The sequence below is a fragment of the Bacteroides sp. 44_46 genome (assembly GCF_001915465.1).
GTDB classification, from domain to species: Bacteria; Bacteroidota; Bacteroidia; order Bacteroidales; family Bacteroidaceae; genus Bacteroides; species Bacteroides clarus.
The window spans coordinates 1-57,671 of sequence record NZ_MNQO01000014.1 but is presented as its reverse complement, the minus strand read 5'-3'; the positions used below and the strand labels follow the sequence as shown (position 1 = coordinate 57,671).

The following is a 57,671-nucleotide window of genomic DNA, read 5'->3' as shown; positions in this document are numbered from 1 at the left end:
ATAAAGGTCAATATCATATAAGGAATACTCTCTACGATAGTTGCATTATGGTTGCATACCCAAGCCGTATAAGTATATACCAACGGGAAATGTGTTATGTATACCGGATACGAAATATCTCCCAGGAATTTGCATATAGCGGTAGAGCGTTTACCGGTCACTTTGCCACCCGCTCCCATAGAAACAATCACAGGAAAAATAAAAAGAATACAGCAAGCTTCATAAAGCCCGTTCATCCAGAAGTGATTTTCACCGCCCAAACGGGGGAAAGCCATAACTATCACAATCATCAGACTGCACCACCAGAACGCCCGCTTTTTAATATGAACCAGCCATCCTAAACGGGATAACAGCAATCCGCCAAAGAAAGGATACATCAGCCGGACAAGCCCTACATATTGCTGCTCCCAGTTCAATGCCCAGCCACCGACAATATCTCCCATAGGTGCAGTTAGGCAACGGTGCACCGTAAAACATCCCGCCACCAAAACCAAAACGGACAAAGCTGTTTTATTGAACTTGCGGATGAACAGCGCATAAAGAATATTACCTATGTATTCGTAATAGAGCGACCAGGCCGGTCCGTTCAACGGATGCATTTCCGTCCAACCGCGAATGTCCCACTTCAGAGGAAGCGGAAGCAAAGTACATCCCAACAGCATCACCAATAACATGGTTCCGACTGATGTGTTCTGAATAGCCGGAAAACATGGTGACTCCTGAAAATAGAAGAATACCGCACCTATAATGCTTCCCACTATAACCATAGGATGCAAACGAATTATACGCCGCTTGAAGAAAGTACCGACACTCATCCGATTCCAACGGTCGTCATAAGCATAACCGATAACAAAACCGGAAAGCATAAAGAAAAAATCCACCGCCCAATAACCGTGATTGATAAGTTGCTCCAAATGACTGCCGCCGGAATGTGCTTCCAACAGATGGAAAGCGACAACCATTACAGAGGCTACGCCACGAAGCCCGTCAAGAATTTCATAATGCGGCTTTGAAGCGAGGTAAGAGTTTTGTGTGTCCATTTTGGTATAAGATATTTATTAATTCGCGTGTAAAGGTAATAAAAAAGGTGATAGGAATAATAAGGCGGTATCCCCTTTTCAATTGCTTTTTCTGTAACTTTTTACCGCCCAGATATTGGCTACTGCGGCAAAAGCAAGCAGAGCCCCCAGTTGAGGAAGCAACTCGGCGAAACCACCGCCGCGAAGGTATATCGTACGCATTACTTCTACAAAATACCTTAACGGATTGATACGGGTAATCCATTGCGCCCATTCGGGCATACTATGAATAGGAGTAAAAAGACCGCTCATTAAAATAAGTACGAGCATAAAAAACCACATGACAAACATGGCTTGCTGCAACGTTGACGAATGATTGGATATAACCAGGCCAAAACCGGAAACCACCGGAAGAAATATCAGTGCGAAACCGTAGATTGTGAGAAAATGTCCGGCAGGCAAAATTCCATAAAGCAACCAGGCAAGGACAAAACAAATGGTAAGCACCACAAATCCTATCAACCAATAAGGTATCAACTTAGCAGCGATAAACGTGAATTTATTGACCGGTGTCACATTGATTTGTTCAATAGTCCCCGCTTCTTTCTCTCCCACTACATTGAGGGCGGGAAGAAAACCGCAAATCAATGTCAGTAACATAACCATAAGTGCAGGAATCATGAAAAGCTTATAGTTCAGAGTGGGGTTATAGAGATTCAAGGTAGAGATGCCGATACGGGGAAGCGGTTTTCCCGCTAATGTTCTAACAGGTGTTTCCGACCTTAATTCACGGGCATAATCACTGATGATAGAAGACAGATAAGAGCCGCCCAAACTTCCTTTTGTTCCGTTTACAGCATTGGCTGCGACAAGTAAACGAGGCGCTTTACCGTTTATCCAATCTTTTTCAAAATCATGGGGAATCTCCAAAATGACATCTGCCGTACCTTTTTCAACACCCAGCAAAGCCTCATCATAAGTATCGGGAAGCGCTGTCAGACGAAAATAGGTGGAAGCGCCGATCTTATCTACCAAACGGCGTGACACAACACTATGGTCATTATCCACAATATTCAGATTGATATTCTTTATCTCCAAGTTGGCAGCCCAAGGCATCAATATCATAATCATACATGGGAATATGAAAATCAGCTTTGGCAAGAATGAGTTGCGAAACAGCTGCTTGAATTCTTTTTCTATCAGATATTTAATCATAAGGATACTACTGTTTATACTCTACGGTCATGACACATCTTATATACTTAATACAATTGAAACGGCATCATTCCAACCGGTTCTTGAATTTCTTGAAGCTAACGGTTATCAGAAATACCGCCATAATGGTCAGTATACTGATTTCGGTCAGCACCAGTGATATATCCACCCCCTCTATCATCAATTTACGTACCGCCTGAATATACCAACGCGCAGGAATCACAGTAGAAATACCTTGTAAAATAACAGGCATGCTCTCGATAGGAAATATCATTCCCGAAAGCAGCATGGTAGGCATCATCAGCATTAATCCGGACACCAGCATAGCAGCTACCTGCGTACGGGTTACGGTAGAAATGAGCAGTCCCAAAGCCAATGATACGAAAATAAAAAGCAATGACACTACAATCAGCCAAAACAGGCTGCCCGCAACCGGCACATGAAGAACATAGACAGAGAGCAACAGAATCGTTATCAGATTGACAAATGACAAAACGAAGTATGGCACTGCTTTGGCAAGGATGATAAACAGCGGTTTTACGGGAGAAACCAGTAGCACTTCCATAGTTCCCGTTTCCTTTTCGCGTACTATGGAGATAGAAGTCATCATTGCACAAATCAGCATCAGGATAAGGCCCATAACACCGGGAACAAAATTATAGGCACTCTTCATTTGCGGATTGTAAAGCAGCTTGACCTGGGGCACAATGGCAGAGGCGCGTACTCCGGGCGGAAGCATCTCCTGTCCCGTCATAGAGATAATATTTGTGGCATATCCGGCCTGCATGGTAGCCATATTGGGGTCGGTGGCATCGGAAATAATCTGTACTCCGGCCTCACCGGTGTAGAGATTGTCCGAGAAACGTTCGCTAAAGACTATTGCCATATCAATATCCCCGCTCCTGGAAAAACGGTCTACTTCTTCGGGGGAATGCAGACGGCGGATAACAGTGAAATACTCACTGGCATCCACACGGTCGATAATGCGCCGGGTTACGACATCATTGGAAGGGTCGAGAACGGCAACACGCACATTCTTTACCTCCGTAGTGATGGCAAAGCCGAAAAGGATAATCTGCACAATGGGCATACCCATCAGAATCAGCATCGTACGCCGGTCGCGGAAGATGTGAAAGAATTCTTTTCGGACAAAAGCTATGAATTGTTTCATGGTTATATCACAATCAGTTTTGAATTTTATATCTGTATCAATCGGCCGCTCTTACAGCCTCACGGGCCAACTGTTGAAAAACATCGTCCATGGTAGCCGCTCCAAACTGTTGTTTCAGTCTGTCGGGAGTATCAAGCGCACGGATTACACCGTCCACCATGATAGAAATACGGTCGCAATACTCCGCCTCATCCATAAAATGGGTTGTGACAAAAACAGTGATACCCTGATCGGCAGCCTGATAAATCAACTCCCAAAACTGGCGGCGGGTGGCAGGATCGACACCGCCCGTAGGTTCATCCAGAAAAACAATCTTGGGATGATGAAAAATGGAGACCGAAAAAGCGAGCTTCTGTTTCCACCCCAGCGGCAGATTCTTAACGAGCGTATCACGCTCTTGTTCCAGTCCCAGACGTAGAAGCAGTTCATCTGTTCTCGAGGCAATCTCGGTTTCGGGCACTCCATAGATACCGGCAAAAAGGCGGATATTTTCCCATACTTTGAGATCTTCATACAAGGAAAACTTCTGACTCATATAACCGATGTTCTTTTTCACGGCTTCGGATTGGGTGGCAACATCAAAGCCTGCGACACAAGCTTTGCCGTCCGTAGGATAGCTTAAACCTGTGAGCATACGCATAGCGGTAGTCTTACCGGCTCCATTGGCACCCAGAAAGCCGAAGATTTCACCTTGGCGTACTTTGAAGGAAATATGGTCGACAGCCGTAAACGTACCGAAACGTTTGGTCAGTCCGTCCACTTCGATTACATGATTCTCACGGTTATCCGCTTTCTCGTGTAACAGTCCCGAAGGACAAAGTATGTCCGCAAATTGTTTCAGAATACGGCCGGGAGTATCAATACCATGTATCCGGCCTTCATTGATAAAGGCAATACGGTCGCATTGGCGTGCCTCGTCGATAATCGGAGTAGAGGCTATGATGGTGATACCCTGTTCTTTGAGACGGCGGAGCATTTCCCAAAATTCTTTGCGAGAAACAGGGTCTACCCCCGTGGTAGGCTCATCCAGAAAAAGAATATCCGGCTTATGGATAAGCGCGCAACTAAGGGCAAGCTTCTGCTTCATACCACCGGACAAGGCCCCGGCACGACGTGTACGAAAAGGTTCTATCTGTCGGTAGATATCACGCACCAAATCATAATTCTCCTCAATGGTAGTATGAAAAACCGTAGCGAAGAAACTCAGGTTTTCTTCTACCGTCAGGTCTTGATAGAGAGAGAAACGTCCGGGCATATACCCTACCCGTTGGCGGATAGCCTTATAATCTTTCACCGTATCCAATCCACATACCGTAGCCTTACCCTCATCGGCAAGCAACAAAGTGGTAAGAATACGGAACAGTGACGTTTTCCCCGCACCGTCAGGCCCGATGATTCCGAAAAGTTCACCCGGACGGACGGAGAGAGAGACGCCTTGCAAGGCCTCCACCCGGCCGTAACGCTTAAAGACGTTATCGACAGTTACTGCAAAGTTCATGACGTTGTTGAATGATGAATTACAAAATACTAACTATACATTATCAGTCGTTAAAATCCACTCCTCCATACATTCCGATTTTCAACATACCGTCATTTCTCACAGCCACTTTAATGGCATATACCAAATTGGCACGCTCATCTTTCGTAAGAATCGTCTTGGGAGTAAACTCGGAACTGTCCGAAATCCAAATGACAATTCCAGGATATTCTTTCCTTACATCTTTACCATAATCGGAATAGACTGTCACCTTCTGCCCCAGCTGCACTTCGGACAATTGTTCGGAAGTGATATAGACGCGCAGATAAATCTGTTCCATATCAGCAATCTTGAATAACGGAGTGCCCGGTGCCGCCAGTTCTCCCGCTTCTGCATATTTGGCAAGAACAGTTCCTGTCAACGGGGAAATGATATGGCACTTCTTCAACTGGTCTTCCATCTGCGCGACCTGGATACCTACCGACGAGCTCTGCCACGTCAGGCTTTGGTCGCTGTTCCGCAGCGTGGAGTTTTGAGCGGTAAGTTGTTTGCGGAGTACTTTAAGTAGCGATTCGGCGTCATCCAATTGCTTCTGATTAGCCGCACCTACACGAAGCAGATTGGCCACACGGTCACGCTCGCGTTGCGCCTGAAGAATTTGTTCTTTGGTTGCCGCCACCTGTTTCAGAATATCGGGGCGTTGCCCTTCCACAGACTTGGCGCTGGCTTCCAGCTGAAGTTTTTTCAGATAGAGCTGAACCGTGTCGATGATGCCGACTTCCTGCCCGGCTTTCAAGGTCGTACCTTCTTCCACATCCAAACCGAGTATCTTTCCGGACGCTTCGGCAGAGACTATAACCTCGGTAGCTTCAAAAGTTCCCGTAGCGTCATATTCGGGCGTGCCGCTACTGCAAGCGCCAAGAAGGAACAATACCGGCAATAATTTAAATGATTTCATATTATAGGATTTTATTGTTACTGTCAATTCTAAAGTCTCAATTATTTAAAGTATATTTCAACTGCCAGATATTCATCAACAGCTGCACTTCATGCAATGCCTTGGTACGGCGCGCCAGATTTTCATTGGTTATCTCACGGAGCATATCGGTGACGGTCAGCGTCCCGTTCTCTACTTTGGCTTCGGCTGCACGGCGGATATTCTCACGTAAACGGATGATTTCATCGTCATTCGCCATTTGCCTGCGCATGGACCATACACCCGCATCCTGCTGCGTAGCCTGCAAACGGGTATTGAAGAGAAACACGTCTCTGCCGGTTTCTATCTGCCGGCGACTGTTGTCTATCCTGCGGCGGTCATTCTTTAGAGTATACAGACTGCCGAAGTTCCATGACATACGTATACCTGCCACATAATATGCATCAAATTCATCTTTCAGCATATTCAAACCCGGATTGCCATAAGCGCCCTGTACAAAAAGCCCGAAACGTGGCATTACCCTTGCATTCAGCGTAGATTCCTGTACTCTGAGCTGTTCTCCCTGAGCCTCAAAAAGGCGAAGTTCGGGACGGTTATTCATTCCGTTTGCCATACTACCCGTATCTTCCAGTACGGGCTTCCGCAAAGTAGTTCCGGAAGGGATTTCCTGTCCCATAAAAGCGGAAAGCATGTTTAGGTATGCCTGACGCGATGTTTCCAGCTCGATGCGGCGTTGTTTGGCATTCAGTTGTTCCACACTGACGGCATCCAAATCGCTTTGAGTGGCTATACCGTTTATTATATAGTTTGATACTTGCTTGTGCGTTCTTCCCAAATCATCCTGCAAAAGTTGGCTCTGCTTCAGCTGTTCGTCCAGCAACAGGATACCGAAAAACAACTGGTTGACGCGGTCGTTCAACGCGTACATATCCACATTCTGCTTTTCCATGTCCACATCCGATGCCGCACGTGTCAGACGTTTCCTGTTACGGATATCCCCACCGTCCCAAATGGTTTGCTGCAATTCAAGCATCACCTGGTACTGGTCTTTGGGAGCGGTCTTTACATTGATACCCGGTATTTCGACGGGAAGTTGCGTTATATCACTTTGATACGTAGCCTTGCCCGACAAAGAGAACCGGGGCAGATATCCCTTTCCGGCATTGGAAAGGTCATACTCACGTGCCTTTTCTATCAGTCCGTACCGGCGTACCAACGGATAATTAACCTGCGCCTGACGTTGGCACTCATCCAAAGTAAGCTGGGCGTGAGCCAACGTAGCCGTAAGAAGAAAGGTTAAAGAGAGAATTACTTGTTTCATATCCATATCTGTTTCTTATTTATTTAGCACAATGCAAAGATAGACGCATAACTTAGTATGCTTACAACCTATTTGTTGGCAAAGATGTTCCAATAGTACGGCTTTTTGTAGAAAAAGGCAAACGATATGAATACTTTATTATCTTTACCACTGAATTACTTACTATTTATAAACATGGAAAAGAACAGACCTATAAGCGTTGCATTCGATGATATCCGTTATAAGCTGGACATCATCAACCACCTGGAATATCGCTTTATAAACGATGATTTGGGTATGGTTATCAGTTTCATACAAATGGGAAGCAAGTTGTTCCATACCGGACAGCCCTACCGTGCCAAAGAAGGACGAATCATCCGTATTCTGCAAGGAACAGGACGAATCTCCATCAACCTTATCGAATACGAAGTATCCGCTCATCAAATTATTATAATCCCCGACAACTCCCTGATAGAATTACTTGAAATCAGTCCCGACTACGATTTTCAAGTCATAGTGCCCGCCTGTAATTTTCTACCCGCCCTGCCCGGTTCTATCCTGTCGGAAACTTACACGAGAAACGGTATCGTACTGTCACTTAATGAGGAAGAATGGACACAGGCGGAGATGTTTTTTACCCTGCTGTGGAATATACTCCATTCCTCGCCCTACCGTCGTGAAACCGTACAGCACTTCATCATTTCCCTGCTTTACAATCTTAAGTATACTTACGAGCAAACGCGCACAACCACTCCCCTGCGCCTTTCGCGCCGGGAAGAAATATTCCGCCGTTTCATAGCCCTTGTAAACGAACATAGCAAGCAAGAACGTTCCGTCGACTTCTATGCCGACAAGCTATGCCTGACCCCTCATTATCTGAGCACCATTATACGTGAGGCAAGCGGACAGACGGTAATGCAATGGATCAACCAATCCGTTGTTCTCGAAGCAAAAGTGCTGCTGAAGCACAGCGACCTGCTAATCTTCCAAATATCGGATGAATTGAACTTTCCCAATCCGTCTTTCTTCTCGAAATTCTTCAAGAGAATGACGGGAATGACGCCTGCCGAATACCAGAAAACATAATAAACCGGAAATGGTCTGTTTTTCCTTATCAGGATGTCATAAACAGAACAGTTTATAAACCTTATAAACCTTTTCTATATAGCGGTTACTGAGTAGTTTTGTCACAAAACTAATATACTGTAAATTATGAAACGAATTTATTGGGTTTTAGCGAGCATTACCACATGCTTACTTGCATCCTGCAACAGTAGCACGAAAGATGCAAGAGAATACCAGACTGTAAAAATAGATACGGTTACTTCCGCCAACGGACAGACCTATCTGCAATATCCCGGAAAGGTAAAAGCGGCACAGGACATCAGCCTCGCATTCAGGGTAAGCGGAACTATCCGGAAGATATATGTAAAAGACGGCGCCCGTGTACAAGTGGGACAGTTGCTTGCCGAACTGGACCCGACGGACTACCAAGTACAACTGGACGCCACAGAAGCCGAATACAAACAGATAAAAGCGGAAGCGGAACGCGTAATGGCCCTGTACAAAGAGAACGGGACTACTCCCAGCGCCAACGACAAGGCTGTGTACGGACTGAAACAAATCACCGCCAAATATCAGCACCACAAAGACCAGCTGGGTTACACCCGCCTTTACGCTCCCTTCAACGGCTATATACAAAAACGTCTGTTCGAAGCGCACGAGACAATAGGCGCCGGCATGCCTGTCCTGTCCATGATTAGTGGCGGTGCACCGGAAGTAGAGATAAATCTGCCTGCAGCCGAATATATCCGGCGTGAGCAATTCAACCAATATCACTGCACATTCGACATTTATCCGGACCGGAGTTACCCGTTGAAGCTTATCAGCGTCACTCCCAAAGCCAATGCAAACCAACTGTACACCATGCGCCTGCAACTGGTTGCGGACAAACAACCCGTTCCTTCGCCCGGCATGAATACAATGGTTACCATCCGTTGCGATAATGACGATACCCACAGTATGTCCGTACCCTGCAATGCCATTCTGCAGAAAGACGGCAAGGCCGGTGTATTTGTATACACCCCGTCCGACAATAAGGTGAGCCGCCGCGAAGTAACCATAGTGCGCCTGATGAGTGACGGACGCTGCATCATCACATCCGATGAACTGAAACCCGGAGAACTGGTCGTGTCCGCCGGAATACACCACATACAGAACGGAGAAACCGTAAAACCTCTGCCCGCTGCCAGTAAGACAAATATCGGCGGACTGTTGTAACATTGATTTACATCTAAAATATCAGTTATATGGATATAAGTAAATGGGCATTTAAGAACCGTAACCTTATCTATTTTCTGGTGACGGTGCTGCTTATCGGCGGAATTCTCTCCTGCTACCAGATGAGTAAACTAGAAGACCCGGAAATTAAAGTGAAACTTGCCATGGTGGTGACCACATATCCGGGAGCATCCGCCCACCAAGTGGAATTGGAAGTGACGGATGTGCTGGAAAAGAGCATCCGCAGCATGGGAAACATAGACAATGTGGAAAGCTACTCTTACAACGACCTTTCGCTGATACAGGTAGAACTGACCACTACCACCCGGGATGAAGAGGTGGAGCAATGCTGGGACATGTTGCGCCGCAAGGTACACGACGCTTGCGCCCTGCTTCCCGACGGAGCGGGTACCCCTATCGTCAAAGATGATTTCGGCAATGTGTACGGAATGTTCTATGCACTGACAGGCGACGGACTGTCCGACCGTGAACTGTCTGACTATGCCGAACTCATCAAGCGGGAAATCAGTGACATGGAAGACGTAGACCGAGTGGAGCTGTACGGCAAACGTCCCGAATGTATCAACATCTCCCTGTTGCAAGACCGCATGGCAAACCTCGGCGTGAAACCTGCCGAAGTTCTCACTACCCTGAACGGACAGAACAAGACTACATACAGCGGTTATTACGACAACGGAGACAACCGCATCCGCGTCACTGTCAGCGATAAATTCAAGACGGTAGAAGACATAGGCAATATGCTGATTCAGGGACATGACGACGACCAACTCCGTATGCGCGACATTGCCCGTATCGAAAAAGGATACGAAGAACCTACCCGCAACGAACTGTTCTTCGACAGCGAACGGGCGCAAGGCATTCTTGTCGCGGCCGCCAGCGGATCGGATATTGTAAAAGTCGGCGCCGCCGTAGAGAAGAAACTGGCGCAGCTGAAAGAAAACCGCCTGCCCGCCGGTGTAGAGTGCCACAAAGTGTTCTATCAGCCGGAGCGTGTAGGAGCTTCTTTGGGGACTTTCGTAATCAACCTGATTGAATCCGTCATTATCGTTGTAGTCATTCTGATGCTGGCTATGGGATTCAAGAGCGGAGTCATTATCGGAATCAGTCTGGTTGTCACCGTATTCGGCTCCTTCCTGTTCCTGCAAACGGCGGGCGGAACCATGCAGCGCGTATCGCTGGCCGCCTTCGTGTTGGCCATGGGTATGCTGGTGGATAACGCCATCGTCATCGTGGACGGCATATTGGTAGACCTGAAAGCCGGGAAGAGCCGTATGGAAGCCATGACCGCCATCGGCCGCCAGACAGCGATGCCTCTGCTGGGAGCCACCCTGATAGCCATCATCGCCTTTCTTCCCATCTTCATGTCACCGGACACCGCCGGAGTGTACACCCGCGACCTTTTCATTGTGCTGGCTGTCTCCCTGCTGCTAAGCTGGGTACTGGCATTGGTGCACGTACCCCTAATGGCCAATCGCAGGCTGCACCCCACAGTAGAAGTCAGCGCTACCGGAAAACGTGAATACAAAGGGCGTACCTATGCCTTGTTGCGCACCGCCCTATATTTCGGACTGGCACACCGTTGGAGCTTTGTACTGGCAATGGCGGCTCTGTTAGGGCTTTCCATATTCGGCTACGGATATATGCGTCAGGGGTTCTTCCCGGATATGGTGTACGACCAGTTATATATGGAATACAAATTGCCCGAGGGCAATAACTCCACCCGTGTGGCAAGAGATTTAAGGGAAATAGAAGCCTATCTGAAAACACGCAAGGAGATTACCCACGTCACCGCTTCCATAGGCGGCACACCGGGGCGTTACAATCTGGTGCGCAGCATCGCCAATCCGTCGCTGTCTTACGGCGAGCTGATTATCGACTTCACCTCACCGGACGCCCTGGTAGACAATATGGATGAAATACAGGACTACCTGACACGGCATTATCCCGATGCCTATGTGAAACTGAAACGCTACAACCTGATGTTCAAGAAGTACCCCATCGAAGCTCAATTCATGGGGCCTGATCCCGCCGTGCTGCATCAGTTGGCGGACAGTGTACGGAGCATTATGGAGAATACCCCGGAAGTATGTCTCATCACCACCGACTGGGAACCGCAGATACCTGTACTTTCCATTGAATACGATCAGGCGGCAGCCCGGGCATCAGGCCTCAGCCGTAACGACGTAAGCATGTCTCTCCTTTCCGTGAACGGCGGCATACCTATCGGCTCTTTCTACGAAGGCATACACCGCGACAATATCTATATGAAATGTCTGGACGAGCAAGGGCGGCCGATAGAAGACTTGGGCAACACACAGGTATTCTCCGCCCTTCCCTCTCTGAACGGACTGCTGAATGAAGAAACCATGGTCAAGCTGAAAGCCGGTACCCTGAGTAAAGAAGAGCTGGTGGAAAGCCTCATGGGCAGTACTCCGCTGAAACAAATCAGCAAGAGCATAGACATCCGTTGGGAAGATCCCGTAGTGCCACGCTACAACGGACAGCGCAGCCAGCGTGTGCAATGCTCGCCCGCTCCCGGCATAGAAACGGAAAAAGCGCGGCAAACCATTGCACAAAAGATAGAGCAGATAGAATTGCCCGACGGCTACACCCTGCATTGGCAAGGAGAAAAGAATGCAAGCGACCAGTCCATGAAATATTTGTTCAAGAACTTCCCGCTGGCTATCATACTGATGATTGCCATCCTGATTATGCTGTTCAAGGACTACCGCAAACCGATTATCATCTTCTGTTGTCTCCCCATGATTCTTGTGGGAGTGGTGGCGGTGATGTTGCTTACGGGTAAAACGTTCAACTTCGTAGCAATTGTGGGCACACTGGGACTGATAGGTATGCTCATCAAGAACGGCATCGTGCTAATGGATGAAATCACTCTTCAACTGAATCAGGGGATAGAACCGATTACGGCATTGGTGGACAGCGCCCAAAGCCGTCTCCGTCCTGTGACAATGGCGGCGCTGACTACCATTTTAGGCATGATACCGCTGCTGCCCGATGCCATGTTCGGTTCGCTGGCGGCTTCCATTATGGGCGGCCTTACATTCGGAACGCTGATAACGCTCCTCTTCATCCCCATCCTGTATGCATTATTCTTTCATATAAAAAACGAACAATGATGAAAAAGAAAATAATCATCCTCACCTCTCTGCTGTTCTCTGCCGGTATCTCCGCACAGGAGACGCTTACCTTGGAGCAATGCAGGGAAATGGCGTTGAAATACAATAAAGAGATGGCGGCCTCCGCCAAGCAAACGGAAAGCGCGCGCTACACCGCAAAGAGTTACAAAGGTAATTTCTTCCCCAACTTCACCCTCAGCGGAACGGGTATTTACAGTACGGCGGACGGCAGCTTCGGCATAGCCGGCGGCAATCTGCCCACTTTCCTGCCCGATGCCGCAGGACAGTTTCTGCCCAACAACGGTTTCGCCTATTTCCCCGGAGTAGACCTGAACTATAAGATAGGCATGGTATATATGGGCGGTGTACAAATAGAACAGCCGCTGTATATGGGCGGCAAAATTCGTGCGGCCTACAAACTGTCTTTATTGGGCAAAGAAATGGCGCGGATGAACGAAACGCTGACAGCCTCGGAGGTTATCGTGAAAACAGACCAAGCCTATGCGCAGGTCATCAAAGCCAAAGAGATGAAGAAAGTGGCCGAGAAGTACAACGCCGTGCTTATAGAATTGATGAAGAATGTTGAGAGCGCCCATAAGCATGGTCTGAAGCCCCGGAACGATGTGCTGAAAGTGCAGGTAAAACTGAATGAGAGCGAACTTAATATCCGCAAGGCCGGCAATGCGCTCCGTCTGGCAACCATGAATCTCTGCCATTACATCGGCAAGCCTTTGGGCACGGACATACGGACTTCCGACAGTTTTCCCGAAGTGGAACAGGACATCCAACTGCAGATATCGGATATCTCCGCCCGTCCCGAATATGCCATACTGAATCAGCAAGTAGCCATTGCCAAGCAACAGGTTAAGTTAAACCGCAGCGAGTTACTGCCCCAAATCGGTGTAAAAGGTTCATACGACTATATTCACGGCCTGGAAGTGAACAATCAGAATTTGTTTGATAAGGGCAGTTTCTCCGTTCTCCTGAACGTAAGCGTACCTCTTTTCCATTTCGGCGAACGTACCGGCAAAGTACGTGCGGCCAAAGCCAAACTGGAACAAACCCGCCTTGAACAGGAGAATATGAACGAACAGATGTTACTGGAACTTACACAAGCCGCCAACAACCTCGATGAAGCCCGGCTGGAAAGCTCCATCGCCGAACGTTCCCTGCAACAGGCGGAAGAGAATATGAGAGTGAGCCGCAGCCAATATGATGTGGGACTGGAAACACTGTCCGACCATCTGGAAGCGCAAGCCATGTGGCAGCAAGCGTACGAAACCAAAGTAGATACACATTTCCGGCTGTACTTGAACTATGTCGCTTATTTAAAGGCGACGGGTACGCTGCTGAAATAACGATTATTATAAAAACAAGAAGCCAAAATGCACCGGATGATTTCTTTCAGACACGGATTACACGGATTTACTTATCCTCTTTCCGTGAAATCCGTACCTGAAAAGAAACAAACAGTAATGGACTGTTATTTATACTCCTCCCAAGACTTGATAGCCAAATCATCCGGTGTCATCGTACAGAAGGCATTGATAAAGGCGCTTGCCAGACGTGCGTTCGTAATCAGCGGAATATTGAGGTCGATAGCGGCACGGCGTATCTTGTAGCCGTTGTCCAACTCGCCCGCGGTGAGGTTCTTTGGAATATTCACCACCATATCAATTTCTTTCTTGTGCAGCATTTCGAGTGCCTGCGGCTGCATATCGGGTTCGCTCGGCCAATAGACGCGGGTATTCTCCACACCATTCTCCGTAAGAAACTTGCTTGAACCACCGGTGGCAAACAGTTTATATCCTTTCTTCTGAAGCATACGAGCTGCGGAAAGCATATCCACCTTCTGTTTCGGAGTACCGGTAGAGAGCAGGATGTTCTTTTGCGGAATACGATAACCGACAGAGAGCATCGCCTTGAGAATGGCACAGGAAGTGTCACTGCCTATACACCCCACTTCGCCCGTAGACGCCATATCCACACCCAGTACAGGGTCTGCCTTTTGCAGGCGGTTGAAGGAGAACTGAGAGGCCTTGATTCCTACGTAATCGAGGTCGAAGAGGTTCTTGTCCGGCTTCTGTACAGGAATGCCGAGCATCACTTTCGTAGCCAGTTCGATAAAGTTGATTTTAAGTACCTTGCTTACGAACGGGAACGAACGGCTGGCACGCAGGTTACATTCAATCACCTTGATGTCGTTGTCCTTGGCGAGATACTGAATATTGAACGGACCGGAGATATTCAGTTCCCGGGCAATCTCCCGACTGATACGCTTGATGCGACGTACCGTCTCCACATAAAGCTTCTGCGGCGGAAACTGGATAGTGGCATCGCCGGAATGTACGCCGGCAAACTCTATATGCTCGCTGATAGCATACGCGATGATTTCCCCATTCTGCGCTACGGCATCCATTTCCACTTCCTTGGCATGCTCTATGAACTGGCTCACGACTACCGGATGCTTCTTCGATACGTTTGCCGCCAACTGCAAGAAGCGTTCCAGCTCTTCCTGATTGGAGCAAACGTTCATTGCCGCACCGGATAGCACGTAACTGGGACGAACCAACACCGGGAATCCCACCTTATCGACAAAAGCGTTGATGTCTTCCAGTGAAGTAAGCGCCCGCCATTCGGGCTGGTCTACACCGATACGGTCCAGCATGGCGGAGAACTTGTCCCGGTCTTCGGCGTTGTCAATGCTCTTGGCGCTTGTGCCGAGGATGGGCACATTCTGCGCATCAAGACGCATGGCAAGGTTGTTCGGTATCTGGCCGCCCGTAGAAACGATTACCCCATGCGGATTTTCCAGCTCGAGGATGTCCATGACACGCTCGAAGGTGAGTTCGTCGAAATAGAGGCGGTCGCACATATCGTAGTCCGTGGATACGGTTTCGGGATTGTAATTAATCATCACGCTGCGATAGCCCTCCTTGCGGATAGTGTTCAATGCCTGTACACCGCACCAGTCGAACTCTACCGAGGAGCCGATGCGATACGCGCCCGAACCGAGTACAACGATAGACTTACGGTCGCCCAGGTAATGCACATCATTGGCAATGCCGCTATACGTCAAATACAGATAGTTGGTCTGCGCGGGATATTCGGCGGCAAGGGTATCTATTTGTTTCACTACGGGCAGAATACCCATGCTCTTGCGCAACGCACGTATGGCAAGTATGCCGTCCTCGCTATCCATATAGCGTTCCAAACCGAGAGCGCGGGCTATCTGCAAATCGGAGAAGCCCTGTATCTTGGCCTTGCGTAACAGCTCCCGCGCTGTTTTGTCATTCCGGACGGAGTGAAGAAACTGCTCCTTTGAAAGCGCAAGGGGCAGAGAGTCGCCGCTGCGCTCCGAATGACAGGCGGCTGTTGAATGGCAGACAGCTTCCGAATACTCGTGCAGTTCCTTGCTGGTGTTCATTATATTCATCAGTTTCTCCAAGAACCAGCGGTCTATTTTTGTCAATCCATGCACCTGTTCTACGGTATATCCGGCACGAAAAGCCTTGGAGATGACAAAGATACGCTTGTCCGTAGGCTCGCGGAGCGCTTTATCGATATCGGGGATAACCAGCTCCTTGTTCTCCACAAAGCCATGCATCCCCTGTCCTATCATGCGCAACCCCTTCTGAATAGCTTCTTCAAAAGTACGTCCGATAGCCATGACCTCGCCGACAGACTTCATGCTTGAACCCAGTTCCTTATCTACGCCATGAAACTTGCCCAAATCCCAACGGGGAATCTTACAAACCACATAGTCCAGCGCCGGCTCAAAGAATGCGCTGGTAGTCTTGGTAACGGAATTCTTCAGGTCGAAAAGCCCGTAGCCCAATCCGAGTTTGGCGGCTACGAAAGCGAGCGGATAACCCGTTGCCTTAGAGGCAAGTGCAGACGAACGGCTCAAGCGGGCATTTACCTCTATTACACGATAGTCTTCGCTTTCCGGGTCGTAGGCATACTGTACATTGCACTCGCCCACAATACCGATATGGCGGATGATGCGGATAGCCAGTTCACGCAGTTTGTGATAATCCGTATTGCTTAATGTCTGCGACGGAGCAATCACGATAGATTCCCCTGTGTGGATGCCCAGCGGGTCGAAGTTCTCCATATTGCAGACCGTTATGCAGTTGTCGAAACGGTCGCGTACCACCTCATACTCCACTTCTTTCCAGCCGCGCAAGGATTTCTCCACCAATACTTGCGGAGAGAAGGAGAAAGCCTTTTCCACCAGCACATTCAATTCTTCCTCATTGTCGCAGAAGCCCGACCCCAGTCCGCCCAGCGCATAGGCTGCACGCACTATCACCGGATAACCCAGTTCCGCAGCGGCGCGACGGGCATCTTCGGCATTCTCCACAGCCTCGCTCTGAATGGTCTTTACATTGATTTCATCCAGCTTCCGGACGAATATCTCACGGTCTTCCGTATCTATGACAGCCTGCACGGGAGTACCGAGCACCTTTACACCGTATTGCTCAAAAACACCCTTCTTGTAAAGCTCCACGCCGCAGTTCAACGCCGTCTGTCCGCCAAAAGCGAGCATAACGCCGTCGGGGCGTTCTTTCTCGATAACTTTCTCCACGAAATAAGGGGTAACGGGCAGGAAGTAAATCTGGTCGGCCACACCTTCAGAGGTCTGCACCGTAGCGATGTTCGGGTTGATAAGTACGGTATGGATACCTTCTTCTTTCAATGCCTTGAGCGCCTGCGAGCCGGAATAGTCAAACTCTCCCGCCTCACCGATTTTCAGTGCGCCGGAGCCAAGCAACAGGACTTTCTTTATATTGTTTTCTTTCATTTGTCTAAATTTGATTATACCAACAATCGGTTTTCACAGGCATCCGAATCTTTTTTGATGTACATCAAACGAAGTTTTAACGTATATCAAACCACATTTCGATACCTGTCAAACCCTTATAGCAACTTCACGAACTCATCGAACAGGAACTCCGTATCCGTCGGTCCGCTGGCAGCTTCGGGATGAAACTGCGCGGAGAACCAGGGATTGCGCTTATGGCGAATACCCTCGTTGGAGCCGTCATTCATATTGATGAAAAGCGGTTCCCAGTCTTCGCCCAACGTATTGTTGTCCACCGCATAGCCATGATTCTGCGAGGTGATGAAGCAGCGTTCCGTACCCACCATGCGCACCGGCTGATTATGACTGCGATGTCCGTATTTCAGCTTGTATATCTTGGCTCCTCCGGCTTTGGAGAGCAATTGGTTGCCCATACAGATACCGAAGATAGGCAGCTTTTCGTTCTGCATCGCCTTGCGGATATTCTGTACGGCAGCATCACAGGTGTCGGGATCGCCGGGTCCATTGGAGATGAACAGGCCATCGAACTCCAGCCCGTTGAAATCGTAATTCCAAGGAACGCGAATGACCTCCGCATTCCGTTTCAGCAGACAACGGATAATGTTGGTCTTGACACCGCAGTCCACAAGAACAACCTTTTTGAATGAAGAATGAGGAATGAAGAATGAAGAATGGGCTGCGCTACGGGTGGAAGTGCCGTCGGGCAGGTAATGGATGATTTCCTTGCAGCTCACGCGGTCCACGTAGTTCACACCCTCGTACACCGCTGCCGGCAATTCTTCATCCTTCCGCCCCGATTCTTCATTCTTCATTCTTAATTCTTCATTTCCCTCCTCCGATTCTTCATTAAACTCTATTCTCCCCATCATCACGCCGTGCTCGCGCAGTACTTTAGTCAATTCGCGGGTATCGATGCCTGTAATGCCCGGTACTTGCTCACGCTTCAGCCAGTCGCCGAGGCTTTCCACGGCATTCCAATGGCTGTAATTTTCGGAATAGTCACTTACGATAACGGCTTCGGCATGGATGTGTTCACTCTCCATGAATGTAGGCAGCCCGTTTGGCTCGATGGTGAAAGGCGGTACACCGTAGTTGCCCGCCAACGGATAAGTGAGCGTCATCAACTGGCCGGCGTACGAAGGGTCGGTCAGGCTTTCGGGATAACCCGACATGGCCGTGTTGAAAACCACCTCTCCCGCTACCGGCTTTTCATAGCCAAACGACTTACCGCAGAAGCGGCTCCCGTCGTCAAGGATTAAAGTTACATTTCTCATATTCAGAATTGATATACTTGTTCTATGTAATTAATAAATGCCGCGTTCAGCAACTTCACACCGCCCGGCGTGGGATAGTCACCGCTGAAGTACCAGTCGCCCCGGTGCCGCGGACAGGCTTCATGCAGGCCTTCAAGAGGCTGATATACAATCTGCACTTTGGCCTTCGTGCCTTTCGGGGTCAGGAGTTCCACCATCTTGGCGGAAATCTCTTCATCGGTAAAGGGAGCATAGATTTCCTTTACGTAGTTCACCATCTGCTCCTTGGGCAGCCCCGCTTGCTCCTTGGATTTGCGGTAGGCGGATTCGATGACATCGCGCATCTCACGCTCTTTCAGCAGCTCGATGGCGGCTTTGAAAGCAATGAATTCGCTCATCTTCGCCATGTCAATACCGTAATAGTCGGGGTAGCGCACTTGCGGCGAGGAACTTACGATTACAATCTTCTTCGGATTGAGGCGGTCGAGGATGCCGATTATGCTTTGTTTCAAGGTAGTGCCGCGCACAATGCTGTCGTCTATGATAACCAGATTGTCCACGCCGGGCACGAGGCTGCCGTAAGTGATGTCGTACACATGAGCGGCAAGGTCATTACGGCTGTTGCCCTCGGCGATGAAAGTACGCAGCTTGATGTCTTTGACGGCTACCTTTTCGCTTCGTATGCGACGGGACAGGATACGCTCCAACTCATCGTGGCTGGGATTATGTCCCAAAGCGGCAATCTGCCGGACTTTCTCCTCGTTGAGGTAGTCGTCCAGTCCCTGCAACATTCCGTAGAAGGCCACTTCCGCCGTATTCGGTATGAAGGAAAAGACGGTATGGTCTATATCCTTATCAATGGCTTTCAGGATGTTAGGCACCAACTTCTCACCCAATAGTTTACGTTCCTTATAGATGTCCACGTCACTGCCGCGACTGAAATAGATACGCTCGAAGGAACAAGGTTTCACCTCACGCGGCTTATTGATTTGCACCGTACGGAGCTTACCGGCTTTGTTGATAAGGACGGCTTGTCCCGGTTGCAGCTCCTTGATGCTGTCAGCGGAAACGTTGAGCGCGGTCTGTATCACAGGACGTTCGCTGGCGAGCACGGCTATTTCATCATCCTGATACCAGAATGCAGGGCGGATGCCCCAGGGGTCCCGGACGGCGAATGTCTCACCGCTCCCGGTAAGCCCGCACATCACATAGCCTCCGTCCCACTCTTTGCTCGAGGTGCGCAACACGTTGGCAAGGTCTATATGGTCTTCGATATAATGCGTGACGCCCATACCCGTCAGCCCTTCGGCTTCGGCAAGGTTGAAGAGGCGTTCCACTTCGCGGTCGAGCCGGTGCCCCACCTGTTCCAGCATGATATACGTATCGGCATACTTGCGAGGATGCTGGCCGATAGCGGTGATGCGTGCAAAGATTTCATCCACGTTCGTCATGTTGAAGTTGCCGCACAGGGCAAGGTTCTTGGCACGCCAGTTGTTTCTCCTGAGAAACGGATGCACGTACGAGATGCCCGACTTCCCCGTGGTGGAATAACGCAGATGTCCCATATACACTTCTCCCACAAAAGGAAGCACACGCTTTGCATAACTGGCGTCGTGCAATTGTTCTTTCGTCAGGTCTTTAAAGTTGCTCTGCACCGTATCGAATATCTCGGTAATAGCTCCCGAACCGAGCGCCCGTTCGCGGAACATATATTCCTCGCCGGGGTTCGCTTCCAGTTTCACGCAAGCCAGTCCGGCTCCTTCCTGCCCCCGGTTGTGCTGTTTCTCCATGAGAAGGTAAAGCTTGTTCAGCCCGTACATCCATGTACCGTACTTTTCTTCGTAATACTCCAGCGGTTTCAGCAGGCGTATCATGGCAACGCCACATTCATGCTTCAGTTGTTCCATTTATATATTTACTAATGAGTAATTACTTCTTTTAAAAACGCGTTATTTATATTCTGAAAACATATCATCTATCAAGGGCAAACGCATTCTCTGTTTTACCCATACACATCATCCGCTTCCGGTCATTCCACCGTTACCGACTTGGCAAGATTACGCGGTCGGTCTACATCCATGCCTTTACATACGGCTATGTGATAAGCGAGCAGTTGCAAGGGAACCGTAGTTATTAACGGGTCAAGACATTCCATTGTTTCGGGAAGTTCGATACAAATGTCAGCGATTTTACCGATAACCGTATCTCCCTTGGTAACAATCGCTATCACCCTGCCTTTGCGCGCTTTAATTTCCTGTATATTGCTCAGTACTTTTTCGTACAATCCGTTCTGTGTGGCAATAACCACCACTGGCATTTCCGCATCTATCAAAGCAATAGGCCCATGCTTCATTTCGGCGGCCGGATAGCCTTCCGCATGGATGTACGAGATTTCTTTCAGCTTCAAAGCGCCTTCCAACGCTACGGGATAACTGTAGCCGCGTCCCAGATAGATAAAATTGTGTGCGTAAGTGAAGATTTTGGAAAGCTCCGCTATACGGTCGTTCAGCTTCAGCACCTCTTTCATCTTTCCGGGAATCTGTCCGAGTTCCCTCACTATGGCGAGGTATTGCGTTTCATCAATCGTACGCTTCTCCCGTGCAAGAGTCAATGCCAACATGGTGAGCACAGTTACCTGACCTGTAAAGGCTTTGGTGGACGCCACACCTATTTCCGGCCCTACATGAATGTAAGACCCCGTATTCGTAGCGCGCGGAATACTCGAACCGATAGCATTACAGATGCCATATATAAATGCACCACGGCTTTTGGCAAGTTCTATGGCAGCCAGCGTATCGGCTGTCTCCCCGCTTTGCGAAATGGCAATCACCACATCACTACTGTCAATCACCGGGTCTCGGTAACGAAATTCCGAAGCATACTCCACTTCCACCGGAATGCGGCAGAAACTCTCTATCAGATGTTTGCCTATAAGCGCAGCGTGCCACGACGTGCCACAAGCCACAATTACAAAACGTTTGGCAGCAAGCAGACGTTCCTTATAATCTATAATGGCGGAAAGCACCACGTTAGTACCCTCCAGATTAATGCGTCCGCGCATACAGTCGTGAATACAATCGGGTTGCTCAAAAATCTCCTTCAACATGAAATGCGGATAACCGCCCTTCTCCAACTGACCGAGATTGAGCGCCACCGTCTTTACCTCGTGCGGGCACTCCACATTCTTGAGATTCACCACTTTCAGTTTCTCCCCGTAACGAATAACGGCTATCTCCTCATCTTCCAGATAGACCACCTTGTCCGTATATTCCACAATCGGAGTGGCATCGGATGCCAAGAAGAATTCATCCTGCCCGATACCCACCACCAACGGACTGCTTTTGCGCGCAGCAATAATCTCATCAGGATTCTCCCTGTCGAGCACGGCAATGGCATATGCACCGATAACCTCCTGCAAAGCCAGTTGCACGGCAGTCAGTAAATCGATGCGGTTTATAACCTGAATGTATTCTATGAGTTGTATCAGTACCTCGGTGTCGGTACTACTTTTAAAAGTATAGCCTTTGGCTTGGAGTTTGTCTTTAAGGGCGGCGTAATTTTCAATGATACCGTTGTGAATAAGAGCGAATCTTTCGGAAGAGGAATAATGAGGATGAGCATTAACGGAACAAGGTTCTCCATGTGTAGCCCAGCGGGTATGTGCAATACCTATACTACCGGAAATATCTTTTTGAGTAACGAAAGTTTCTAAATCCGAAACCTTTCCTTTCGTCTTGTACACGTTCAGTTGTCGGTCATCACTGATTAATGCTACCCCTGCACTATCGTATCCGCGGTACTCCAACCGCTTCAAACCTTTGATAAGAATGGGGTAGGCTTTTCTTTGACCTATATAGCCTACTATTCCACACATAATATATCAGTATTTGATTTGCGCTGCAAAGATATATATTCTTTAGAACATAAAGTTAACCTTTTCACTATTTATTTATCAAAAGAGTAGAAAAAAGTTATTTTATTATCAAAAAGACAAGGAAAATAATATTTTAAAAGCAAAAGGTCGAATTTATAATCTTAAAGCAAACAGACGAAATCTGATTTAAGATTAGAAGAAAACAAAGGGTATTTTCTATCAGATTATAACTTCATCCCCCGGTGTAAGTATTTAACAAGGCACAAATCGAGGAATATTGTTATCAATTTGAAACTAAATATTTATATTTGCCAAACATTTTGATATAATAAATAGGTATTACATAAATTAGAGTAAACCAAAAATGGAAAACAAAGAGCTTTTTAACAACAAAACAAAGAAACAACCCGCACAACGACAGCCCATGCAGTTGGGCCTGTACGATGTCACCAATGAACACGACGCTTGCGGTGTGGGAATGTTAGTGAACATTCACGGCAGCAAATCACATGAATTGGTTGAATCCGCATTGAAAGTATTGGAGAATATGCGTCATCGCGGAGCGGAAGGTGCCGACAACAAGACCGGAGACGGCGCCGGCATCATGCTGCAAATACCGCACGAATTCATCCTGCTGCAAGGCATCCCCGTTCCCGAAAAAGGGAAATACGGAACAGGACTGCTTTTTCTTCCGAAAGATGAGAAAGACCGGGCAGCCATCCTGAGTATCATCATTGAAGAAATAGAGAAAGAAGGATTGACGCTGATGCACCTGCGCAATGTGCCTACCTGCCCCGAAATACTGGGTGAGGCCGCACTTGCCAACGAACCCGACATCAAACAAATCTTCATCACCGGATTTACGGACAGTGAAACCGCCGACCGCCGTCTCTATATAATAAGGAAAAGAATAGAAAACAAAGTACGCAGGTCGGATATAGCCGCACGAGAGGATTTCTATATCGTGTCGCTGTCTACGAAGAACATCATCTATAAAGGTATGCTCTCTTCCCTACAGCTACGTAACTACTTCCCCGACCTGACAAACAACTACTTCACCAGCGGACTGGCTCTGGTGCACTCCCGTTTCAGCACCAACACCTTCCCTACGTGGGGACTGGCACAGCCGTTCCGTCTCTTGGCGCACAACGGTGAAATCAATACCATACGCGGTAACCGCGGCTGGATGGAAGCGCGTGAAAGCGTCCTGTCCTCTCCCGCCCTTGGCGACATCAAAGAACTGCGTCCCATCATCCAGCCGAACATGAGCGACAGCGCCTCGCTGGACAACGTACTGGAGTTCCTTGTCATGTCCGGCCTCAGCCTACCGCATGCCATGGCAATGCTCATACCGGAATCCTTCAACGAAAAGAACCCCATCAGCGAAGACCTCAAGGCCTTCTACGAATACCACTCTATCCTCATGGAACCTTGGGACGGACCTGCCGCACTACTCTTCAGCGACGGACGCTATGCGGGTGGTATGTTGGACCGCAACGGTCTGCGTCCCGCACGCTACCTTATTACGCACAACGACATCATGGTAGTGGCAAGTGAAGTCGGCGTAATGGATTTCGAACCGGGCGACATCAAAGAGAAAGGTCGTCTGCAACCCGGCAAGATACTTTTGATAGATACCGAAAAAGGCGAGATTTACTACGACGGCGAACTGAAAAAGCAACTTGCCGAAGCCAAGCCCTACCGCACTTGGCTCGCCAGCAACCGCATCGAACTGAACGAACTGAAAAGCGGGCGCAAAGTGCCCCACAACGTGGACAACTATAACAGTATGCTACGTACGTTCGGCTTCTCCAAAGAAGATGTCGAGAAAATCATCCTACCCATGGCATCCAACGGCGCCGAGCCTGTCAGCGCAATGGGTAACGACACCCCGCTTGCCGTACTTTCCGACAAGCCGCAGCTACTATACAATTACTTCCGCCAACAGTTTGCGCAAGTCACCAATCCGCCTATTGACCCTATCCGCGAAGAGTTGGTAATGTCTCTCACCGAGTACATCGGCGCAGTGGGCATGAACATACTGACACCCAACGAAAGCCATTGCAAAATGGTACGGCTGAACCACCCCATCCTGACGAATGCGCAATTGGATATTCTCTGCAACATCCGCTATAAAGGCTTCAAGACTGTAAAGCTGCCGATACTGTTTGAAGTCTCCAAAGGACGTGCAGGACTGCAGGAAGCGCTTGACCGCCTGTGCAAGGAAGCCGAAGAGTCCGTCACCGAAGGCGTGAACTACATTGTACTGACCGACCGCAACGTAGATACCGTCCATGCCGCCATCCCCTCATTGCTTGCCGTATCGGCAGTGCACCACCACCTCATTTCGGTAGGAAAGCGCGTACAGACCGCATTGGTAGTGGAAAGCGGCGAGATACGCGAAGTGATGCACGCCGCACTGCTCCTCGGGTTCGGTGCAAGCGCACTGAACCCCTATATGGCATTTGCCGTACTGAACGAACTCGTTGCCAAGAAAGAGGTACAGTTGGACTATGCCACCGCAGAGAAGAATTACATCAAAGCCATTTGCAAAGGCCTGTTCAAGATTATGAGCAAAATGGGTATCAGCACCATCCGCTCCTACCGGGGCGCAAAGATATTCGAGGCTGTCGGGCTGAGCGAAGAATTGAGCAACGCTTACTTCGGCGGATTAAAATCGGCTATCGGCGGCATCCGTTTGGATGAGGTGGCACGTGACGCCATCACTTTTCACGACGAAGGAGAAGCGATGAAAAAGGAAGAAACGCGCATGAAGAATGATGGTGGTGAAGCTCCCCTATTGCCAAACAAAGGACTGTACGCATACCGTAAGGACGGAGAAAAGCACGCTTGGAACCCGGAGACTATCAGTACCCTGCAAATAGCTACTCGTCTGGGCAGTTACAAGAAATTCAAAGAGTTTACCCGCTTGGTCGATGAGAAAGAAAAGCCTATCTTCCTGCGCGACTTTCTCGACTTCCGTCACAACCCCATTTCCATAGACAGGGTGGAACCGGTGGAAAGCATTCTGAAACGTTTCGTTACGGGCGCCATGTCTTTCGGAGCCATCAGTCAGGAAGCGCATGAGGCAATGGCGGTTGCCATGAATAAACTGCACGGGCGAAGCAATACGGGTGAAGGCGGTGAAGATGCCGCACGCTTCGGAACTGAAATGCGCAGTGCCATCAAACAGGTAGCATCCGGACGTTTCGGGGTCACTACGGAATATCTGGTGAATGCCGACGAAATACAGATAAAAGTGGCACAAGGCGCCAAGCCGGGTGAAGGCGGCCAGTTGCCGGGATTCAAAGTAGACCAAGTGATTGCCCGCACGCGCCACTCCATTCCAGGTATTTCATTGATTTCTCCCCCGCCCCATCACGACATCTATTCCATCGAAGACCTGGCACAGCTTATCTTCGACTTGAAGAACGTCAATCCGAAAGCCAAAATCAGCGTGAAGCTGGTAGCCGAAAGCGGTGTGGGAACTATCGCCGCAGGTGTGGCGAAAGCCAAAGCCGACCTCATCGTCATCTCCGGCGCCGAAGGCGGTACAGGCGCATCACCCGCAAGTTCCATCCGATATGCCGGCATCTCGCCCGAACTCGGACTGAGTGAGACGCAACAGACACTGGTACTGAACGGGCTGCGCGGACAAGTGCTGCTGCAAGTGGACGGACAACTGAAAACCGGACGCGACGTAGTACTCATGGCCATGCTCGGTGCGGAAGAATACGGTTTCGCCACCGCTGCCCTCATCGTATTGGGATGCGTGATGATGCGCAAGTGTAACCAAAACACATGTCCCGTAGGTGTAGCCACCCAGAACCCGGAACTGCGCAAACGTTTCATCGGCCGTAGCGAATACCTTGTGAACTACTTTACCTTCCTTGCCCGCGAAGTACGCGAGTATCTGGCAGAGATTGGAGTGGAAAAACTGGATGATATCATCGGGCGTACCGACCTCATCATCCGCAGACCGGATGACGGCATCAAGAAACATCAACTCATCAACTTCGACAAAGTACTGGCGCGTGTGGACAACGGAGCCGCCATCCGCCACATCATAAACCAGCAACACGGCATCGACCGCGTAAAAGACGTGGAAATGCTGAATGCCGCCGCCAATGCCGTAGACGAACAGAAAGAAGTTTCTCTCGAATATACCATCGCCAACACCGACCGCGCCTGCGGTGCGATGCTCTCCGGCGCTATCGCCGCCAAGTACGGCGCAAAAGGCCTGCCCGAACATACACTGAACGTCAAGTTCAAAGGCTCGGCCGGACAGAGTTTCGGAGCATTCCTCGTACCGGGTATCAACTTCAAGCTGGAAGGTGAGGCCAATGACTATCTGGGCAAAGGGCTGAGTGGCGGACGTATCGCCGTACTCCCCCCTGTACGCAGCAACTTCGAGGCCGAGAAGAACACAATTGCCGGAAACACCCTTCTGTATGGTGCAACCAGCGGCGAAGTATATATCAACGGTCGCGTAGGCGAACGCTTTGCCGTCCGCAACTCCGGTGCAATAGCCGTTGTAGAGGGTGTGGGTGACCATTGCTGCGAATACATGACCGGCGGACGTGTAGTAGTGCTCGGACAGACGGGACGTAACTTTGCCGCAGGTATGTCCGGTGGTGTGGCCTACGTCTGGAACAAAGACGGAAACTTCGACTACTTCTGTAACATGGAAATGGTGGAACTAAGCCTCATTGAAGAAACCTCATACCGCAAGGAGTTGCACGAACTCATCCGCCAGCATTATCTCTACACCGGTTCCAAACTGGCGCGTATCCTACTCGATGACTGGACGCACTACGTAGACGAGTTTATCCAAGTAGTCCCTATCGAGTACAAGAAAGTGCTGCAAGAAGAACAGATGAAGAAGCTGCAACAGAAGATTGCGGATATGCAAAGAGACTATTAAATTAAAAATTGAGAATTGAGAATTAAAAAATACAGAATAGTGCGTACTTACAAATTCCACGTTCTTTTTAATTTTCGATTCTCTGAGTATTATTTCTTAATTTTCAATTTTTAATTCTCAATTTATCAATCATGGGCGATTCAAAAGCATTCTTAAATATCCCCCGCCAAGAAGCGGGCTACCGTCCGATACACGAACGTATCACAGATTTCAGCCAGGTGGAACAGACGCTGAACAGTCACGACCGCAAGCTCCAAGCCTCACGCTGTATGGAGTGCGGTGTACCTTTTTGCCATTGGGCATGTCCGTTGGGCAACAAGCAACCGGAGTTTCAAGACGCACTCTGCAAAGGAAAATGGCGCGAAGCCTATCAAGTACTGAACGAGACGAATGATTTCCCCGAATTTACGGGACGTATCTGCCCCGCACTTTGTGAGAAGTCATGTGTGCTGAAACTCTCCTGCGATGCTCCCGTAACCATCCGCGAGAATGAGGCAGCCATTGCCGAAGCCGCTTTTCGTGAAGGATATATCGTGCCTGCCCGCCCCGAACGCAATGGCTGGAAAATAGCTGTCATCGGTGCAGGACCTGCCGGGCTGAGCGTTGCCGCACGACTGAATGCCTGTGGCTACGAAGTCACGATATTCGATTCCAAACCGATGCCGGGCGGACTGCTTCGCTACGGTATTCCCAATTTCAAACTACCCAAAGAAGTGATAGACCGTCGCATGGATGTACTGAAAGCCGAAGGTATCCGGTTTGAAATGGGTGTCTGCATCGATATGCAGAAGCTACCCGCAGGTTTCGATGCTTACGCCGTCTGCACAGGCACTCCCACTGCCCGCGACCTTACCATCCCCGGCCGTGAACTGAAAGGTATCTACTTTGCCCTCGATATGCTGGCTCAACAGAACCGTATCCTCGACGGAGAGACATTCCCGAAAGAGCAGCTTGTCAATGCCCGTGGCAAACGGGTGCTTGTCATTGGCGGTGGCGACACAGGCTCGGACTGCATCGGCACGAGCATCCGCCAAGGAGCTACGAGCGTGACACAAATAGAAATCATGCCACAACCACCCGTAGGCCACAATGACGCTACGCCCTGGCCGCAATGGCCCGTTGTCCTGAAAACCACTTCCAGTCACGAAGAAGGATGCACACGCCGCTGGTCACTGGCATCCAACAGATTCATCGGCAAGAACGGAAAGGTTTGCGGCGTGGAAGTGGAAGAAGTGGAATGGCTTCCGGCAAAAGACGGTGGCCGCCCCACCATGAAACCTACGGGTAAGAAAGAAGTCATTGAAGCCGATATGGTGCTGTTGGCTATGGGCTTCCTCAAACCGGAACAGCCGACATTTGCAGAGAATGTATTCGTGGCGGGAGATGCCGCCAATGGTGCAAGTCTCGTAGTACGTGCACTGGCTGACGGTCGCAAAGTAGCCCGGCGGATTGACCAATACTTCAACCGGTAGTTTTGCGGCAACGAAAAAAGTTTCAAAGAGGGATACCAAGAGTGTCAACGCATGAAACTTTCTGTCCCCCGGTGTGAAACGACTCGTTTCAACGCTTGAAACAATCCGTTCCAACGGACGAAACTGCCAGTCTCACCCGATACAACTAACATCATCCCGATATCAACTTCTAAAACAACTACAACCATGTGTGGAATAGCAGGTATTTTCAACATAAAATCCCAGACTCCGGAACTCAGGAGTAAAGCTTTAAAAATGGCACAGAAAATCCGCCATCGCGGACCGGACTGGAGCGGTATTTATGTAGGCGGCTCCGCAATCCTTGCACACGAGCGGCTTTCTATCGTCGACCCTCAATCGGGTGGGCAACCTCTGTACTCGCCCGACCGCAAGCAAATCCTTGCCGTCAACGGTGAGATATACAACCACCGCGATATCCGTGCACATTACGCCGGAAAGTACACCTTTCAGACGGGTTCGGACTGCGAAGTCATCCTCGCCCTCTACAAAGACAAAGGCATCAATTTCCTCGAAGAACTGAACGGTATCTTCGCCTTTGCCCTCTACGATGAAGAGACGGACGATTACCTCATAGCCCGCGACCCCATCGGAGTGATACCTTTATATATAGGCCGCGACAAGGAAGGCCGCATCTACTTCGGCAGCGAACTGAAAGCTCTCGAAGGCTTCTGCGACGAGTACGAGCCTTTCCTGCCCGGACACTATTACCAGGGACGTGAGGGTAAAATGCACCGCTGGTACACTCGCGACTGGATGCAATACCCTGACGTAAAAGACAACTATCATACTGGTTACCCTGACGTCAATGCCACAACCTACCAAACTCAGGTCTCTGCCGTACATGATGCCCTCGAAGCCGCCGTACAGCGCCAACTGATGTCGGACGTACCTTACGGCGTGTTGTTGTCCGGCGGGCTGGACTCTTCCGTAATCTCGGCCATCGCCAAGAAATACGCCGGAAAACGTATTGAAACGGACAACAAAGCAGATGCGTGGTGGCCTCAACTCCACTCTTTTGCAGTAGGCTTGAAAGGCGCTCCCGACCTCATCAAAGCACGTGAAGTGGCGCAATACATCGGCACTATCCACCATGAAATAAACTACACCATTCAAGAAGGGCTGGACGCCATTCGCGATGTCATCTACTTCATCGAAACCTACGACGTAACCACTGTCCGCGCATCCACGCCCATGTACTTGCTGGCGCGTGTCATCAAGAGCATGGGCATCAAGATGGTACTTAGTGGTGAAGGTGCGGACGAAGTATTCGGCGGCTACCTCTACTTCCACAAAGCGCCCACACCACAAGCCTTCCATGAAGAAACAGTACGTAAACTCTCCAAACTGTACCTTTACGATTGCCTGCGCGCCAACAAGAGTCTTGCCGCTTGGGGCGTGGAAGGACGTGTCCCGTTTCTCGACAAAGAATTTCTGGATGTAGCCATGCGACTGAATCCTGCCACGAAGATGTGTCCCGGAAAGGAAATTGAAAAGAAAGTGGTTCGCGAAGCCTTTGCGGATATGCTGCCCGAAAGCGTCGCATGGCGTCAGAAAGAACAATTTTCCGATGGTGTGGGTTACAGCTGGATTGATACGCTGAAAGCTGTCACTGCCGCTGCCGTCAGTGATGAACAGATGCGGAAAGCCTCCGAACGCTTCCCCGTAAACACACCGATGAACAAAGAGGAATACTACTACCGCACTATTTTCGAGGAGCACTTCCCCAGCGAGAGTGCCGCCCGCAGTGTACCCAGCGTACCGAGTGTAGCCTGTTCCACCGCCGAAGCATTGGCATGGGACGTCTCATTCCAAGGGAAAAACGACCCTAGCGGACGCGCCGTTGCCGGTGTGCACGAAGAAGCCTACAAGGACTGAACCTTAAAAAAAGTAACCACACGGCAAATGCAACGGATTTTTAATATACTTTCTGTTTCATATTCGTAAGCTTATGCTACCTTTGCGAAAGAACGATGAAAATAATTAATTCTAAAGCCCATGAAACTGAAAAGCCTTATTATCACTTCCGCCCTGCTACTTGCCGCTTGTGGCTATACACAGGCACAGTCCACCCAAGTCATTGCTCACCGCGGCTTCTGGAAAACAGACGGTTCGGCACAGAATTCCATTGCCGCACTGGTGAAAGCCGACTCCATAAATTGTTACGGTTCCGAGTTCGATGTATGGCTCACCGCCGACAACCAACTTGTAGTAAACCACGACAGCACTTTCAAGGGAGTGAATATGCAGAAATCCACCGCACAACAGTGTACCGCCGTCATACTGGACAACGGAGAGCAACTCCCCACCCTGCGGCAATACTTGGAAAAAGCCGGACAACTGAAAACGCGCCTTATTCTGGAACTGAAATCCCACAAGACACCCGAACAGGAAACACGTGCCGTAGAAAGTATCGTGAAGATGGTGAAAGACATGGGATTGGAGAACCGCATGGAATACATCGCTTTCTCGCGACACGCCACCAAAGAATTTATCCGTCTTACCCCCAAAGGAACTCCGGTATATTATCTGGAAGGCGACCTCTCTCCCAAAGAACTGAAAGAATGGGGATGCGCCGGACCCGACTATCACTTCAGCGTATTCAAAAGACATCCCGAATGGATTAAAGAGTCCCACGACTTGGGCATGAAAGTAAATGCTTGGACCGTAAACGATGCCAAAGACATGAAGTGGTTGATTGACCACGGTGTGGATTTCATCACTACCAACGTCCCCGTAGAACTGCAAGAAATATTACAGTAAAAGCATCAGCTTACAATACATTTAGAAAGTTATTATAGACAAGCTGCTTCATTCTGAAAACAATGAAGCAGCTTTTATATTTCAAAAAGGTAGTAATAAGCGAATAAAACAATCATTTTTATTATTCCCCCGCAAGAATACGAGAGCATTATATTACAATCTTTACGAATATAGCATCATATACTTTTAAATTGAAAGGGAAATCATATATATTTGCACTGAATGAAAGCAGGAATAGAAATAAATAGAAAACAGATATCAATATAGATAAAAATAATCCAAAACGTCGTATATTTGCAGTGAAATAAGACAAAAGGATATAATCAACCAACTAAGTAAGTACAAAATGACAAGAAGCATAAAGTTTACCAAGATGCATGGCGCAGGAAACGACTACATATATGTAGACACTACCCGCTATCCTATCGAGAACCCGGAGAAACTCTCGAAGAAATGGAGCGCACCGCATACGGGAATCGGCAGTGACGGTCTGGTACTTATAGGGCGCTCCGACAAAGCCGATTTCAGCATGCGCATTTTCAATGCGGACGGTTCGGAAGCCAAGATGTGCGGCAATGCCAGCCGATGCATCGGCAAATACCTTTATGACTACAAACTGACTTCCAAAACAGAAATCACACTCGATACCCTGTCCGGCATCAAGATTCTAAAACTACACGCGACAGGCGATAAAGTAGACACTGTAACCGTTGACATGGGTATTCCGTCTGGCGAACCCGTGAACTATGACGGCAAGGGGAACAAGCCGATGACAGAACATCCCATCGAAATAGACGGCATACGCTATACGGGTACTACCGTATCCATGGGAAACCCGCATCTGGTAATCTTCGTGAACGACATTACGAAGGTAGACCTCTCCTCTATCGGCCCCAAACTGGAGAATCACCCTCTCTTCCCCGACCGCATCAATGTGGAGTTTGCCCAAGTATTGGAAGAGGGAAAGATAAGGATGCGCGTATGGGAACGGGGTTCGGGCGTCACCCAAGCCTGTGGAACAGGAGCCTGTGCCACAGCCGTAGCCGCTTTCCTCACAGGACGTGCCGGAAGAAAATCAATCATCGTCATGGATGGAGGAACACTCACCATTGAATGGGATATAGCCACCAAGCACGTCTTTATGACGGGAGAGGCAACCAAGGTGTTCGAGGGAGAGATGGAGACGGATGAAGAATTATGAATGAGTATACGCTTTTGTGCCACATGGCAATTCTTCATTATCAATTCATCATTATCAAATAATTAAACCAACAGAGATATGGCATTAGTTAATGAACATTTTTTGAAACTGCCCGGAAGTTACTTATTTTCGGACATAGCTAAGAAGATTAATACTTTCAGGATAACGCACCCTAAAAAAGAAGTCATCCGTCTGGGTATCGGAGACGTTACCCGTCCGCTGCCGCAAGTTTGCATCGAAGCGATGCACAAGGCAGTGGATGAGATGGCTGATGCCAAGACATTCCGCGGATATGGTCCTGAACAGGGTTATGACTTTCTGATTGATGCCGTTATCAAACACGATTACGCGACACGCGGCGTTCATTTCAGCCCACAGGAAATCTTCATCAACGACGGAGCCAAGAGCGATACGGGAAACATAGGCGACATACTCCGCCATGACAACAGTGTGGGAGTAACCGACCCTATCTACCCCGTCTACATTGACAGCAACGTAATGTGCGGACGCGCCGGCATATTGGAAAAAGACGGCAAATGGAGCAATGTAACCTATATGCCCTGTACGGCCGAAAACAACTTTATCCCCGAAATACCGGACAAACGCATCGACATCGTCTACCTCTGTTACCCCAATAATCCTACGGGTACTACCCTTACCAAACCCGAACTGAAAAAGTGGGTGGACTATGCCCTTGACAACGACACGCTTATCCTATTTGATGCCGCCTACGAGGCTTTCATCCAAGAGGACGATGTGCCCCACTCCATATACGAAATAAAAGGGGCGAAAAAATGCGCCATCGAGTTCCGCAGTTTCTCAAAGACAGCCGGATTTACAGGCGTACGCTGCGGCTACACCGTAGTACCGAAAGAACTGACCGCCGCTACGCTGGAAGGTGAACGTATCTCCCTCAACAAACTGTGGAACCGCCGCCAATGCACCAAGTTTAATGGTACAAGCTACATTACCCAGCGTGCCGCCGAAGCCATCTACACTGTGGAAGGCAGACGGCAGATAAAAGAAACGATTGACTACTATATGAACAACGCCCGCACTATGAAAAAGGGACTGGAAACAGCCGGACTGAAAGTGTACGGCGGTGTGAATGCCCCATACATCTGGCTGAAAACCCCGAACGGCATAGGCTCTTGGCGATTCTTCGAACAGATGTTGTACGAAGCCAATGTAGTGGGAACTCCGGGCGTAGGCTTCGGCCCAAGTGGTGAGGGATACATCCGTTTGACCGCTTTCGGCAAACACGAAGACTGTGTGGAAGCCATGAAACGCATCCGCAACTGGCTGAAATAATATAAGCAAACTACTATTTAATATAGTTCAAGCGCAATACTATACAAACAGAGGCCGGACTGATCATCCGCAATTTTTCTAACTAAAAAGGTAAGAAGGTATGAAAACAAGAAACGTAAAATTAGGAGTAATAGCAATAGCGTTACTATCAGCTGTAATGCCTTTCACGGCAAAAGCACAGGACAAAGTGGAAGCATCCGTAGGTGCAGACATCGTAAGTGGCTACATCTGGCGCGGACAAGACTTGGGAGGTGTAAGCCTTCAGCCCAGCGCATCCGTCGCCTATAAAGGCTTCTCGCTTGGAGCATGGGGCTCAGTAGGGATTGAGAGTACAGATGCCAAAGAGTTTGACCTCACACTGGGCTACTCTACTGGCGGTTTCAGCGTATCGGTTACAGACTACTGGTTCAATACCGGCGCAGGCTATTTTCATTACGATGCTCACAACACGGCCCACGTATACGAGGCACAGTTGGGTTACGACTTCGGTCCGGTGGCAGTAAACTGGTACACCAACTTTGCCGGAGACGACGGTGTCAAGGAGAATGGCGACAGAGCCTATTCATCCTATATCTCCGTAGCTGCCCCCTTCAAATTGGGCGGACTTGACTGGACAGCTGAAGTAGGCGCCACCCCATGGGAAACGAGTTTCTACGGAGCAAGCGGATTTGCCGTATGCGACATCAGTCTCGGGGTTGCAAAGGACATCAAAATAACCAATTCATTCTCCCTGCCACTCTTTGCCAAAGCCACTTGGAACCCACGTTCGGAAGGAGCATACTTCGTAGTAGGATTAAGTTTTTAAGAACAGTAAATAATTTAAGGTATGAAAAAGATTGAAGCTATCATCCGCAAAACCAAATTCGAGGAAGTGAAAGACGCACTCCTCGAAGCGGATATCGAATGGTTCTCTTACTATGATGTAAGAGGCATCGGAAAGTCCAGACAAGCCCGCATTTATCGTGGTGTATTGTACGACACCAGTTCCATCGAGCGAATCCTCATCTCTATCGTAGTACGCGACAAAAACGCAGAAAAGACAGTACAAGCTATCATCAAAGCCGCACAAACCGGAGAAATCGGTGACGGCCGTATCTTCGTCATCCCCATTGAAGACGCTATCCGCATCCGCACAGGAGAACGGGGTGACATTGCCCTCTATAATGCCGAGCAGGAAAGATAACCGGCAGCACTCAAACCACAGGAATTTCATTGAGCGGCGTGCTCGATGACAAGCAAAATACAAGTACAACTAAAAATCAAAGAGATTATGGACAAATATATGAAACGCAGTTTCACAAAACTGTGTATGGCCCTTGCTATACTCATAGCTTGCTGCCTCGCAACAGATATGTATGCGCAAACCGCCGTAACTGCGGACAGTGCGGCAGTCGTCACTACCGAAGTGATAGCTGCCACAGAAATACCTGCCGAAGAAACATCGGCAACCGATACCGTCGCCCAGTTAATTTCCGGTGTCAACACCGTTTGGATGTTGCTGGCAGCTATGCTGGTGTTCTTTATGCAACCGGGCTTCGCATTGGTGGAAGCCGGTTTTACCCGTACCAAGAACACCGCCAACATACTGATGAAGAACTTCGTAGACTTCATGTTCGGTTCACTCCTTTACTGGCTGGTAGGTTTCGGCATCATGTTCGGTTTAGGTGGCTTCTTCGGAACTCCCCACTTCATGAGCCTGTTGTTCGACAGTAACGGCCTGCCCGACCCCGCTTCACTACCCACCGAGGGTTTCCTCGTATTCCAGACTGTATTCTGCGCTACTTCCGCCACAATCGTTTCGGGAGCCATGGCAGAACGTACAAAGTTCTCCATGTATCTGGTTTACACAATCTTCATCAGCGTACTGATTTATCCCGTTTCCGGTCACTGGACTTGGGGCGGAGGATGGCTGATGAACGGTGAAGCCGGTTCCTTCATGACGGAAACATTCGGAACTACCTTCCACGACTTTGCCGGTTCCACCATTGTACACTCCGTAGGCGGTTGGATTGCACTGGTAGGTGCAGCTATCCTCGGTCCGCGCATCGGCAAGTACAGCAAAGACGGCCGGTCAAAAGCCATCCCCGGACACAACCTCACCATTGCGGCACTGGGTGTATTCATCCTTTGGTTCGGGTGGTTCGGTTTCAATCCCGGCTCTCAGTTGGCGGCAGCCACAACCGAAGACCAGGTAGCTATCTCGCTCGTATTCCTCAACACCAACTTGGCAGCTTGCGCAGGCGGTTTCTTTGCTCTGGCTGTCAGCTGGCTGAAGTACGGCAAACCGTCCCTATCACTCACGTTGAACGGTATCTTGGCAGGATTGGTAGGTATTACGGCAGGATGTGACATGGTGTCTCCACTGGGTGCGGTCATCATCGGCGCCATCTGCGGCGTACTGATGATATACTCCGTAGAGTTCATTGACAGAGTGCTGAAGATTGACGACCCCGTAGGCGCATCTTCCGTACACGGCGTATGTGGTTTCACGGGAACAGTCCTGACAGGCTTGTTTTCCACCAGCGAAGGTCTGTTCTACGGTGCAGGTTGGGGATTCCTCGGTGCACAGTTGTTCGGTGCTTTGGTAGTGGGCTTATGGGCCGCCGGCATGGGATTCATCATCTTCAAAGTCCTCGACAAGATTCACGGTCTGCGTGTTCCTGCACGAGTTGAAGAAGAAGGACTCGACATCTACGAACACGGCGAATCAGCTTACAACGCATAAATTTCCCCTCCCGGGCAGGCTTGACCGCCTGCCCGGGAACAACGAAAGAAACAATTACAACTCTAAGGTATTATGTCAAAATTGAGATTCAGAGTAGTAGAGACGGCGTTCAAGAAGAAACCCGTTGCAGTGGCAGTCCCGGCGGAACGCCCGTCGGAATACTTCGCCAAGTATGTATTCAACAAGGAAAAGATGTTCAGGTATCTGCCGAGCAAGGTATATGCCAAACTGATTGATGTAATTGACAACGGTGCGCCGCTGGACCGCAGTATTGCCGATGAAGTGGCGGCGGGAATGAAGAAATGGGCGCTTGAGATGGGAGCCACCCACTACACGCACTGGTTTCATCCGCTCACCGAAGGCACTGCCGAAAAACACGACGCTTTTGTGGAACACGACGGCAAGGGCGGCATGATGGAAGAATTCACAGGCAAGTTGCTTGTGCAGCAGGAACCGGACGCATCCAGCTTCCCCAACGGCGGTATCCGCAACACGTTCGAGGCACGCGGATATTCAGCATGGGACCCCTCTTCTCCCGCATTCATAGTAGATGATACGCTCTGCATTCCTACCATCTTCATTGCCTACACGGGTGAATCTCTTGACTACAAAGCGCCGTTACTCAAAGCACTGCGTGCAGTGGACAAGGCAGCGGTAGACGTATGCCGCTACTTCAACCCGGACGTAAAGAAAGTAGTGGCGTACTTGGGCTGGGAACAGGAGTACTTCCTGATTGACGAAGGCCTTTACGCCGCCCGCCCCGACCTGTTGATGACCGGCCGCACACTGACCGGACACGATAGTGCCAAGAACCAACAACTCGAAGACCACTACTTCGGCGCCATCCCTCCGCGTGTGGCAGCCTTTATGAAGGAGTTGGAAATCGAAGCGTTGAAACTCGGAATCCCCGTCAAGACCCGCCACAACGAGGTAGCTCCCAACCAATTCGAGTTGGCTCCTATCTTCGAGGAATGCAACCTTGCAGTAGACCACAATATGCTCATCATGGCTCTGATGCGCAAGGTGGCACGTAATCACGGCTTCCGAGTACTGTTGCACGAAAAGCCATTCAAGGGTGTCAACGGCAGCGGCAAGCACAACAACTGGTCGTTGGGTACGGACACGGGCATCCTGCTCCATGCCCCCGGCAAACTGCCCGAAGACAACCTACGCTTCATCACCTTCGTAGTAAATACCTTAATGGCAGTCTACAAACATAACGGATTACTGAAAGCCAGCATCTCCAGCGCCACAAACGCCCACCGACTGGGAGCGAATGAAGCGCCTCCTGCAATCATATCCAGCTTCCTCGGCAAGCAGTTGAGCCAGGTTCTGGAACATATTGAGGAAAGCACTAAGGATAACCTCATCAGCCTCAGCGGCAAACAGGGCATGAAGCTGGACATTCCACAGATACCCGAGCTAATGATAGACAACACCGACCGTAACCGTACCAGCCCGTTTGCCTTTACGGGCAACCGCTTCGAGTTTCGTGCCGTAGGTTCGGAAGCCAACTGTGCCAGCGCCATGATTGCCCTGAACTCCGCTCTTGCCGAGCAACTGGTAGAATTCAAGAAGGATGTAGACAAACTTATCGGGAAGGGTGAACCGAAGATTTCGGCTATCCTCGACGTTATCCGCAAATACATCAGGATATGCAAGCCCATTCACTTCGACGGTAACGGCTACAGCGACGAATGGAAAGCCGAGGCCAAAAAACGCGGTCTGGACTGCGAAACCAGTGTACCCCTCATCTTCGACAACTATCTGAAGCCCGAAAGCATCCGTATGTTCGAGTCTGTAGGCGTAATGACGCAAAAGGAACTGGAAGCCCGCAACGAAGTGAAGTGGGAGACCTATACCAAGAAAATTCAGATTGAAGCCCGCGTGCTCGGTGACTTGGCGATGAATCACATCATTCCCGTAGCCACTCAATATCAGACGGATTTGATAGACAATGTCTACAAAATGAAAGACCTCTTCCCGGCAGAGAAAGCTGCAAAACTGTCTGCCAAGAATTTGGAACTCATCGAAGAGATTGCCGACCGTACCACCTTCATCAAGGAACATGTAGATGCCATGATAGAAGCCCGCAAGGTTGCCAACAAGATTGAATGTGAACGCGACAAAGCCATCGCTTATCACGACAACATCGTACCGATGATGGAAGAAATCCGCTATCACATCGACAAGTTGGAACTCATCGTTGACAACCAGATGTGGACATTACCGAAATACAGGGAACTGTTATTTATAAGATAAAGAGCTATTTCAGACATACAAACTCTGAAACCGGAAATTATCTATTTCTTTTGTTGGTTGTTTTAAGTTTGCAGGGGAAAGGAGTGCCGTGATGGTAGTTCTTTCCCCTTTTTTATCCGGCAAACAGCAGCCTGAAGAAGAAAACAGATTATCTTTGTCCCCAATTACAAATAAACACATTATGAAAGACCTGCGTATACGCCATACAGCATTGCTGCTGTTTACATTCTTGCTGGCATCGGTATCCTTATCCGCACAGACCGGCTTACAGCAGAAACTAAGTGAGATTTCCGCCATAACGGAAACCCAACCGTTGGAATCGACCGAGTTTTCGGAGAAGTATGTAACCTATTTCACCCAGCCGCTCGACCACCGGCATCCCGAGAAAGGAAGTTTCCGCCAGCGGGTTATCGTGGCGCACGCGGGCTTCGATCGTCCCACGGTCATTATAACCGAAGGGTATGGAGCCGCCTACGCGCTCAAGCCCCAATATCGCGAGGAACTTTCCAGGCTCCTCAATGCCAATATGGTATTTGTGGAATACCGCTATTTCCTGGAATCCACTCCCGAACCCAAAGACTGGCGATACCTTACAGCCGAAAGTTCCGCCGATGATTTGCACGCGGTAACAACCGCATTCAAAAACATATATCCCGGAAAATGGATTGCTACCGGTATCAGCAAAGGCGGACAGACCGCCCTGCTCTACCGCACATTCTATCCGGACGATGTGGATGTATCCGTTCCTTACGTGGCTCCCCTCTGCTACGGAACAGAGGACGGCCGTCACGAACCGTTCCTCAAAAAAGTGTCTACGGATGAAGACCGTAAAAGAATTACCGACTTCCAGCTGGAAATCCTGAAACGCAAAGCGGCCTTACTCCCCCTTTTCGAGAAATACTGCACCGAACAGGAGTATAAGTTCCGTGCTCCTATCGAAGAGATATACGACTATTCGGTACTGGAATATTCATTCGCGCTCTGGCAATGGGGTACTCCCGTCGGCAGCATCCCGCTACCCACAGCCACCGACGCAGAACTCATAGCCCATCTGCTGGCCATCAGCGACCCGTCCTATTTCACAACCGACAGTACCAACGCCTCTTTCTTCGTACAGGCCGCACGCGAATTGGGCTATTACGGCTACGACACCCGTCCTTTCAAAAAGTATCTCTCCATCAAGTCCGGCAAAGGCTACCTGCATCGCCTGATGCTTCCCGAAGAACTGAAAGATATGCCTTTTGACAAGACACTCAGTAAGAAGATTAAGGGATTCTTGCAAAAGAACGACCCGAAAATGATATTCATCTACGGTGAAAACGATCCCTGGACGGCTGCCGGAGTTACCTGGCTCAAAGGGAAAAAGAATATTCACGTATTCATTCAGCCGGGCGGCAGCCACCTGGCACGCATCTCCACACTGCCCGAAAAGGAGAAAGAAGAAGTGATGAAGCTGCTAAACGAATGGTTGCGGTAAACGCACCCGTTCTTTCGCAGCATCCTGTTTCTGCCGCATAAGGGAAAAGACACAAACGGAAAAGGGCTGCCTCAGCGATTGAGACAGCCCCTTTTATATCAAACATACCTACTCTTACCACTCAAGGAATTTTCCCCTCTCCCTGCGTTTCTGCAACTCTTCTTTCAAGAAGCGCTGACGGTCTTTGGCGATATAGCGGCGGGCGAATATATTGGGCACAGCCACCCCTAACGCGATGCAGAGAATAATCAGCGAAGCATTGATACCGTTGGACACAGCCACCGTCACCTCACCTACCACTCCGTGCATATTGATGAGGGCAACCAGCGCACGATACATCAGCACCCCCGGAATCATCGGAATGACAGAGGGAATGGTCAGCACGTGATTGGGCACATGAAACCAGTGGACGGCTTTCACCGCCACCAGGCTCACCACCATAGCTCCCGTAAAGGAACCGATGACAGGACCGAGCCCCAACTCGAAGTTGACAAAGTTACGCGTACATACGGCAAGGATTCCCCCGACGGCAACCACCCACAACAGACGGCGCTGGATATTGAATATCATGGAGAAACCCATCGCGGATATGGCCGCCGCAATGGCGTATATATAATAAGGATCGTGCGGAACCATGCTCAGTTCGCTGAACTTCTTGTCAATCACCACATCTTCCATAGCCAGCAGGCGCATGGCTATCACAATGCCGAAAGCCATGGCACACACCATCAGCACCGTATTGACGGCACGCACGATTCCCACCTGTATGTAATTGTCAATCATGTCGTCCACAAAGTTTATAATAGGCACTCCCGGCACGATGAACAGCGCGCAAGCCAGCAACGGATGATACGGAGTTCCCGACAGCCCTGTAAAAGTAGTGATATAAGCAAGGCAGGTGGACACCAATGCCGCGATGGCGATACTCATATATAGATTGATGCCGAACTCCACGCAACGCGCGCGAACACGAAAACCGGCAAAAGCGGCGATAGAGGCGAATAAGAAAGCGATCCAGTCGCCGCCGAACAGCTTACAGAAACCGCCGCAGGCAAACCCCGCTCCGATGGCGACGAGATAGGGAGTATAGTTCCGCTTCTTTCCTTTTATCTTCTCCAATTCTTCCTCGTAGCGATCGAGCGAATAATCCTCTTCGATGGCACGCCAGGAAAGCTTGCTGATTTCGGAAATGGCCGTCATGTTGATGCCGTGCTTCTCGCACTTCTGAAATTTGGAATAAGAATGTGATTCGTCACTCAGGTTCACCACCAGCATTGTATAAGTCACGTCAATGTGAAGATTCTCCTCGGGTAGTCCCAAATAAGCCGCAACCCGCTGCATATTACGCACAATGCGATTGGTATCGGCAGCACTCTCCACTAATATTTTCCCTGTGCGAAGCAATAAATCAAGCTTCCTGCGCAAAATAATTTCTTGCTCAACCATTGTATTATCCATCAAAAATTCTACTAACTACTATCCTGTTTTTTACCTATCCTTAAAGAGGAGTGCAAAGATAGGCAAAATATAGAAAAGAATTTCATATCTCATCGGAAACCCATACCTTTGCACACATTTTTAGAGAAGGGAAAAACAACAGACCGGACTTTCATCATACTCCCAAAAACAAAAGCTGATTGATATGGAAATATTTTGGAACACTATCGCGCAATATAACGAAAACACCTGGTGGGCGCAGATTATCATTACCGTAGCAGGCGTCCTGCTGACCGCACTGCTATACCGCAAACCCACCGTCCGGGTAAAACGCTCCATGAAAATATATATGGTATTCCTCAACGGCTGGATAGCGTCGGTGTACTATCTGATGTACTGTGACACACGCAGTTATCACCATGTACTCGCCATCTTTTGGGGAGTAATCGCCCTGATTTGGCTATGGGATTTATTTACCGGTTACACCCCGTTCGAGCGCAATCCCAAATATCGTGTACTGGTGGGAGTACTTTATGCGATGCCCTTCCTCTACCCTCTCCTTTCGTGGGCGCGCGGCATGGAGTTCCCGATGATGACGACAACGGTGATGCCCTGCTCGGTAGCCGCCTTTACCATCGGACTGCTGCTGGCATTCTCGCGCAAAGTCAATCTGCTCGTCATCCTTTTCCTCTGCCATTGGGCGCTCATAGCCTTTTCCAAAGTGTATGTGTACAAGATACCCGAAGACCTGCTGCTGGCAAGCGCCACCGTACCCGCCATCTATCTGTTCTTCAAGAACTATGTAGCCCAAAACCTGCATAAAGAAACGAAACCGGGCGCGCGCCTCATGAATTGGTTTCTGATTCTGATTTGCATCATCATCGGGGTATTCCTGAGCATCATCCTTTTCCAGGAAGTAGGAAAATAAACGAACCTGCATCGCCCGTAATCCGTCCTATGGGATAAAAAAAATCATCCCGTGATATGAAATAAATCATCTCACGGGATGAATTTTTCAGTCTCGTGAGACGAATATTTTCATCCTGCAAGACGGATTTTTCATCCTACCTTATCATTTTTTCCTGCCTTGATTTGCCACGGCTTCCATCAGTTTCCTGATTTCTTCGGGGTCGCCCAGGAAGTAATCGTTCGTCAGGTTCAGTTCGTCATCAAACTCAAACACATACGGTACGGCCGTAGGCAGATTCAGATGCACAATCTCTTCATCCGACAGATGCTTCAGATGCTTGATAATGCCACGCAGGCTATTGCCATGAGCCACGACCAACAGTTCATCGGCCGTCTTCAGGCTTGGGAAAATGACGCATTTCCAATACGGCATGATACGGTCAATCGTATCTTTCAGCGATTCGGTACGCGGCAGCTCTCCGTCGGGCACTTCCCGGTAACGTTCTTCAAAACGCGGGTTGCGCGGGTCGTCTTCCGCCAGCGCGTGAGGGGCGATGTCGTAACTGCGACGCCACACCAATACCTGCTCGTCTCCATACTTGGCGGCGGTCTCGGCTTTGTTCAGCCCTTGCAACTGACCGTAATGCTTTTCGTTCAGCCGCCATGACTTCTCTACCGGAATCCAATCCTGATTAAGGCGGTCAAGCACACAATTCAATGTCTTTACGGCGCGTTTCAAGTAAGACGTATACGCCTTTTGGAAGCGGAAGCCTTTCTCCGCCAGCAGTTCACCCGCCTTCAGCGCCTCGGCAACGCCCTTTTCCGTCAGGTCTACATCCGTCCATCCCGTAAAACGGTTCTCTTTATTCCATGCACTCTCGCCGTGGCGGAGTAAAACAATCTTTTTCATCTCTGATAATCTCCTTTCTGTTTCTACTAAGAACACGCATTCATCACCGCTTGTTCATATAACGGCGCATCATATACACCAATAATATCATAAATGCCACCCACACCATACTGATGACCGGCAAATAACGGTTGTACACCAACTCACCGTCCTGCGGCACGTGATTGAACTCGCAAAGTATGCAACGGCAGGCCGGATTGGCGGCATCATGCGAGAAAAAAGAAAATACCAGAATAGCCACCCCTGCCAACAACATCATCAAAGCCACCCATACCACCCACTTGCCGGCAGATGCGGAACGCGGATGTGGCGAAGCGGAATGCGCGAACTTAACCATATAGCTTACCCCTTTTATATTGTTGCGCAAAGTTCCCGCGTTTTGAGAAAATTAACAATACCTACTTTTCATCAAAAAGCATCCCAATCTCCCTATTTATAGGTAGATTTAACATCCGTAACGACACTGCGAGTTAACCGGAAATAGGGAGTCGCACCGGCAGAAAAGCCCTATAAATAGGTATTTCACCAAAGCCCGTAAAGCCTTTACTTTGCAGCGAACAAATTAATACTTTAGTCAGAATGAAGAAAACAGGTATTTTTTATGGTTCCAGTACCGGAACATGCGAAGACTTGGCTAATCAGATAGCCGATAAAATGGGAGTGGCCGCATCCGATGTGCACAGCGCGGACAAGTTGAGCGCCGATTTGGTGAAAGAGTACGATTTGCTGATTTTAGGTACATCTACCTGGGGTGACGGCGAATTGCAGGATGATTGGTACGACGGCATAAAAGTATTGAAGTCGGCCGATTTGTCTTTCAAGAGTATCGCTCTGTTCGGCTGCGGCGACTCCGAATCCTATTGTGACACCTTCTGCGACGGAATGGGTATCCTGTACGAAGATTTAAAAGACAGCGGGTGCAGCTTCATCGGAAATAAGGTCGGCACGGACGGATACTCCTTCTCTTCCTCTATCGCCGTAGTAAACGGCGCCTTTGTAGGACTTGCCCTCGACGAGGTAAACGAGAGCGATAAAACCGCCGAACGCATCGACAACTGGACGGCAGAGCTTAAGAAGCATATTTAGGCATATAAAAAAACAGACCATCCGCTTACCCGAAACGGATGGTCTGTCTGCATCAAACGGATGATGCGTTTAGTGCTGACAGATGGTGCGTTTGCATGAAACGCACCATCTGTTTTGTTATCTCATCTCAAATGAACCAGCGAACATAGCAGAAGTCCTGACGGTGAGGCAGTTCCGCATTCTTCGGGAACATACGGTAAGCTACCTTGAAGCTGCCTGCGTTCTCCAACTTATGTGTCACCTGGAATGTGTAGAGGTCGCCCTCTTTCTTCACTACATTGAACGGCTCTACCGAGTAAACGTGTTGCTTACCGTCCTGAGCGGTATAAGTAGTCACCAATTCCAGACCGATGGCATCGTTCAGGCCTTTCTCGTCGATAACGTAAGTAATCGTGTATTCCTTACCGCTTTCGATGGAACCCTTAACCAGTTCTTCCGTCTTTTCGCAAGATACTACTTCGATGCTGTCCCACTTGGCGACAACCTCTTCCTTCCATGCAGCGAGTTCCTTGGCTTTGGCATAGTTGTTGGCAGCCAACGCTTTAAAGCGTTTCGCTTCTTTTGTATAGAACTTGCTATAATAGTCGTCCAGCTGACGCTTCATTGTGTAATGAGGCGCAATCTGCGCGATAGAATTCTTGATGGTTCTAATCCAGCCTTCAGAATATCCCTTCTTGTTGCGTGCATAGTACAACGGCAGGATTTCCTGTTCGAGGATGCTGTAAATGGTAGCGGCATCCAATTGGTCTTGGTATTCCTGGTTCTGGTAAGTACGTTTTTCCGTCAACGCCCAACCTGCACCTTCACGGTAGCCTTCCAACCACCATCCGTCGAGTACGGAGAAGTTTACAACACCGTTCATCAACGCCTTTTCACCGGAAGTACCGGATGCTTCGAGCGGACGTGTCGGAGTGTTCAACCAGATATCCACACCCGATACGAGGCGGCGTGCCAACTGCATATCGTAGTTTTCGAGGAAGATAATCTTACCCAGGAACTCGGGACGGCGGGAGATTTCGATGATTCTCTTAATCAATCCCTGACCTGCACCGTCGTGCGGGTGAGCCTTACCTGTAAACAGGAACTGTACCGGATAATCGGGGTTGTTCACAATCTTAGACAGACGGTCCAAGTCGGTGAACAGCAAGTGCGCACGCTTGTAAGTAGCGAAACGACGTCCGAAACCAATCAACAGCGCATTCGGGTTAATCTTGTCCAACAGAGATACAACGCGTGAAGGGTCGCCCTGATTGTTCAACCATGTCTTGCGGTATTCCTTGCGAACGTAGTCAATCAGTTTATTCTTCATGGCCATGCGCGTCTTCCATATCTCTTCGTCGGCTACATTATAGATAGCTTCCCAAATCTTAGGATTGGACTGGTCGTACCAGAAGTTCTCGTCGAAGTGCGCCGCATAAAGCTGTTTCCACTCCGTCGCGCTCCATGTGGGGAAGTGTACGCCGTTTGTAACGTAACCAACGTGCATTTCTTCCGGGAAGTAACCTTTCCAGATGGGGGCAAACATTTCTTGGGAAACTTTTCCGTGCAACCAGCTTACACCGTTCACTTCCTGAGAAGTGTTGCAAGCGAAGACTGACATACAGAAGCGTTCGCCCTTGTCGCCCGGATTGTTACGGCCGAGGTCCATAAGGTCGTCCCAAGTGATACCCATTCTTGAAGGATAACCGCCCATGTACTTGCCGAAGAGGCCTTCGTCGAAGTAGTCGTGACCGGCAGGAACCGGGGTGTGTACGGTGTACAAAGAAGAAGCGCGTACCAACTCGATAGCCTGGTCGTAAGTCAGACCTTCGGCCACGTAGTCGCAGATACGCTGTACGTTAATCAGCGCCGCGTGTCCTTCGTTGCAATGATATACGTCTTTCTTGATGCCCAGTTTCTTCAAAGTAAGAATACCGCCGATACCAAGCAGAATTTCCTGTTTCAGACGGTTCTCCCAGTCACCGCCATAAAGCTGGTGAGTGATGGAACGGTCGAACTCGCTGTTCATTTCATTATCCGTATCAAGCAGATAGAGTGAAACACGACCTACGTTGACTCTCCAGAGGCAAGCGTGTACGTAATAATCCAGATAAGGAACGTCTACAACAACTTGGTTGCCGTTTTCATCCAACACGCGGTCGATGGGCAACTGACCGAAGTTCTGGGCTTCGTAGTTGGCAATCTGCTGTCCGTCCATAGCCAATGTCTGAGTGAAATAGCCATAACGGTACAGGAAACCAACGGCGCACAGGTCTACGTTGCTGTCGGAAGCTTCTTTCAAATAGTCACCGGCAAGTACACCCAGACCACCGGAATATATCTTAAGCACATGATTCAAACCGTACTCCATACTGAAATATGCAACAGAAGGACGATTGCTATCAGGTTTTACATCCATGTAATTGCGGAATTTGGAATATACGTCTTCCATTCTGCGCAAGATAACCTTATCTTTAGCAAGTGCCTCAAGCTTGGCATAGCTCATACGTTCTAACAGCAGGACAGGATTCTGTCCGACTTCTTTCCAGAGAGCAGGGTCAAGGTCTTTAAACAATTCGGTAGCCTCATAATTCCATGACCACCAAATGTTACGTGCAAGTTCGGATAATTTCTCCAATTCAGCAGGGATGTGAGATTTAACGTTCACATCTTTCCAGTTTGGAGTGTTTACATTACTAACTTTAATCTTCATTGTATGATTACTTGATTGATTAATATAATAAATTCTTTTTCGGTTAAGCCAGCTGACGTTTCATCGCATTGCGCAAAGCAAGGTCGTAGGCTTCATAATAATATTGTATGAAATGCTTCCATAAAGCCTGCTCCGCCACTTGGGCGGCACGCTTACGGATTTCTTTAATTTCCGCATCGGTCTTTGTAGAGAACAAGGCTATGGTGTCCTTAATACCGTCCGCCACTTCGGAATAGTTATAGTCCGAACGGTGAAGCACCTCTACTCCATCGTTAATGCCATGCTGGTTCTTGAGGCTGTTCACCCAAAGTCCGAATCCGGCAAGGTCTGTCGTAATGGTCGGCACGTGGAAAGCCACGCTCTCCAACGGGGTATATCCCCAAGGTTCATAATAAGAAGGATAAACGCTGAGGTCTTCTCCTAACAACAAATCGTAGTAGTGCTTGTTGAGGATACCGTCTTTACCATCCTGATAGCAGGGAACGAAGATTACTTTTACCTTATCCTCAGGACGATTGCCCATACCGAGGTATTTCAGCATATCCAACACCTGGTCGTGCGTCATGTTGTGCAGCCAATGTGTGATGAAAGGTACTTCCAAAGGAGTGGTATAGTGCTCGTCTTTCTTTTTCAGACGCTGCTGCAAGTCTTCGCGGGGGTCGCCCACCCAACTGGGCACGTTGACGAAAGCCAGCACTTTCTTTTTCAGGTTCTTATCGCGGTTCAGGCGGTTCAATGATTCCAGGAATACATCGATACCTTTGTTCTTGAACTCGTAACGGCCGCTGGTTCCGACAATAAGCGTATCATCATCAAACTCCTGTCCCAACAGGCAGTTTGCCACACGCAGCATGGTAGAACGTGCACGCTTGCGCTTACCGGTAAAGGTAGAGCCTTTCGGAACGAAATCGTCTTCGAAACCGTTCATAAGGACTACGTCGGCAGGCTTGTCAAGCAGTTCTTTACACTCGTTATTGGTGATTTCACTTACGGTAGTGAAGCAATCCACGTAATGGGCGGCCTGCTTTTCGATGGAATGCTTGGATTCCATATTCAGTTCCTGCGCCATCTGATCGCCGTTGTAAGCGAAAAGATAATCGTATAGCGGTTTGTTGTTGCCTGCGATAGAACGGCCTATCGAGGTGGCGTGTGTGGTAAATATCGTAGCAATTTCAGGAACGGCGGTCTGCAAATAAAGCGCAGCCATACCCGTCATCCACTCATGCGCCTGGAATACAACCTTGTCCGTTTCCGTCAGGTTATACCGATAAAAGCTCTCCACAACCTTTCCTGTGGCGTAGGCAAACATCGAGGCTTCATCGTAGTCACCGTATGCGTGCAGTGAATCCACTTGATAGTGTTCCCACATTTCCGCATAAATTTCATTCTTTTGCGCAAAGAAAGGTTGGAAGTCAACCAATATGACGATAGGCTCACCCGGAATGTTCCAGCGACCTACGCGAACAGAAAGGTTATCTTTTTCAATAGCATATTTCTTCCATGCGGCACAAAGGTTATCGGACTCGATAAATAAGGGATTCTCTTTTCCTTGCCAGAAGTCCGGACCAACAAAAAATACTCTATCACGGAATTTTGTCTGCAAAGTGTTCGCTCTGGTAGACAAAACTGTATAGATACCGCCTACTTTATTACATACTTCCCAGCTCGCTTCGAAGATGTAATCGGGGGTAAGTAGTTCTTTAACCATATATGTTATAATCTCTTTATCATAATTACGGCTGCAAAAGTACACATTATTCTTTGAAAAATAGCCTTTTAATCGAAAAAACTGATTAAATGTATATAAACAATCGTTTGCATAAATGTTATAGTTAACGACAAAAGCCCGCCAATACGGGGAAACGAGAGGATTGCCACCGAAAAGAAAAAAAATGCAAGTCACAACGAAATGTAGGGAAAAAACGGAAGAAGTTACAAAAAAGCCCCGGAACTTCGCATGGATGTTCCGGGGCTTCCTGTCTTTAAAATATTCCTTATGCAGTCAGTGCGCTACCAATCAAGAAAGTCGCAGCCAGAGCTACGATAGCGTAAAGTTCGGGGAATACGGCAAGAATCAGCGTATTGCTGAATACGTCGTGTCCCTGGCCGATAGCGGCGATACCGTTGGCGCAAACCTGTCCCTGACGGATAGCGGAGAACAACGCTACCAATCCCAAAGCAATACCCGCACCCAAAATAGCGGCAGCCTGAATGGCTGTCATATCCGGAGTGAGAAGGCCGAAAATAGTCTGGAACATAAAGTAACCGGCAAAACCATACAAACCCTGAGTACCGGGAAGCGCTGTCAATACCAGGAAGTTACCGAACGCACCGTCATTCTTCTTCAATGCGCCGATAGCTGCATTACCGGCAATTGTCACACCGTAGGCGCTACCGATACCTGACAAACCAACCATCACTGCAATGCCAATATAGGCAATCAATAAATTCATTTCCATAATCTTATTCGTTTTTTATTGTTTATATTTTTATTTGTTTCTCTTAATGAAGGCCGCCCCGTTTACAGGCAACCTTATTTTCCATTTTTTAATTTTTAATTCTTAAATCTCAATTCTTAAACGGCTTGTATTCCTTACCGCCGCCTTCGTATCCGGAGTTCTTAAAGAATTCCACAAAGGTCAGACGCATGGGATGAACCATTGCGCCAAGCACGTTCATAAAGATATTGATAGCATGGCCGATAACGAATATCAGCACCATCACAATCGGTCCCGCAATGATATTATCGGGGCTCATACCTACTGCGAGGCTGTTGAACACACCTGCAAGGATACCGCCCGAAAGTCCGAGGGCAAACAGGCGTACATACGACAGTACATCACCGAGCAAGCCCGTAGCCATATTGTAGGAATCCCAGAATCCGAGTCCGATATTGAGGAATATGTTCTTTCCCGGACTGTTGTAGAGGAATATCATGGCTGCCGACACCCCGAGGATACACAAATGTACTGTACCGCCCAACGGCATAACTTCCGGCAACAGCGCTCCTACTCCGCAGGAAACCAATAATATAATCCAGCCAATCGTAGCCACGGCATACTTGAACCCGAACTGAATGCTCTGGTTTACAGCTTTCAGTACCATACCGAACAGAATCTGTACCGCACCGAGTATCAATGACAATTGGAACATATCGTTATTGTCCATAAACAAGGTTTCTTTCATCTTTTGGAAGAAAGGCAGGTTGATATCGTAGATATTCGCTCCGAAGAACGTACCAGTCAGCAATCCGCAGAAGAATGTGGATGCGGCCAATACCTGTATCAATGAGAGAATGGGTTTCATTGTTGCACTGATATTCTTAGCCAGCAGACGATACAGGGTTGCTCCGAGAAACAGGAACAATCCGTAACCGGAGTCTCCCAAACACAAGCCGAAGAACAGCATAAAGAAAGGTGCGAAGAACGGCGTCAAGTCCAGTTCGTTATACTTGGGCAACATATAGAGCTTGCATATCGGCTCGAACCAGGCGAAGAAACCTTTGTTATTCAGCTGGATAGGCACGTTATCGCCCGGTACGGGAGATGTAACCTCATAGTACACATGCTGCGCATCGAGCCATGCCGAAATATCTTCTGTCTTGGAAGCGGGCGCCCAGCCTTGCAGCAACATCAGTTTCTCTCCTGCCGTAGCCTCCGTATTCAGCATTACTTTGGAGAATTCCATGTCGGTGTTCACCTCTTTCAAGGCTGCACGCAACGACGGGATTTCTTTTTCGGCAAGCGCTTTCAGTTTCTCCTCGTTATCTGCCAAAGCATGTTCCGTCTCGTCACAAAGAATCTGTACGCGCTCCAATGAATAAGGCGGCAACTTTGCCTGTTCTGCATCCAAATCTATTTCTGCCGCATTCTTGGTTACGGTAACAAAATAGACGCGAGAGGACAGACGGCTGATAACCATCGCATTATAGGTATCTTCCCATGTTTCGTCATAATTGCCTTCCGAGCAACTGTAAAAGCCTACCGTCAGTCCGGCATCGCGCAGACGCGACAGACTTGCAGGTTCAAAATTGCCCCAAGGTTCCAGCGCAACTTTTTCTTTCTGGTAAGCTTGCAATTGCTGTTGCAATTTATTCTTTTCAGCTTGCAGCTCGTCCACCTCGTTCAGCACTTCCAAACCGCGGGCAGCCGAAGCAGGTGTTTCAGCTACCGCCGATTTGACGGGCTTCAACGCTTGCAACAGTTTTTCCGCAGCCTGCAAACGGCCGGACAAGCGAATGCTATCCTGCAACTCCGTATTGTCGGCAACGCCTTGCTGCTTTTCAGCCACATGCACTACACCGAGGTCGCGCACGCCGTTCAGGAATGCTTCGTACTCCTTATGATATACAAGGAACGTGAGCTTCTTCATTTTTGTAATCATGCTTCTGTCTCCTTCCTTTTCTCTTGGTGGGACTTCATGATTTTCTGCGACGACTTGGAGAGGTTCTCCTCGTCTTCCATAAATCGTTTGATTTTGCGCAGCGCATCCTGATAGCCCGGAATCTGTACTTTCTCAAAAAGATTCACCTTTTGGGTGGTCTTCTTACGCGCATGTTCCAATAAGTTCAGCTTGGCGACGGTAAATTCCCGTTCAATAGCCGTATGTGCCAGTTCTTTGAGCAAATGCAACCCGTCTGCATACCATTTGGGCGCATTGAACAAACTGTAAGGACGTATCTCGAAATCTACGTTTTCGAGTAACGGCACTCTTACACCGGCAATCTTCTTCACGCCAAGACGAACGTCGTTAACCTTTATCAATGAGGCATCAAACTCATTCCAAAGGGCGAACATGGCTTCATAAGCTTGGATTTCCTTTTCCAACCTCGCATCCAGCGCGGCAGCATCGGCTTTGCAGCGCTTCACTTCCATACGCAGGGCGCTCTCCTTGTTCTTAATGATAGGAAGCGTACGCACACGTACTTTCAGTTGCTTTTCCAACTGCTGGAGCGACGTTTTATTATATTGAAACTTAATAGCCACTTCGTTAGTGATTAATGATTAATGATTAAGTGATTAGTTTTCCGCTTTAGGCCAGAATTCATCCACGAGTTCTTTCTTGATGTTCACTTCTTCCGGACGGAAATACTTACCGAACAAGCTCCAGGCTACGTCGAGCATTTCTGTGGTATCGAGGTTGACATCAATGGCCAGCAACTGGTTGGAGTAGTCCTTGGCAAAGGCAAGAGTACGTTCGTCGTAGTTCGTCAGGTCGAAACCGTTTTCAAGTTTTGTCTTGGCATTGGCGGCATCAGCATACAGACGTACGGCGGCATTCATCACCTGCGGATGGTCTTTACGGGTCTTCTTACCTGTAACGAGCTGTTTCAAACGGGACAATGAACGGAACGGGTCAACGATAACCTTACCGATGTCACTGTCACGGCGAAGGAACAACTGCCCCTCAGTGATATAACCCGTATTATCGGGCACAGCGTGCGTAATATCACCACCGGATAAGGTAGTTACGGCAATAATCGTGATGGAACCGCCGCTGGGGAACTGTACCGCTTTCTCGTAAATCTTCGCCAAATCCGAGTAAAGCGAACCGGGCATAGAGTCTTTGGACGGAATCTGGTCCATACGGTTGGACACGATAGCCAACGCATCGGCATAAGAAGTCATATCCGTAAGCAATACCAATACTTTTTCATTATTGTTTACCGCAAAATATTCGGCCGCAGTCAATGCCATATCCGGAATCAGCAGACGTTCCACAGGCGGATTTTCAGTCGTATTCATGAAGCTGACGATACGGTCGAGTGCGCCTGCATTGGAGAATACGTTTTTGAAGTACAGGTAATCGTCATTCGTCATACCCATACCACCGAGGATAATCTTGTCGGTTTCCGCACGCAAGGCTACATTGGCCATCACCTGATTGAAGGGCTGGTCCGGGTCTGCGAAAAACGGGATTTTCTGTCCGGACACCAAGGTATTGTTCAGGTCGATACCTGCGATACCGGTTGCAATCAGTTCGGAAGGTTGCTTACGACGCACCGGGTTCACGGACGGACCGCCGATTTCCACTTCCTGACCTTCGATAGACGGACCGCCGTCGATAGGATCACCAAAGGCGTTGAAGAAACGTCCGGCAAGCTGGTCGCTCACTTTGATTGTAGGAGCCTTGCCCAAGAACACTACCTCTGCATTCGTAGGAATACCTTCGGTACCCTCGAAAACCTGCAAAGTCACATCGTCACCGGCAATCTTAACCACCTGGGCCAACTTGCCGTTTACGGTTGCCAGTTCATCATACCCTACCCCCGTAGCTTTCAGCGAGCACGTGGCTTTCGTAATCTGAGTAATCTTAGTATATATTTTTTGAAATGCTTTTGTTGCCATCTTATTATTTATGCTTTACGTTCTTCAATCAATTCCTGCAACTGTTTGTAGAAATTGCCATACTCCTCTGATTTGAATTTCGAGTAGTTCATCTGTTTGCAGATGTTAATCATCTTCTTGAAGTAATCCATTACCTCGTTGAAGTTGTCGAACTCAAATTCCGTATGGCAGATATCAATTACCATGTTGAGAATTTCTTCCTGACGCTCCATAGGAGTTACGGCATCAATCTCGTCGAAAGCATCCTGCTGCAGGATTACAAAGTCAATCAATTCTGATTTCCAGAAGATTACGTGGTATTCCACAGGTACACCGTCATCACCCAGAATATTGATTTGTTCCGCAATTTCCTTACCGCGTTGCAGGCGGGTCTTCACTTCATTCACTTTGCCAATCCATTCACCGTTGATGCGTTTGGCTATATAATCCTCAAATTCGGGATATTCGATATATTTGGAATACGAATCAATTGGATTTACGGCAGGATAACGCTTCTTATCCGCACGGTCTTGCTCAAGAGCGTAGAAACAACGGGCTACTTTCTTGGTATTCTCGGTTACCGGTTCTTTCAAGTTACCGCCGGCAGGAGATACCGTACCGATAAACGTAATAGAACCGGTTTCACCGTTATTCAGCTTCACGTATCCGGCACGGCCGTAGAAGTTGGAAATAATAGAAGACAAGTCCATCGGGAATGCGTCGGGACCGGGCAACTCTTCCATACGGTTGGACATCTCGCGCAATGCCTGAGCCCAACGGGAAGTAGAGTCGGCCATCAACAATACTTTCAATCCCATACTTCGGTAGTATTCCGCAATCGTCATGGCTGTGTACACAGATGCTTCACGGGCGGCTACCGGCATGTTGGAAGTATTGGCGATAATAATAGTACGCTCCATCAATTTACGGCCTGTATGCGGGTCAACCAGTTCGGGGAATTCCGTAAAGATTTCCACAACCTCATTGGCACGTTCACCACAGGCGGCGATGATTACAATGTCAGCTTCAGCCTGTTTGGAGATAGCATGCTGAAGCACCGTCTTACCCGTACCGAACGGACCGGGGATAAATCCCGTACCGCCTTCTACAATCGGATTAACGGTGTCAATCACACGTACACCCGTTTCCAACAATTTGAAAGGACGCGGTTTTTCCTTATAGTTCGTCATGGCACGTTTCACAGGCCATTTCTGAATCATATTCACCTTGACATCATTACCTTCCTCGTCAGTCAAAACGGCAATTGTATCCTCAATACCATAATCACCCTCTTCCACGATAGACTTCACGGTACATACACCCTTTTGCTCGAAAGGAACCATAATCTTCAGTGGCTGAAAGTTCTCATCCACTTGTCCCAGCCATGCAGCGGCTTCCACTTGGTCGCCAACCTTTGCCAAAGGTACAAAATGCCATTTACTTCCTTTATCCAACGGATACGTGTATTGTCCGCGCTTCAGGAAAACGCCATCCATTTTATCAAGGTCATTTTGCAGACCGTCATAGTTTTTAGAAAGCATACCGGGACCTAATGTCACTTCGAGCATATGTCCGGTAAACTCAGCTTCGGCTCCCACCTTCAGTCCACGGGTGCTTTCAAACACCTGTACATAGACCTGAGTGCCTACCACTTTAATAACCTCCGCCATCAATCTGTCTCCGCCGGTCGAGATATAACAAATCTCATTCTGTGCCACGGGGCCGTCAACGACGAGGGTTACCATGTTGGCTATTACGCCACTAACAGTTCCTTTTGTTGCCATATAATTATGTAATTTATTTTATCTGAATTCTGCGGGTATCTGCACTTCATCCTTCAATGTAGCGATAATACTACGGAACAGCTGACTACCCTTTTCTTTATCCAATGCAATCCAACGCTCTATCATTTCGAGCTGTAACAGGAATACGAACAGACATTCCACTGTGAAATAGTCAAAGAAAGTAGTTTCTTCCATCCAATTCCACCGTAATTGGTCTATCTTTTTCTCCCGTTCCACCAGTTCTTCCGTCTCACTGATTTTCACCAGCTGATCCAGCCACTCCACTTCACCGCTTAATCCGAAATCTCGAGCACCGGATGTGCGCAGAGCTTCACAAACTTCCGTATCTCCCACTATCAACGGAGCTACATCCATTTTAAACTTCCTTGCCGTCAGCGCGACCAATACATTATTAATCACAAGATTAAAACCGAACCATGCAGATACAAACTTATTTTTGCATTCCATGGCATAGGCATAATAAAGTGCCGCCAAACGATCTTCATGCAAAAATTCATCTTCAACGGATAAGCTGAAATATTCGGAAATAAAAGTAGACAGATAAGACGGGAACACGCGATCAGCCAACTCACCGCCTTCTTTCAGCAATGAGATATACTCAGCCAATTCTTCCGCCGAGTAGTTTCCCCGCTTATCAATCGCAGCGTCTTTGTCTTTCAGTAATTTCAAGACATTTGCATTGTCGAATTGAAGATAAAACAAGTCTATCAACTTTTTATCATCCTCAGACAAAGCCGGATACAATTCCGTCTTGAAATCAGCTACCGTATAGCTCAATTTGCTATCCTCTAAAGTAAGTTCTGGCAAACCGGCTACCAAGTAATAATATTTACTCATAATCCTGTGGGGAATTAAAACAGCATTTCCACTAATTGCGGACGCAGGAATTCTTTGAAGTAATTCATAAACTCTTCTTCACCAAAGTTCACTTTGTAAGAACCGTCCGCCGGCGAGACAGAGAAAAGAGTCTTGTTTCCATTTACTTGCTCAATCTTCACACCCTTATCCAATAAAGCTTTTGCTTGAGCGGTGAAGTACTTTTTCAAATCGTCCGCATCCGATGTAGAGATCACAATAGGTTCATTGGCACTCCATTTAGACGCTAATGCTACAATAAAAGCGTTAAGGAAATCTTTATTTGCGGCAAAAGCTTTCACATCAGCATTTACAATCTTGTCCGTTACCAAAGTAGCGATTTCAGATTTCAAGGCATTCACAGCCTGACCGGCAAACAGTTTTAACTCTGATTTGGTATTCTCCGCCAACTCATCGGCAGACTTACGTGCGGTAGCCACAATAGAGTCAGCCTCTTTCTGCGCATTCTCTACAATTTTCTTGGCTTCTTCCTGAGCTTTTAAGATAAGCTTTTGGGCTTCTTCATTACCTTTTTCCACCCCTTCACGATAAATCTTATCAGTTAGCTCTTGAATCTTGTTTTCCATATTTTACAGGAGTTATTATATGATTGATTACAATATTAATTGCATGATTTTTCTCAGTCCTTATTAGATTCACGCCAAAATTACGAAAAAGCATTTGATATCAAACAAGAAGAATGAAATAAAAGTAACCCATTTTCCTAAAAAACATCGTTTTTCACCAATTTTGTTCTGTAAAGATAACGATAAGATAACAAGGAAAGAAGAAATAAAGGCTATCCCCGGAGAACCGCCGTATGAAAATCCCCCTAGAGAAGTCCCCTCAATGGGATACATTCCGGCAACCCCGTTCCCAAAGGGACAAAAACAATAAAGCCCCCGTATCTTTCTATCGATACGGGGGCTTCTCTAAAAAAAACGGCGACTACCTACTCTCCCACTGTTACGCAGTACCATCGGCGT

At 48.7% G+C, this 57,671-nt stretch carries 39 protein-coding genes (1 of these 39 running past the window's edge); 17 read left to right on the top strand and 22 right to left on the bottom strand.

The genetic code is table 11. The features are described 5' to 3' along the window. From BHV73_RS06625 to BHV73_RS06600, 6 genes are all read right to left on the bottom strand, one after another. A protein-coding gene (locus BHV73_RS06625) for an acyltransferase family protein (protein WP_286737403.1) crosses the window boundary here: on the bottom strand, positions 1–1,040 show its 5' portion. Its footprint begins 97 nt before the window's first position; the window shows 1,040 of its 1,137 coding nt (coding positions 1–1,040); the start codon lies at positions 1,038–1,040; the stop codon falls past the left edge of the window. A gap of 78 nt (positions 1,041–1,118) precedes the next feature. Beyond that, positions 1,119–2,234, bottom strand: coding sequence for an ABC transporter permease (locus BHV73_RS06620; RefSeq protein WP_087412008.1), 1,116 nt, complete (start codon positions 2,232–2,234; stop codon positions 1,119–1,121). 67 nt (positions 2,235–2,301) lie between these two features. Further along, the gene (locus BHV73_RS06615; protein ID WP_087412009.1) at positions 2,302–3,405 is read right to left on the bottom strand and encodes an ABC transporter permease; all 1,104 of its coding nucleotides are present in this window, start codon (positions 3,403–3,405) and stop codon (positions 2,302–2,304) included. 37 nt (positions 3,406–3,442) lie between these two features. Further along, positions 3,443–4,903, bottom strand: coding sequence for an ATP-binding cassette domain-containing protein (locus BHV73_RS06610; protein WP_087412010.1), 1,461 nt, complete (start codon positions 4,901–4,903; stop codon positions 3,443–3,445). 43 nt (positions 4,904–4,946) lie between these two features. Then, complete coding sequence (locus BHV73_RS06605; RefSeq protein WP_087412011.1) at positions 4,947–5,840, bottom strand: HlyD family secretion protein; 894 nt, start codon at positions 5,838–5,840, stop codon at positions 4,947–4,949. Positions 5,841–5,877: 37 nt separating this feature from the next. Continuing rightward, positions 5,878–7,146: a TolC family protein gene (locus tag BHV73_RS06600; protein WP_286737399.1), complete on the bottom strand. Its 1,269-nt coding sequence runs from the start codon at positions 7,144–7,146 to the stop codon at positions 5,878–5,880. A gap of 168 nt (positions 7,147–7,314) precedes the next feature. Here BHV73_RS06600 and BHV73_RS06595 point away from each other — a divergent pair, with 168 nt between their 5' ends. The 4 genes from BHV73_RS06595 (at position 7,315) to BHV73_RS06580 (ending at position 13,915) form a co-directional block, all read left to right on the top strand. Further along, a complete protein-coding gene (locus BHV73_RS06595) occupies positions 7,315–8,205 on the top strand; it encodes a helix-turn-helix domain-containing protein (protein ID WP_206422506.1) in 891 nt (296 codons plus the stop codon). A 126-nt stretch (positions 8,206–8,331) separates the two neighbouring features. After that, positions 8,332–9,399, top strand: a complete 1,068-nt coding sequence (locus tag BHV73_RS06590) for an efflux RND transporter periplasmic adaptor subunit (protein ID WP_087412014.1) — start codon at positions 8,332–8,334, stop codon at positions 9,397–9,399. Between the two features lie 29 nt (positions 9,400–9,428). Next, a complete protein-coding gene (locus tag BHV73_RS06585) occupies positions 9,429–12,557 on the top strand; it encodes an efflux RND transporter permease subunit (RefSeq protein WP_087412015.1) in 3,129 nt (1,042 codons plus the stop codon). Further along, positions 12,554–13,915: a TolC family protein gene (locus tag BHV73_RS06580; RefSeq protein ID WP_009123337.1), complete on the top strand. Its 1,362-nt coding sequence runs from the start codon at positions 12,554–12,556 to the stop codon at positions 13,913–13,915. Before BHV73_RS06585 ends, BHV73_RS06580 begins: the two co-directional genes overlap by 4 nt. A gap of 125 nt (positions 13,916–14,040) precedes the next feature. Here the strand turns inward: BHV73_RS06580 and carB are convergent, their stop codons facing one another. The 4 genes from carB to glmS form a co-directional block, all read right to left on the bottom strand. After that, on the bottom strand, positions 14,041–17,364 hold the full coding sequence (gene carB, locus BHV73_RS06575) for a carbamoyl-phosphate synthase large subunit (protein ID WP_087412016.1): 3,324 nt from the start codon (positions 17,362–17,364) through the stop codon (positions 14,041–14,043). Between the two features lie 116 nt (positions 17,365–17,480). Then, entirely contained in the window at positions 17,481–18,659 is a 1,179-nt protein-coding gene (gene carA / locus BHV73_RS06570) for a glutamine-hydrolyzing carbamoyl-phosphate synthase small subunit (protein ID WP_087412017.1), read from the bottom strand. Positions 18,660–18,661: 2 nt separating this feature from the next. Continuing rightward, positions 18,662–20,545, bottom strand: a complete 1,884-nt coding sequence (locus BHV73_RS06565) for an amidophosphoribosyltransferase (RefSeq protein WP_087412018.1) — start codon at positions 20,543–20,545, stop codon at positions 18,662–18,664. A 122-nt stretch (positions 20,546–20,667) separates the two neighbouring features. Beyond that, the gene (gene glmS / locus BHV73_RS06560; protein WP_087412019.1) at positions 20,668–22,512 is read right to left on the bottom strand and encodes a glutamine--fructose-6-phosphate transaminase (isomerizing); all 1,845 of its coding nucleotides are present in this window, start codon (positions 22,510–22,512) and stop codon (positions 20,668–20,670) included. A gap of 364 nt (positions 22,513–22,876) precedes the next feature. Here glmS and gltB point away from each other — a divergent pair, with 364 nt between their 5' ends. From gltB to BHV73_RS06505, 11 genes are all read left to right on the top strand, one after another. Beyond that, on the top strand, positions 22,877–27,436 hold the full coding sequence (gene gltB / locus BHV73_RS06555; protein WP_087412020.1) for a glutamate synthase large subunit: 4,560 nt from the start codon (positions 22,877–22,879) through the stop codon (positions 27,434–27,436). A 131-nt stretch (positions 27,437–27,567) separates the two neighbouring features. After that, a complete protein-coding gene (locus BHV73_RS06550) occupies positions 27,568–28,908 on the top strand; it encodes a glutamate synthase subunit beta (protein WP_087412021.1) in 1,341 nt (446 codons plus the stop codon). Between the two features lie 186 nt (positions 28,909–29,094). Further along, positions 29,095–30,804 (top strand): asparagine synthase B, encoded by a 1,710-nt coding sequence (asnB, locus tag BHV73_RS06545; protein WP_087412022.1) that lies wholly within the window; start codon positions 29,095–29,097, stop codon positions 30,802–30,804. Positions 30,805–30,924: 120 nt separating this feature from the next. Continuing rightward, complete coding sequence (locus tag BHV73_RS06540; protein ID WP_022217911.1) at positions 30,925–31,689, top strand: glycerophosphodiester phosphodiesterase family protein; 765 nt, start codon at positions 30,925–30,927, stop codon at positions 31,687–31,689. Positions 31,690–32,035: 346 nt separating this feature from the next. After that, the gene (gene dapF, locus BHV73_RS06535; RefSeq protein ID WP_087412023.1) at positions 32,036–32,890 is read left to right on the top strand and encodes a diaminopimelate epimerase; all 855 of its coding nucleotides are present in this window, start codon (positions 32,036–32,038) and stop codon (positions 32,888–32,890) included. Between the two features lie 78 nt (positions 32,891–32,968). Beyond that, positions 32,969–34,201 carry an LL-diaminopimelate aminotransferase gene (locus BHV73_RS06530; RefSeq protein WP_087412024.1) on the top strand — a complete coding sequence of 411 codons (1,233 nt, stop codon included), beginning with the start codon at positions 32,969–32,971 and terminating at the stop codon, positions 34,199–34,201. 100 nt (positions 34,202–34,301) lie between these two features. Further along, positions 34,302–35,006 (top strand): hypothetical protein, encoded by a 705-nt coding sequence (locus BHV73_RS06525; RefSeq protein WP_087412025.1) that lies wholly within the window; start codon positions 34,302–34,304, stop codon positions 35,004–35,006. Between the two features lie 21 nt (positions 35,007–35,027). Next, complete coding sequence (locus BHV73_RS06520) at positions 35,028–35,384, top strand: P-II family nitrogen regulator (protein WP_087412026.1); 357 nt, start codon at positions 35,028–35,030, stop codon at positions 35,382–35,384. A gap of 87 nt (positions 35,385–35,471) precedes the next feature. Then, positions 35,472–36,926 (top strand): ammonium transporter, encoded by a 1,455-nt coding sequence (locus tag BHV73_RS06515; protein WP_087412027.1) that lies wholly within the window; start codon positions 35,472–35,474, stop codon positions 36,924–36,926. Between the two features lie 72 nt (positions 36,927–36,998). Beyond that, positions 36,999–39,188 (top strand): glutamine synthetase III family protein, encoded by a 2,190-nt coding sequence (locus BHV73_RS06510; RefSeq protein ID WP_009123323.1) that lies wholly within the window; start codon positions 36,999–37,001, stop codon positions 39,186–39,188. Positions 39,189–39,369: 181 nt separating this feature from the next. Then, entirely contained in the window at positions 39,370–40,665 is a 1,296-nt protein-coding gene (locus BHV73_RS06505) for a S28 family serine protease (RefSeq protein WP_286737388.1), read from the top strand. 114 nt (positions 40,666–40,779) lie between these two features. On the opposite strand, the gene BHV73_RS06500 is transcribed toward BHV73_RS06505, so the two are convergent. Then, positions 40,780–42,123 (bottom strand): threonine/serine exporter family protein, encoded by a 1,344-nt coding sequence (locus tag BHV73_RS06500; RefSeq protein WP_009123321.1) that lies wholly within the window; start codon positions 42,121–42,123, stop codon positions 40,780–40,782. A 184-nt stretch (positions 42,124–42,307) separates the two neighbouring features. Between BHV73_RS06500 and BHV73_RS06495 the strand changes: the two genes are divergently transcribed. Next, positions 42,308–43,030, top strand: coding sequence for a DUF6064 family protein (locus BHV73_RS06495; protein ID WP_022217916.1), 723 nt, complete (start codon positions 42,308–42,310; stop codon positions 43,028–43,030). 144 nt (positions 43,031–43,174) lie between these two features. Here BHV73_RS06495 and gpmA read toward each other — a convergent pair whose 3' ends face one another. Next, positions 43,175–43,921: a 2,3-diphosphoglycerate-dependent phosphoglycerate mutase gene (gene gpmA / locus BHV73_RS06490; RefSeq protein WP_009123319.1), complete on the bottom strand. Its 747-nt coding sequence runs from the start codon at positions 43,919–43,921 to the stop codon at positions 43,175–43,177. Between the two features lie 43 nt (positions 43,922–43,964). Beyond that, positions 43,965–44,258 (bottom strand): hypothetical protein, encoded by a 294-nt coding sequence (locus BHV73_RS06485; RefSeq protein ID WP_009123317.1) that lies wholly within the window; start codon positions 44,256–44,258, stop codon positions 43,965–43,967. 242 nt (positions 44,259–44,500) lie between these two features. On the opposite strand from BHV73_RS06485, the gene fldA reads away from it, so the two are divergent. Further along, positions 44,501–45,007, top strand: coding sequence for a flavodoxin FldA (gene fldA, locus BHV73_RS06480; protein ID WP_087412029.1), 507 nt, complete (start codon positions 44,501–44,503; stop codon positions 45,005–45,007). Positions 45,008–45,134: 127 nt separating this feature from the next. Here the strand turns inward: fldA and BHV73_RS06475 are convergent, their stop codons facing one another. From BHV73_RS06475 to BHV73_RS06435, 9 genes are all read right to left on the bottom strand, one after another. After that, on the bottom strand, positions 45,135–47,699 hold the full coding sequence (locus BHV73_RS06475) for a glycosyltransferase family 1 protein (protein WP_009123315.1): 2,565 nt from the start codon (positions 47,697–47,699) through the stop codon (positions 45,135–45,137). A gap of 43 nt (positions 47,700–47,742) precedes the next feature. After that, positions 47,743–49,407, bottom strand: a complete 1,665-nt coding sequence (locus tag BHV73_RS06470) for a glycogen/starch synthase (protein WP_009123314.1) — start codon at positions 49,405–49,407, stop codon at positions 47,743–47,745. 286 nt (positions 49,408–49,693) lie between these two features. Continuing rightward, complete coding sequence (locus BHV73_RS06465) at positions 49,694–50,158, bottom strand: V-type ATP synthase subunit K (protein WP_009123313.1); 465 nt, start codon at positions 50,156–50,158, stop codon at positions 49,694–49,696. A gap of 109 nt (positions 50,159–50,267) precedes the next feature. Then, entirely contained in the window at positions 50,268–52,082 is a 1,815-nt protein-coding gene (locus BHV73_RS06460; protein ID WP_009123312.1) for a V-type ATP synthase subunit I, read from the bottom strand. Beyond that, positions 52,079–52,684 (bottom strand): V-type ATP synthase subunit D, encoded by a 606-nt coding sequence (locus BHV73_RS06455; protein WP_286737384.1) that lies wholly within the window; start codon positions 52,682–52,684, stop codon positions 52,079–52,081. The genes BHV73_RS06460 and BHV73_RS06455 overlap by 4 nt, the downstream gene beginning before the upstream one ends. Positions 52,685–52,717: 33 nt before the next feature. Further along, positions 52,718–54,046, bottom strand: a complete 1,329-nt coding sequence (locus BHV73_RS06450; RefSeq protein ID WP_009123311.1) for a V-type ATP synthase subunit B — start codon at positions 54,044–54,046, stop codon at positions 52,718–52,720. A gap of 8 nt (positions 54,047–54,054) precedes the next feature. Beyond that, positions 54,055–55,809 (bottom strand): V-type ATP synthase subunit A, encoded by a 1,755-nt coding sequence (locus BHV73_RS06445; protein ID WP_009123310.1) that lies wholly within the window; start codon positions 55,807–55,809, stop codon positions 54,055–54,057. 18 nt (positions 55,810–55,827) lie between these two features. Continuing rightward, positions 55,828–56,667: a DUF2764 domain-containing protein gene (locus BHV73_RS06440; protein ID WP_286737377.1), complete on the bottom strand. Its 840-nt coding sequence runs from the start codon at positions 56,665–56,667 to the stop codon at positions 55,828–55,830. 14 nt (positions 56,668–56,681) lie between these two features. Further along, a complete protein-coding gene (locus BHV73_RS06435; protein ID WP_087412030.1) occupies positions 56,682–57,272 on the bottom strand; it encodes a hypothetical protein in 591 nt (196 codons plus the stop codon). Positions 57,273–57,671: the final 399 nt, after the last annotated feature.

What these genes read in the sequence shown, in the direction of transcription:
- BHV73_RS06620 (WP_087412008.1), bottom strand. Translation starts at nt 2,234, where the DNA reads ATGATTAAATATCTGATAGAAAAAGAATTCAAGCAGCTGTTTCGCAAC.
- BHV73_RS06615 (WP_087412009.1), bottom strand. Translation starts at nt 3,405, where the DNA reads ATGAAACAATTCATAGCTTTTGTCCGAAAAGAATTCTTTCACATCTTC.
- BHV73_RS06610 (WP_087412010.1), bottom strand. Translation starts at nt 4,903, where the DNA reads ATGAACTTTGCAGTAACTGTCGATAACGTCTTTAAGCGTTACGGCCGG.
- BHV73_RS06605 (WP_087412011.1), bottom strand. Translation starts at nt 5,840, where the DNA reads ATGAAATCATTTAAATTATTGCCGGTATTGTTCCTTCTTGGCGCTTGC.
- BHV73_RS06600 (WP_286737399.1), bottom strand. Translation starts at nt 7,146, where the DNA reads ATGGATATGAAACAAGTAATTCTCTCTTTAACCTTTCTTCTTACGGCT.
- BHV73_RS06595 (WP_206422506.1), top strand. Translation starts at nt 7,315, where the DNA reads ATGGAAAAGAACAGACCTATAAGCGTTGCATTCGATGATATCCGTTAT.
- BHV73_RS06590 (WP_087412014.1), top strand. Translation starts at nt 8,332, where the DNA reads ATGAAACGAATTTATTGGGTTTTAGCGAGCATTACCACATGCTTACTT.
- BHV73_RS06585 (WP_087412015.1), top strand. Translation starts at nt 9,429, where the DNA reads ATGGATATAAGTAAATGGGCATTTAAGAACCGTAACCTTATCTATTTT.
- BHV73_RS06580 (WP_009123337.1), top strand. Translation starts at nt 12,554, where the DNA reads ATGATGAAAAAGAAAATAATCATCCTCACCTCTCTGCTGTTCTCTGCC.
- carB (WP_087412016.1), bottom strand. Translation starts at nt 17,364, where the DNA reads ATGAAAGAAAACAATATAAAGAAAGTCCTGTTGCTTGGCTCCGGCGCA.
- carA (WP_087412017.1), bottom strand. Translation starts at nt 18,659, where the DNA reads ATGAGAAATGTAACTTTAATCCTTGACGACGGGAGCCGCTTCTGCGGT.
- BHV73_RS06565 (WP_087412018.1), bottom strand. Translation starts at nt 20,545, where the DNA reads ATGGAACAACTGAAGCATGAATGTGGCGTTGCCATGATACGCCTGCTG.
- glmS (WP_087412019.1), bottom strand. Translation starts at nt 22,512, where the DNA reads ATGTGTGGAATAGTAGGCTATATAGGTCAAAGAAAAGCCTACCCCATT.
- gltB (WP_087412020.1), top strand. Translation starts at nt 22,877, where the DNA reads ATGGAAAACAAAGAGCTTTTTAACAACAAAACAAAGAAACAACCCGCA.
- BHV73_RS06550 (WP_087412021.1), top strand. Translation starts at nt 27,568, where the DNA reads ATGGGCGATTCAAAAGCATTCTTAAATATCCCCCGCCAAGAAGCGGGC.
- asnB (WP_087412022.1), top strand. Translation starts at nt 29,095, where the DNA reads ATGTGTGGAATAGCAGGTATTTTCAACATAAAATCCCAGACTCCGGAA.
- BHV73_RS06540 (WP_022217911.1), top strand. Translation starts at nt 30,925, where the DNA reads ATGAAACTGAAAAGCCTTATTATCACTTCCGCCCTGCTACTTGCCGCT.
- dapF (WP_087412023.1), top strand. Translation starts at nt 32,036, where the DNA reads ATGACAAGAAGCATAAAGTTTACCAAGATGCATGGCGCAGGAAACGAC.
- BHV73_RS06530 (WP_087412024.1), top strand. Translation starts at nt 32,969, where the DNA reads ATGGCATTAGTTAATGAACATTTTTTGAAACTGCCCGGAAGTTACTTA.
- BHV73_RS06525 (WP_087412025.1), top strand. Translation starts at nt 34,302, where the DNA reads ATGAAAACAAGAAACGTAAAATTAGGAGTAATAGCAATAGCGTTACTA.
- BHV73_RS06520 (WP_087412026.1), top strand. Translation starts at nt 35,028, where the DNA reads ATGAAAAAGATTGAAGCTATCATCCGCAAAACCAAATTCGAGGAAGTG.
- BHV73_RS06515 (WP_087412027.1), top strand. Translation starts at nt 35,472, where the DNA reads ATGGACAAATATATGAAACGCAGTTTCACAAAACTGTGTATGGCCCTT.
- BHV73_RS06510 (WP_009123323.1), top strand. Translation starts at nt 36,999, where the DNA reads ATGTCAAAATTGAGATTCAGAGTAGTAGAGACGGCGTTCAAGAAGAAA.
- BHV73_RS06505 (WP_286737388.1), top strand. Translation starts at nt 39,370, where the DNA reads ATGAAAGACCTGCGTATACGCCATACAGCATTGCTGCTGTTTACATTC.
- BHV73_RS06500 (WP_009123321.1), bottom strand. Translation starts at nt 42,123, where the DNA reads ATGGATAATACAATGGTTGAGCAAGAAATTATTTTGCGCAGGAAGCTT.
- BHV73_RS06495 (WP_022217916.1), top strand. Translation starts at nt 42,308, where the DNA reads ATGGAAATATTTTGGAACACTATCGCGCAATATAACGAAAACACCTGG.
- gpmA (WP_009123319.1), bottom strand. Translation starts at nt 43,921, where the DNA reads ATGAAAAAGATTGTTTTACTCCGCCACGGCGAGAGTGCATGGAATAAA.
- BHV73_RS06485 (WP_009123317.1), bottom strand. Translation starts at nt 44,258, where the DNA reads ATGGTTAAGTTCGCGCATTCCGCTTCGCCACATCCGCGTTCCGCATCT.
- fldA (WP_087412029.1), top strand. Translation starts at nt 44,501, where the DNA reads ATGAAGAAAACAGGTATTTTTTATGGTTCCAGTACCGGAACATGCGAA.
- BHV73_RS06475 (WP_009123315.1), bottom strand. Translation starts at nt 47,699, where the DNA reads ATGAAGATTAAAGTTAGTAATGTAAACACTCCAAACTGGAAAGATGTG.
- BHV73_RS06470 (WP_009123314.1), bottom strand. Translation starts at nt 49,407, where the DNA reads ATGGTTAAAGAACTACTTACCCCCGATTACATCTTCGAAGCGAGCTGG.
- BHV73_RS06465 (WP_009123313.1), bottom strand. Translation starts at nt 50,158, where the DNA reads ATGGAAATGAATTTATTGATTGCCTATATTGGCATTGCAGTGATGGTT.
- BHV73_RS06460 (WP_009123312.1), bottom strand. Translation starts at nt 52,082, where the DNA reads ATGATTACAAAAATGAAGAAGCTCACGTTCCTTGTATATCATAAGGAG.
- BHV73_RS06450 (WP_009123311.1), bottom strand. Translation starts at nt 54,046, where the DNA reads ATGGCAACAAAAGCATTTCAAAAAATATATACTAAGATTACTCAGATT.
- BHV73_RS06445 (WP_009123310.1), bottom strand. Translation starts at nt 55,809, where the DNA reads ATGGCAACAAAAGGAACTGTTAGTGGCGTAATAGCCAACATGGTAACC.
- BHV73_RS06440 (WP_286737377.1), bottom strand. Translation starts at nt 56,667, where the DNA reads ATGAGTAAATATTATTACTTGGTAGCCGGTTTGCCAGAACTTACTTTA.
- BHV73_RS06435 (WP_087412030.1), bottom strand. Translation starts at nt 57,272, where the DNA reads ATGGAAAACAAGATTCAAGAGCTAACTGATAAGATTTATCGTGAAGGG.